This window comes from Brevibacillus sp. MCWH, assembly GCF_013096935.1.
Classification (GTDB): domain Bacteria; phylum Bacillota; class Bacilli; order Brevibacillales; family Brevibacillaceae; genus Brevibacillus; species Brevibacillus aydinogluensis.
Window position 1 is genome coordinate 1 of the sequence record NZ_SDLF01000010.1, and the last position, 57,671, is coordinate 57,671.

The 57,671-nt window shown below is 57.3% G+C and carries 51 protein-coding genes, 1 rRNA gene and 2 pseudogenes; 40 read left to right on the forward strand and 14 right to left on the reverse strand.

The features are described from left to right. From ETC00_RS10810 to ETC00_RS10845, 8 genes are all read left to right on the forward strand, one after another. Positions 1-173: ribosomal RNA gene (locus ETC00_RS10810) — 23S ribosomal RNA — on the forward strand; the annotation flags it as partial. A gap of 210 nt (positions 174-383) precedes the next feature. Further along, positions 384-1,286 carry a hypothetical protein gene (locus ETC00_RS10815; protein ID WP_171566050.1) on the forward strand — a complete coding sequence of 301 codons (903 nt, stop codon included), beginning with the start codon at positions 384-386 and terminating at the stop codon, positions 1,284-1,286. A gap of 354 nt (positions 1,287-1,640) precedes the next feature. Continuing rightward, complete coding sequence (locus ETC00_RS10820) at positions 1,641-2,336, forward strand: response regulator transcription factor (protein ID WP_171566052.1); 696 nt, start codon at positions 1,641-1,643, stop codon at positions 2,334-2,336. Further along, positions 2,336-3,787: a sensor histidine kinase gene (locus tag ETC00_RS10825; RefSeq protein WP_171566054.1), complete on the forward strand. Its 1,452-nt coding sequence runs from the start codon at positions 2,336-2,338 to the stop codon at positions 3,785-3,787. Before ETC00_RS10820 ends, ETC00_RS10825 begins: the two co-directional genes overlap by 1 nt. A gap of 155 nt (positions 3,788-3,942) precedes the next feature. Beyond that, positions 3,943-4,263: a hypothetical protein gene (locus ETC00_RS10830; RefSeq protein WP_171566055.1), complete on the forward strand. Its 321-nt coding sequence runs from the start codon at positions 3,943-3,945 to the stop codon at positions 4,261-4,263. A gap of 263 nt (positions 4,264-4,526) precedes the next feature. Next, a complete protein-coding gene (locus tag ETC00_RS10835) occupies positions 4,527-5,999 on the forward strand; it encodes an alanine/glycine:cation symporter family protein (RefSeq protein WP_171566056.1) in 1,473 nt (490 codons plus the stop codon). A gap of 176 nt (positions 6,000-6,175) precedes the next feature. Beyond that, complete coding sequence (locus ETC00_RS10840) at positions 6,176-6,847, forward strand: LytR/AlgR family response regulator transcription factor (protein WP_171566058.1); 672 nt, start codon at positions 6,176-6,178, stop codon at positions 6,845-6,847. A 163-nt stretch (positions 6,848-7,010) separates the two neighbouring features. After that, the gene (locus tag ETC00_RS10845) at positions 7,011-8,528 is read left to right on the forward strand and encodes a succinyl-CoA:acetate CoA-transferase ScpC (protein WP_171566059.1); all 1,518 of its coding nucleotides are present in this window, start codon (positions 7,011-7,013) and stop codon (positions 8,526-8,528) included. A 57-nt stretch (positions 8,529-8,585) separates the two neighbouring features. On the opposite strand, the gene ETC00_RS10850 is transcribed toward ETC00_RS10845, so the two are convergent. The 6 genes from ETC00_RS10850 to ETC00_RS10875 form a co-directional block, all read right to left on the reverse strand. Further along, a complete protein-coding gene (locus ETC00_RS10850) occupies positions 8,586-9,623 on the reverse strand; it encodes a serine hydrolase domain-containing protein (RefSeq protein ID WP_171566060.1) in 1,038 nt (345 codons plus the stop codon). Between the two features lie 273 nt (positions 9,624-9,896). Further along, positions 9,897-10,679, reverse strand: a complete 783-nt coding sequence (locus ETC00_RS10855; RefSeq protein ID WP_171566061.1) for a pirin family protein — start codon at positions 10,677-10,679, stop codon at positions 9,897-9,899. Between the two features lie 62 nt (positions 10,680-10,741). Then, positions 10,742-11,128, reverse strand: coding sequence for a DoxX family protein (locus ETC00_RS10860; protein ID WP_171566062.1), 387 nt, complete (start codon positions 11,126-11,128; stop codon positions 10,742-10,744). A 78-nt stretch (positions 11,129-11,206) separates the two neighbouring features. After that, entirely contained in the window at positions 11,207-11,833 is a 627-nt protein-coding gene (locus tag ETC00_RS10865; protein WP_171566064.1) for an FMN-dependent NADH-azoreductase, read from the reverse strand. A gap of 119 nt (positions 11,834-11,952) precedes the next feature. Continuing rightward, complete coding sequence (locus ETC00_RS10870) at positions 11,953-12,399, reverse strand: MarR family winged helix-turn-helix transcriptional regulator (RefSeq protein ID WP_171566065.1); 447 nt, start codon at positions 12,397-12,399, stop codon at positions 11,953-11,955. A gap of 170 nt (positions 12,400-12,569) precedes the next feature. Then, complete coding sequence (locus ETC00_RS10875) at positions 12,570-12,725, reverse strand: hypothetical protein (RefSeq protein WP_171566066.1); 156 nt, start codon at positions 12,723-12,725, stop codon at positions 12,570-12,572. A 257-nt stretch (positions 12,726-12,982) separates the two neighbouring features. Between ETC00_RS10875 and ETC00_RS10880 the strand changes: the two genes are divergently transcribed. The 30 genes and pseudogenes from ETC00_RS10880 to ETC00_RS11020 all read left to right on the forward strand — a co-directional run bounded on the left by ETC00_RS10880 (position 12,983) and on the right by ETC00_RS11020 (position 46,126). Further along, complete coding sequence (locus tag ETC00_RS10880) at positions 12,983-14,083, forward strand: carbohydrate kinase (protein WP_171566067.1); 1,101 nt, start codon at positions 12,983-12,985, stop codon at positions 14,081-14,083. A gap of 3 nt (positions 14,084-14,086) precedes the next feature. Then, on the forward strand, positions 14,087-15,004 hold the full coding sequence (locus ETC00_RS10885) for a pseudouridine-5'-phosphate glycosidase (RefSeq protein ID WP_171566068.1): 918 nt from the start codon (positions 14,087-14,089) through the stop codon (positions 15,002-15,004). A 156-nt stretch (positions 15,005-15,160) separates the two neighbouring features. After that, positions 15,161-17,458: pseudogene (locus tag ETC00_RS10890) on the forward strand (heavy metal translocating P-type ATPase); the annotation flags it as partial. Continuing rightward, positions 17,455-17,616 (forward strand): hypothetical protein, encoded by a 162-nt coding sequence (locus tag ETC00_RS10895; RefSeq protein ID WP_171566070.1) that lies wholly within the window; start codon positions 17,455-17,457, stop codon positions 17,614-17,616. The pseudogene ETC00_RS10890 and the gene ETC00_RS10895, both read left to right, overlap by 4 nt. 188 nt (positions 17,617-17,804) lie before the next feature. Further along, positions 17,805-18,005: a copper chaperone CopZ gene (gene copZ, locus ETC00_RS10900; protein WP_029100895.1), complete on the forward strand. Its 201-nt coding sequence runs from the start codon at positions 17,805-17,807 to the stop codon at positions 18,003-18,005. Positions 18,006-18,103: 98 nt separating this feature from the next. Next, positions 18,104-18,982: an arginase family protein gene (locus ETC00_RS10905; RefSeq protein ID WP_371808900.1), complete on the forward strand. Its 879-nt coding sequence runs from the start codon at positions 18,104-18,106 to the stop codon at positions 18,980-18,982. A gap of 37 nt (positions 18,983-19,019) precedes the next feature. Beyond that, a complete protein-coding gene (locus ETC00_RS10910; protein ID WP_171566071.1) occupies positions 19,020-19,979 on the forward strand; it encodes a sporulation protein in 960 nt (319 codons plus the stop codon). A 186-nt stretch (positions 19,980-20,165) separates the two neighbouring features. Continuing rightward, positions 20,166-21,821 (forward strand): response regulator transcription factor, encoded by a 1,656-nt coding sequence (locus ETC00_RS10915; RefSeq protein ID WP_171566073.1) that lies wholly within the window; start codon positions 20,166-20,168, stop codon positions 21,819-21,821. After that, the gene (locus ETC00_RS10920; protein WP_253264286.1) at positions 21,818-23,575 is read left to right on the forward strand and encodes a cache domain-containing sensor histidine kinase; all 1,758 of its coding nucleotides are present in this window, start codon (positions 21,818-21,820) and stop codon (positions 23,573-23,575) included. Before ETC00_RS10915 ends, ETC00_RS10920 begins: the two co-directional genes overlap by 4 nt. 6 nt (positions 23,576-23,581) lie before the next feature. Beyond that, positions 23,582-24,544 (forward strand): substrate-binding domain-containing protein, encoded by a 963-nt coding sequence (locus ETC00_RS10925; RefSeq protein ID WP_171566074.1) that lies wholly within the window; start codon positions 23,582-23,584, stop codon positions 24,542-24,544. Between the two features lie 159 nt (positions 24,545-24,703). Then, positions 24,704-25,414 carry a trehalose operon repressor gene (gene treR / locus ETC00_RS10930; RefSeq protein ID WP_171566075.1) on the forward strand — a complete coding sequence of 237 codons (711 nt, stop codon included), beginning with the start codon at positions 24,704-24,706 and terminating at the stop codon, positions 25,412-25,414. Between the two features lie 104 nt (positions 25,415-25,518). Next, a complete protein-coding gene (gene treP / locus ETC00_RS10935) occupies positions 25,519-26,931 on the forward strand; it encodes a PTS system trehalose-specific EIIBC component (RefSeq protein ID WP_171566076.1) in 1,413 nt (470 codons plus the stop codon). A gap of 95 nt (positions 26,932-27,026) precedes the next feature. Further along, on the forward strand, positions 27,027-28,709 hold the full coding sequence (treC, locus tag ETC00_RS10940; RefSeq protein ID WP_171566077.1) for an alpha,alpha-phosphotrehalase: 1,683 nt from the start codon (positions 27,027-27,029) through the stop codon (positions 28,707-28,709). Between the two features lie 13 nt (positions 28,710-28,722). After that, the gene (locus ETC00_RS10945; protein WP_171566078.1) at positions 28,723-29,619 is read left to right on the forward strand and encodes a Cof-type HAD-IIB family hydrolase; all 897 of its coding nucleotides are present in this window, start codon (positions 28,723-28,725) and stop codon (positions 29,617-29,619) included. A 10-nt stretch (positions 29,620-29,629) separates the two neighbouring features. Continuing rightward, on the forward strand, positions 29,630-29,881 hold the full coding sequence (locus ETC00_RS10950; protein WP_171566080.1) for a hypothetical protein: 252 nt from the start codon (positions 29,630-29,632) through the stop codon (positions 29,879-29,881). Positions 29,882-29,950: 69 nt separating this feature from the next. Beyond that, positions 29,951-30,994, forward strand: coding sequence for a galactose ABC transporter substrate-binding protein (locus ETC00_RS10955; protein WP_171566081.1), 1,044 nt, complete (start codon positions 29,951-29,953; stop codon positions 30,992-30,994). Positions 30,995-31,077: 83 nt separating this feature from the next. Then, positions 31,078-32,598, forward strand: coding sequence for a sugar ABC transporter ATP-binding protein (locus ETC00_RS10960; protein ID WP_171566082.1), 1,521 nt, complete (start codon positions 31,078-31,080; stop codon positions 32,596-32,598). A gap of 15 nt (positions 32,599-32,613) precedes the next feature. Next, positions 32,614-33,630: a galactose/methyl galactoside ABC transporter permease MglC gene (gene mglC, locus ETC00_RS10965; protein WP_171566083.1), complete on the forward strand. Its 1,017-nt coding sequence runs from the start codon at positions 32,614-32,616 to the stop codon at positions 33,628-33,630. A gap of 93 nt (positions 33,631-33,723) precedes the next feature. After that, complete coding sequence (gene ytaF / locus ETC00_RS10970) at positions 33,724-34,383, forward strand: sporulation membrane protein YtaF (protein ID WP_171566084.1); 660 nt, start codon at positions 33,724-33,726, stop codon at positions 34,381-34,383. Positions 34,384-34,431: 48 nt separating this feature from the next. Beyond that, a complete protein-coding gene (locus tag ETC00_RS20860) occupies positions 34,432-34,566 on the forward strand; it encodes a hypothetical protein (RefSeq protein ID WP_256379887.1) in 135 nt (44 codons plus the stop codon). A gap of 26 nt (positions 34,567-34,592) precedes the next feature. Then, positions 34,593-37,376 carry a calcium-translocating P-type ATPase, SERCA-type gene (locus tag ETC00_RS10975; RefSeq protein ID WP_171566085.1) on the forward strand — a complete coding sequence of 928 codons (2,784 nt, stop codon included), beginning with the start codon at positions 34,593-34,595 and terminating at the stop codon, positions 37,374-37,376. A gap of 30 nt (positions 37,377-37,406) precedes the next feature. Continuing rightward, complete coding sequence (gene yunB / locus ETC00_RS10980) at positions 37,407-38,111, forward strand: sporulation protein YunB (protein ID WP_171566086.1); 705 nt, start codon at positions 37,407-37,409, stop codon at positions 38,109-38,111. A 575-nt stretch (positions 38,112-38,686) separates the two neighbouring features. Next, positions 38,687-39,679, forward strand: a complete 993-nt coding sequence (locus ETC00_RS10985; RefSeq protein WP_171566087.1) for a copper amine oxidase N-terminal domain-containing protein — start codon at positions 38,687-38,689, stop codon at positions 39,677-39,679. Positions 39,680-39,844: 165 nt separating this feature from the next. Continuing rightward, a pseudogene (locus ETC00_RS20655) lies at positions 39,845-40,238 on the forward strand (sporulation protein YunB); the annotation flags it as partial. 245 nt (positions 40,239-40,483) lie between these two features. Continuing rightward, a complete protein-coding gene (locus tag ETC00_RS10995) occupies positions 40,484-41,725 on the forward strand; it encodes an outer membrane protein assembly factor BamB family protein (protein WP_171566088.1) in 1,242 nt (413 codons plus the stop codon). A 174-nt stretch (positions 41,726-41,899) separates the two neighbouring features. Next, the gene (locus ETC00_RS11000; RefSeq protein WP_171566089.1) at positions 41,900-42,994 is read left to right on the forward strand and encodes a PAS domain-containing sensor histidine kinase; all 1,095 of its coding nucleotides are present in this window, start codon (positions 41,900-41,902) and stop codon (positions 42,992-42,994) included. Beyond that, positions 42,966-43,622 carry a response regulator gene (locus tag ETC00_RS11005; protein ID WP_171566090.1) on the forward strand — a complete coding sequence of 219 codons (657 nt, stop codon included), beginning with the start codon at positions 42,966-42,968 and terminating at the stop codon, positions 43,620-43,622. The genes ETC00_RS11000 and ETC00_RS11005 overlap by 29 nt, the downstream gene beginning before the upstream one ends. 180 nt (positions 43,623-43,802) lie before the next feature. Next, on the forward strand, positions 43,803-43,955 hold the full coding sequence (locus ETC00_RS20475; protein ID WP_171566091.1) for a cytochrome c oxidase subunit 2A: 153 nt from the start codon (positions 43,803-43,805) through the stop codon (positions 43,953-43,955). Positions 43,956-43,985: 30 nt separating this feature from the next. Next, complete coding sequence (locus tag ETC00_RS11015; RefSeq protein WP_171566093.1) at positions 43,986-44,453, forward strand: cytochrome c oxidase subunit II; 468 nt, start codon at positions 43,986-43,988, stop codon at positions 44,451-44,453. Between the two features lie 14 nt (positions 44,454-44,467). Beyond that, positions 44,468-46,126 carry a b(o/a)3-type cytochrome-c oxidase subunit 1 gene (locus ETC00_RS11020; RefSeq protein ID WP_171566094.1) on the forward strand — a complete coding sequence of 553 codons (1,659 nt, stop codon included), beginning with the start codon at positions 44,468-44,470 and terminating at the stop codon, positions 46,124-46,126. Positions 46,127-46,231: 105 nt separating this feature from the next. On the opposite strand, the gene ETC00_RS11025 is transcribed toward ETC00_RS11020, so the two are convergent. Further along, positions 46,232-46,978 carry an SDR family NAD(P)-dependent oxidoreductase gene (locus ETC00_RS11025; protein WP_171566095.1) on the reverse strand — a complete coding sequence of 249 codons (747 nt, stop codon included), beginning with the start codon at positions 46,976-46,978 and terminating at the stop codon, positions 46,232-46,234. A 169-nt stretch (positions 46,979-47,147) separates the two neighbouring features. On the opposite strand from ETC00_RS11025, the gene ETC00_RS11030 reads away from it, so the two are divergent. Continuing rightward, positions 47,148-47,780, forward strand: coding sequence for a nitroreductase family protein (locus ETC00_RS11030; RefSeq protein ID WP_171566097.1), 633 nt, complete (start codon positions 47,148-47,150; stop codon positions 47,778-47,780). Positions 47,781-47,903: 123 nt separating this feature from the next. Here the strand turns inward: ETC00_RS11030 and ETC00_RS11035 are convergent, their stop codons facing one another. The 3 genes from ETC00_RS11035 to ETC00_RS11045 are packed head-to-tail and all read right to left on the reverse strand — an operon-like array spanning position 47,904 to position 51,391. Further along, positions 47,904-49,295: a sensor histidine kinase gene (locus tag ETC00_RS11035; protein ID WP_171566098.1), complete on the reverse strand. Its 1,392-nt coding sequence runs from the start codon at positions 49,293-49,295 to the stop codon at positions 47,904-47,906. After that, a complete protein-coding gene (locus ETC00_RS11040; RefSeq protein WP_171566099.1) occupies positions 49,282-49,992 on the reverse strand; it encodes a response regulator transcription factor in 711 nt (236 codons plus the stop codon). Before ETC00_RS11040 ends, ETC00_RS11035 begins: the two co-directional genes overlap by 14 nt. A 37-nt stretch (positions 49,993-50,029) precedes the next feature. Then, positions 50,030-51,391 carry a VCBS repeat-containing protein gene (locus ETC00_RS11045; protein ID WP_171566100.1) on the reverse strand — a complete coding sequence of 454 codons (1,362 nt, stop codon included), beginning with the start codon at positions 51,389-51,391 and terminating at the stop codon, positions 50,030-50,032. 271 nt (positions 51,392-51,662) lie between these two features. On the opposite strand from ETC00_RS11045, the gene ETC00_RS11050 reads away from it, so the two are divergent. Then, complete coding sequence (locus tag ETC00_RS11050) at positions 51,663-52,628, forward strand: hypothetical protein (RefSeq protein WP_171566101.1); 966 nt, start codon at positions 51,663-51,665, stop codon at positions 52,626-52,628. Positions 52,629-52,715: 87 nt separating this feature from the next. Here ETC00_RS11050 and ETC00_RS11055 read toward each other — a convergent pair whose 3' ends face one another. The 4 genes from ETC00_RS11055 to ETC00_RS11070 form a co-directional block, all read right to left on the reverse strand. Beyond that, positions 52,716-54,143, reverse strand: coding sequence for a GntP family permease (locus ETC00_RS11055; protein WP_212133053.1), 1,428 nt, complete (start codon positions 54,141-54,143; stop codon positions 52,716-52,718). Positions 54,144-54,169: 26 nt separating this feature from the next. Next, positions 54,170-55,312, reverse strand: coding sequence for a glycerate kinase (locus ETC00_RS11060; protein WP_171566104.1), 1,143 nt, complete (start codon positions 55,310-55,312; stop codon positions 54,170-54,172). Further along, entirely contained in the window at positions 55,309-56,172 is an 864-nt protein-coding gene (locus tag ETC00_RS20890) for a sugar diacid recognition domain-containing protein (RefSeq protein ID WP_304414791.1), read from the reverse strand. Before ETC00_RS20890 ends, ETC00_RS11060 begins: the two co-directional genes overlap by 4 nt. Before the next feature lie 118 nt (positions 56,173-56,290). Beyond that, positions 56,291-57,451 carry a CdaR family transcriptional regulator gene (locus tag ETC00_RS11070; RefSeq protein WP_171566105.1) on the reverse strand — a complete coding sequence of 387 codons (1,161 nt, stop codon included), beginning with the start codon at positions 57,449-57,451 and terminating at the stop codon, positions 56,291-56,293. Between the last annotated feature and the right edge of the window lie 220 nt (positions 57,452-57,671).

A 57,671-nucleotide genomic window follows, 5' to 3' on the forward strand; every position in this document is an offset into this window, starting at 1 on the left:
TGCGGACGGGATAAGCGCTGAAAGCATCTAAGCGTGAAGCCCCCTCCAAGATGAGACTTCCCACAGCGTCAAGCTGGTAAGACCCCTCAAAGACGATGAGGTTGATAGGTTCGGTGTGGAAGCGCGGTAACGCGTGGAGCTGACGAATACTAATCGGTCGAGGACTTATCCACTCCAATGATCCTTTGCCGCCATGCATATCCAGTTTTCAGGGAATGAACGTAAACGAAAACCTCGTCTCTTTTTCGCAACGGGAAAGAGGCGGGGTTTTTTGTGTGTTGAGCGGGAACAGCATGGGCACGAGTGTAAGTACTAATTTATACTTTAAAAACAAAAAAGTATGTAATATAATGATTCCAATAACAGGAAAGTGGAGGGATGATATGCGGGTGTTGGATTCGTATGTGGAGCTAGGGATTGTAGGCATGGCCCGTGCAGGGAAAACGTCATGGCCTCTCGGTCACGTGGGGGCTGCGTTGCTGGCCGGGTACTTCATGAATCAGGAGCACGAACTGCCGGAGCATGTGAAAGAGGGGATTGAGCGGACGTGTGAAGCGTTTCGCCGCCAGCATCCGGAGTGGTTTGCGCCACCTGAGCCGGAAGAAGCTGATCCTGTACTGCTTGAGTGGATCATCAAAGGCATTGCGGACAATGTGAAACAGCTTCGAACCTCCGGTCACGGCCTGGCCTTGGGCGTTCTGGCTCTGAAGGCGCTGCGTCAGCGACCTGATTTGATCACGCCTCAAATTGTGGACGGGCTGGCCGCAATGTTGGAGGGAACGACAAAAGACAGACCGAACCGGTACTGGGGAATTGAAAATTATTTTGAAGTGACGGCAGCAGACGTCCCAGACATTCCCGCATATCAGGACACGCTGGACATGACGAGGCGGACATTCAGCGAGCTGCACACAGTCGTACCAGGGCGCGTCATTGACGGAGTCATGTATCATCTGGCTGGCGAAACCATTCACAGCATTACCCACGCGCAGGCATTGACCGATCTGGAACGATTCGGATACGATGATTTGGTTTCAACCGGGATGGTTAATCATCGCATCCAGATGCATCTCAATCGTCAGATTCCAGACTTCGTGCTGGAGGATGAGGTGAAGGAGCCTGTCTTTGTCTCTCTCTACGATCCGCAGTATTGGGCGAAAACCTTTACTGACCCGCATGCGCTGAAATTTCCCTACGCAGCCCTCGACCTCTTGAAACGTCTTCCGGAAACGGAACGGGCTGAAGCGGAGCGGAACGCTTGTAAACTACTGACGATCATACCATAACGCGAATAGCTGTCTCTTCCTGCAAGGGAGGCAGCTTTCTTTTGCTCCTAAACGGTGAAAAAACAGAGACTAGGCAGCAGCACCGTCTCAAAGTGCAGACTGCAACGGCCCCACAAATGACAATGATTCCCCCGCCTTTACAGGTCCACATTCATCCCCATCTGTGTTACCATAAGGAAAGCCTTTACGAAAAGCTTTTGCTGCATGGCTTCTCGAAGAAGCAGGTTCTTCTCAGCGGAAGCTTGTCTTGTTGTTTCCGAATGAAGATCAACACAGGGTACTGTTCCTACAACACATGTGACAAATAGGGCTGCCTCCAAAAAAGTACCGATGGGAGAAGGGGGGTTGTTGGCTATGAGCCATACAAAGGTGTTGGTAGCCGATGACGATCCAAACGTATGCGAAATCATTCGCCTGTACTTTGCGAAGCAGCAGATTGACCTGGTAGTGGCCAGCGACGGCAGACAAGCGCTGGAGCTGGTGGAAAAAGAATCGCCGGACATGATTATTCTCGACGTCATGATGCCGCAGATGGACGGCTTTGAGGCGTGCCGCGAAATCCGCAAAAGATGGGACACGCCGATCATCATGCTTACGGCAAAGGACGAAGAATTTGACCGTGTGCTCGGCTTGGAGCTTGGGGCAGACGATTATGTAACGAAACCATTCAGTCCGCGTGAACTGGTGGCCAGGATTCGGGCCATCCTCAGAAGAATGCAGCCGAGGGAAAAGGTGGAGGAAGACGCGGCGCGCCTGCTCACATTCGATCAGTTGTCCATTGATTTGGACAAGCGGGAAGTGATCGCAGCCGGTGAAAAAATCAGCTTTCGCCCAAAGGAGTTTGACCTGCTGGTCCATCTGGCAAAATCGCCGGGCAGCGTCTTTTCGCGTGAGCAATTGCTGGAACAAATCTGGGGTTTTGACTATTTTGGCGACATCCGCACGATTGACGTGCACATCAAAAAGATCAGGCAGCGGCTGAGCAAGCTTCCCTACGAATGCATCCACACGGTGTGGGGAATCGGCTACAAATTCGAGGTGGACAAGTAATGCTGGGGATGTCGAAAAGCATCTTTCGCCGCCTGTTGTTCAGCTATCTTGCCACCGTGCTGATCGGATTGGGCATCTCCGGTCTGTTGATCTCCTTTTTCGCCAAGGAATACTTTTACAATGCCAAGCAACAGGAACTGCTGCGCCAGGCGAAAAAAGTGAACGTACAGATAAATGACAGCCGTCGGGTTAATGCACGTCTGCTGGAACAACTGCGCAATCTGGACGAAACGTACGATGTGCGCATCTGGCTGTTTGACGCTGATGGGAAAATTGTCGCCACCTCGATGAAAGACGAAGTGTTTACGGGAAAATCGGTCGCGATGTCGATCGCCAACAAGGTGCTGAACGGGGAAAACGCGGTAACGGAACTGAAGATCGATGGCTTGGCGGACCCGATGCTCTCCGTCGCCATTCCCTGGGGAGAAGGAGAGGAGATCTACGGGGGGATCATTCTGCACGCCCCGATCGAAGGCATCGAGCGCACCTTTGCCCAAATGCGGGAAACCATCCTCTGGGCCACCCTGTTCGGCGTCCTGCTGTCCACGGCAATGGTCTCCTATCTCTCATGGTCGATCTCCCGGCCGCTGAAAAAAATCGAGCGCACGGCCACGGAAATTGGACGAGGCAACTACGCCGAGCGGGTCAAGATAGACACGGCGGACGAGATCAGCGACCTTGCGCAGACGATCAATACGTTGGCGGAAAAGCTGGAACGGGTGGAGCAGGAACGGCACCACCTGGAGCGGGTGCGCAACGATTTTCTCGCCAACGTGTCGCATGAGCTGCGGACGCCGCTGACGGCGATCCAAGGCTTTTTGGAGGCGCTGCAGGACGGCCTGGTGGAAGAGGAGGAAGCGCGGCAAAAGTATTACGCCGTGATGTACTCGGAAACGATGCAAATCAACCGTCTGGTAGACGACCTGATGGATTTGATGAAATTGGAGAACAACGAGGTGACGCTGGCCAGATTCCCGGTCGATGTGGCCGAGGTGATCAACAAGACGGCGTTTGCCTTTCGCCCTGAAGCGGCGGAGAAAGGGCTGGAGATCGAGGTGGCACTGGCGGACAACCTGCCGAAGATCTACGCCGATAAGGACCGTGTCGCCCAAATTGTGAAAAACCTGGTCAAAAATGCAGTGAAATTTACCGACGAAGGGACGATCCGCATCACCGCAGAACCGGATGGAGAGTGGGTGAGGATGTCTGTCGCCGACAGCGGCATTGGCATCGCCGCAGACGACCTCCCGCGCATTTGGGAACGGTTTTTCAAGGTAGATCGCGGACGTTCCAAGAAAAACAAGGGCACGGGGTTGGGGCTGGCGATCGTCAAAGAGCTGGTCGAACTGCACGACGGAACCATCACGGTGGAAAGCGAGCCGGGCTTGGGAACCACGTTTACGGTCTGGCTGCCGACCGTGGAAAAGTACCGTCAGGCGCAAGCGCAGTAATACGGCGTCGAAGCGGTTCGGGACGGTCATGATTTTTTCATAGTTTGTTCATGGTTTTTTCCCACTTCGCTCACGGAATGGCTATCTTTTCCCGTTACGCTATGAGTGTGACGGCGAGGTCGTCATGAACCTTGAAACGAAAGGGGAGAATGAACATGAAAAAAACATGGGTATCCCTGGCCGCTGTGGCTGTACTGCTGTCCGGCAGCCTGGTGGCATGCTCCAATGGAACGGACACGCCGGAACCGGCAACACAGCAGGACGGCGGAAGTGCCACGACTCCGGAGACGTCTACTCAAACGGAAAACCAATCGACCGACAGCTCGGTTTCTCAAGAACAATCGAACGCGAATGCTGGTGTAGCTGACTCGAATGCCGGCACGTCCGACGCCTCGACGGGGGCTTCTGACACCACCGGCTCCACCGATTCGGGTTCGACAGGTTCCGAATCTACTACCGATTCCGCCCAGAACTAACGGCGAGACATTCGGTCATAGGCGAGCAACACCACTCTTTCCCCGCATCCCTCCATGTATCCATATATGTCAGGACGGTTTTTACCGTCCTTTTTTGTTTTGGCGGCCATACGTTTTCTCGCAAGACAGTGGGTATTCAATATGACGGTGATTCATTGGCTGGTCTGGTTTCGGACGGTGTCGAAATTATTTCCAGTTGTATGAACAAACGAAATATTTTATAATTGCACAATATCGAAAGATTTTGAAAGGGGGCAATTTATTTGGAAGCAATCATTACGTGGATCAACGACCTTATTTGGAGTCCTGCAATGATTTATCTCTGTTTGGGGACAGGCTTGTTTTACTCGTTGGCGACCCGGTTTCTGCAGCTGAGACACTTTAAAGCCATGATCAAGCACATGTTTGAAGGAAAGAGCTCCGAGGCAGGGGTATCGTCTTTCCAAGCCTTGTCGATGGCGCTGTCCGGCCGTGTCGGGACGGGCAACATCGCCGGCGTGGCGACCGCGATCGCTGCAGGGGGACCGGGTGCGGTCTTCTGGATGTGGATGATGGCCTTTTTGGGGGCAGGTTCGGCGTTCGTCGAAGCCGCCTTGGGTCAGGTGTACAAAACCAAACAAGATGGCCAGTTTCGCGGCGGCCCTGCCTATTACATTGAAAAAGGGTTGAAGCTGAAATGGTACGCTGTCTTGTTTGCAGTGGTGACCGTCATCGCGACGGGCGTGCTGCTGCCGGGTGTGCAGGCAAACAGCATCGCGGCGGGGATCGAAAACGCCTTTAATATCCACCCTGCCATTACGGGTATTTTCCTGGTCGTGTTGTTGGCTGCGATCATCTTCGGCGGCGTCAAGCGGATTGCCAATGTAGCACAGGTAGTCGTGCCGTTTATGGCGCTGGGTTATATTTTGGTGGCCTTGATTATTGTCATTATGAACATTAACCAATTGCCTGGCGTGTTGAAGCTGATCTTCCAAAGTGCGTTTGGTGTGGACGCTGCCTTCGGCGGCATTCTCGGCGCCGCCATCTCCTGGGGTGTGAAGCGGGGGATCTATTCCAACGAAGCGGGGCAGGGGACCGCGCCGCATGCAGCCGCCGCAGCAGAAGTGTCCCATCCTGCCAAGCAGGGGCTGGTTCAGGCGTTCTCCGTCTACGTGGATACGTGGTTTGTCTGTTCTGCAACCGCTTTCATGATTTTGATTACCGGCATGTACAACGTAACGCCTGAAGGAGCGGCGCCCATCGTGAACAACCTGGGTAACGTCGAGCCGGGTCCGATTTATACCCAGCAGGCTATCGAGTCGGTGTTCCCCGGCTTCGGCGCTCCGTTTGTCGCGATTGCGCTTCTGTTCTTTGCCTTTACCACGATCATGGCCTACTACTACATGGCGGAGACCAACCTGGCCTATCTCAACCGCTACGTGAAGCGGCCCTGGACGGAGTACGCCTTGAAGATCGTCATCCTGGGGGTCACCTTCTACGGAAGCGTGAAGACGGCAGGTCTGGCCTGGACCTTGGGGGACATTGGCGTCGGCAGCATGGCGTGGCTGAACATCATCGCCATTCTGCTGCTCACCAAGCCGGCGCTGGCCGTGTTGAAGGACTATGAACGCCAGATGAAAGAAGGGAAAGACCCGGTATTCGATCCGGTCAAGGTGGGCATTGCCGACGCGGATTTCTGGGAGAAAGAATACAAGTACCAGGGCGAGTCGGATATGTCCAGAAGGAAAACGTCGTAATGTCGTAATGGTGAAAAGACCTCGGACTGCACATGCAGCGCCGGGGTCTTTTTCCGTTGCCGTTCTCATTGCGAAATCGGCGCCGCCGGTGGAAAAGAGAGGAGAGTTCGTCCGGAGCAGGAGCAATTGTGTTTTAATAAAAGTACACATCCATTTTCATGGCAGAGGGATGAAGCATGGAGAAAACACTGGTTCCCGAAGTATTGCAGATGATCGGTGAAGTGATCCCGGAGGGCGTGTCGATCGCCGTCTCGGACGATTCCCGCTACATTTACTATCAGCCCAGCGCCAGCATCGACCTGAAAATCAAACCGGGCGACGCAGTGCGGGAAGGCTCGGCGACGCACAAAGCGCTTACTGCTCGCCGGAAAGTGGCGCAATACGTGGAAAGCCGGGTGTTTGGCGTTCCCTATTACGGTGTCTCGCTGCCGCTTGTGCGCGGCGCACGGCTCGAGGGCTGCGTCACTGCGATATACCCTCGGGTGTTGATGCCGCTTATGGCGCCGCTGCCGGCGCTGACCGTGCTGACCGGCAAGACGGACAACGGCTGGCTGCCTGTCCACGTGTCGGACATCATGTTTATCCGTTCACACGAGGGCAAAACGCTGCTGCACACGGCAAACGGCTCGTACGTCAACCGCTACAGCCTGACCGAACTGGAACGAATGCTGCCGCCCGAGCGGTTCGTGCGCTGCCATCGGAGCTATCTGGTCAATATCGAAGCCGTTGGCTTTATCCATCCGCATTTTCATTCTACATTCATGCTGGAGATGAAAGACAAGCAGCGGACCCGCGTGCCGGTCAGCCAGTCCTACGCCAGCCATTTCCGGCAAAGGCTCGGGTTTTAAGGGGCGTTAAGCCCTGGGCCTGTTGTTGGGCGCCGTTGATGTTCAGGGGTGTTTTTTCTGGCCTGCCGCCGCATTTTCTGGCTTGCGGGAAATCGAGTGCTCGTTCAGTTTGGATGTGCTACTGTGGTAGCAAACAGACGAACGAAATGGGCAGGTGGCTAACATGGTATGGGAGCGCTTACGCGATCAACGCCTGCGAGACAAAATCGTCCAGGCAGAGGAAGCGGCAAGCTGGATTGGGGATGGCATGACCCTCGGGCTGAGCGGGTTTACACGGGCCGGTGACGCCAAGGTCGTGCCGGTCGCCCTGGCAGAACAGGCAAAACAGGGGAGACGGCCGCTTACCGTCAACGTATACACGGGGGCGTCCCTGGGCTCCGGCGTGGACACGGTGTTGGCGGAAGCGGGAATAGTCGGCAAGCGGCTGCCGTTTCAGGTGGATTCGGTGATGCGGCAAAAGATCAACGAGGGAGAACTGCTGTTTGTCGATCAGCATTTGTCCCATACGGCCGAGCTGATCCGCGCGGGAGTGATGGACCCGATTGATTATGCAATCGTGGAAGCTGTTGCAGTAACGGAAGACGGGATGATCATTCCGTCGACCTCCGTGGGCAATTCCAACGTCTTCGTGGAACATGCCAAGCACGTCATCATCGAGCTGAACGTGGCACAGCCGCTCGCGCTGGAAGGCATCCACGACATCTACACGCCAGGCCGGCAGGGGGAACGTGCGCCGATCCCGCTGACCTCGGCCGAACAGCGGATCGGGCAAAAGGGCATTCCGGTCGACCCGGAGAAAGTGAAGGGCATCGTCATCACTGAGCAGTGGGACTCTCCGTCCACGATCGTCGAGCCGGATGAGGAAACGGCGGTGATGGCCGGCCATTTGATCGAGTTTTTGCGTCATGAAGTGAAAAAAGGGCGGCTGCCGCGAAACCTGATGCCGTTGCAGTCCGGTATCGGTTCAGTCGCCAATGCGGTGTTCAACGGATTTTTGGAGTCGGAGTTTTCCGGTTTGACGGTGTATTCCGAGGTGCTGCAGGACGCTGTGTTTGAGCTGATTGACGCAGGCAAGGTGACATTTGCGTCCGGTTGTTCGATCACGCTGACGGCGGAGAAAATGAAACAGGTGGCAGCCAACTTCCACGCGTACCGCGACAAGCTGGTGCTGCGGCCGCAGGAGATCAGCAACCATCCCGAGATAATCCGCCGTCTGGGGCTCATCTCCATCAACACTGCCCTGGAGTTTGACATCTACGGCAACGTCAATTCGACCAACGTCCTGGGGACGCGTATGATGAACGGCATCGGCGGGTCCGGCGACTTTGCCCGCAATGCCCGCCTGGGGATATTTGTCACCAAGTCGGTGGCCAAGGGCGGCAAGATCTCCAGCATCGTTCCGTTTGTCTCCCACGTGGACCACACGGAGCACGACGTCGATATCGTCGTCACGGAGCAGGGATTGGCCGACCTGCGCGGTCTGGCGCCGCGCGAACGGGCCCGGCTGATCATCGAGAATTGCGCCCACCCGCTCTATCGTGATCAACTGCGCGACTACTTCCGGGAAGCGCTGGCGCGCGGCGGCCATACGCCGCATGTGCTGGAAAAAGCGTTCTCCTGGCACACGCGGTTCGCCAGGGAAGGCACGATGCTCGATATGACAACGGTCTCCTCCCGCTGACGGGGGAGACCGTTTGTTCGTTTCGAGCTTGGCTCATCAGCAGGGCCCAAGCGGTGGTTACGCCCGTTTGGCCGCTGCCACGGCGCGGTCGCTGAACGCTTTCAGGTAATCGAGATAGGTGCCCTGCTCATCCTCGCAGTTGCCGTTTTTGTTGGCCATACGGACCAACACCAGGTCCAGTTCCGGCACGACGAGCAGGAGTGGTCCGGAATGGCCGACGATCTTGTATGAGCCCCGGGGAACGCTGTCCCCGATGATGTACTGCGGCGACGGCCCCGAATTGACGAACCAGAGACAGCCGTTTTGAGGCAGGCCGGGGGGCAGCGACGAGGGCGACTGGCAGGACACGGACAGGCGAAATACCGCTTCCGGAGCGATTTGCTTGCCGTTGAGCTGACCGGCTTTCAGGTGGAGATACCCCCACCAGGCAAGCTCCCGCGCGGAAACGTGCAGATTGGGTTCCGCACCGGACGGGTCCGGGTGAACCAGCAGCTTGGCGGTACCCTTCTGATCCATGATGACCGGCACCAGCGTTTCCGCCGGAGCGGTACGCCAGCCGGTCTCCCGCCAGCCGAGCGGGGCAAAAATCTTCTCCTCCAGCAATTCGGCGACAGTCAGTCCGGTCACCCGGGGAACCAGCTCGGTGAGCAGTTGGATGCCCGTGTTGTTGTAAGCCCAGCCGGTGCCCGGTGCGAAGCGGATGACCAGCCGGCCATCGCCATCGCGATCCAGTCCGTGCGTGTGGGTCAACAAATGGCGGACGGCGACTCCGTCCAGCAGGCGGCGGCTGTCCTCATCCGTAGAGAGGTAGCGGGAGACCGGTTCGTCCAGCGAGGCGATGCCGCCGGAGTGCACAGCCCAGGCGACCGCAAAGCCGATGTAGCTTTTGCGGACGGAAGCGACGTGAAACTGCGAATCGGCAGCCGCCGGACGGGCATCGGCTGCGTGGGAGTGGTGGCCGCTGTAGTGCTCCGCGACGATGCGGCCGCGCTGGATGACGTAGATGGCGCAGGCGGTACCGCCGTTCAGCCGGTTGATCCGCTCGGCGTATTCGAACAAGGAATCAAAGGCGGCAGTCGGTTTACAGGGCAGCATGTGACTCTCCTCCGAATCGATGGAAATGAAAGGGCGAACGTATGTACGTCTTTTTCGCGGGAAAACGGGGAAATTCCTGCCGGAAAAACGGATGAATGAAGGGGAAAACCGTGAATGGGAGGAGGAAATGCGTCACTTTTCCTTTCAAACAAAAGTTTAACAAGGGGCTGGCCAGACTTAGAAAACGGCCGGCCGATCAGCTTGCGGAGGAGGCGCGAACATAATAAAAAGGCCGTCACTTTCTGCGTGACGGCCTCGCTTTAGCCGCTGCGATTATTTGCGATACAGCGGGTACTCCACCTCGGCGGGGACGCGGATGGCGACGAGGCGCAGCGATTCACCCGGATCGGCTTGGAAAACGACCGATTCCGTCCCGTTGGTTGTGACGACGGTGAAGTCGCCTGTTTCCAGGGGAGCGTTGTCCGCAGCGCCGCCGTCCGCCTGCCGCTGCGGCCAGGCAGTGCCGCGGCCGCTCACCACCACGGCCGCCAGAGCGTATCCGTCCGGGAGAGAATAGGTCCAGGATTGTCCTGCCGCGATCTCAATATCGGCCATCTCCGCGTCGGTCACGAGCCGGATGGGCGCCTGTGGGCCGATCACATGTTTGATCCGGACGCCGTCCGCTTCCTCCACGGGAAACTGTTCATGGTCGTATTGATGGTACGTGGGCGCTTCCTTGACGGCGCGGGCCAGATGCGGTTCAAACCAGATCTGAAACATTTCCGTTCCCGCCGGCAGTTCTTCCGCGTGATAGACGCCTGAGCCGGTCTGCATGACCTGTGCGCCACCGGTCGAGACTTGCTGCAGATTGCCAAGCGTATCGCGATGCCCCACCGTGCCTGTCAAGACGTACGAAATGATTTCAAAACCGGAGTGGGGATGCAGGGGAATCTCAAACGTGGCCAGCGATTTGGCCCAGGCCCAGTAAAACAGCGGGCCGACGCGCTTGACAGCCGAGTGTTCGTGCGGAAAGCCGATCGGTTTGTTCTCCACGATCTCGCCGCTGCCGAAATGACCTTTGCCTTGTTCGTTTGGCGAATAAACAGCGATGTGCATGTGCAGTTCCTCCTTCAACACAGGGATGCGGTCTCCGAAAGCTACCATTTTTCGTGCGATGATCAGAACAGGACGTAAGCGCCGGGGCCGATCAGGGCCACTCCGATTGCCACCGCAATCAGCACCAGGTTGTATTCGTATCCGTTTTGCGTCACCCAGTAGCCGTTGGCGCCGTGAACTTTGACGATTGCCACCAGCATGGTCAGGGCGATCAACAGCGCACCGACCCACGTGCCGACACCGGCGGCAAACAGCAGGCCGCCCACCAGCTCACCCAGTCCGGCCAGCAGCGCCATGGTAACGCCCGGCTTCAATCCGATGGACTCCATCCATCCGCCGGTTCCTTTCAATCCGTGGCCCCCGAACCAGCCAAACAGTTTTTGGGCGCCGTGCCCCGCAAACGTCAATCCCACGACCAGACGAATGATCAACAAACCAAGATCCATCATGATGTTCATCTCTCCTTCATATATTTTAATTTTAAATATCTCAAAATCAAGATGTTTGTCCGAAAAGGCCGGCGGGCCTTAGAAGGTCTCCGCCAGTTTTGCTGCCTTTTCCAAGCCTTCCTGCACGATCGCTTCGGCTTTGTCCGGGAATTGGTTGTGCCCTTCCACGATCACGGTGGAGATGTCTTTCACTCCGAGGAAGCCGAGGACGTTTTGCACAAAGTTTACAGCCATTTCCGCCGCCGCAGCCGGACCTTCGGAGTAGATGCCGCCGCGCGCGTTCAGCAGGGCCACTTTTTTGTTGTTCAGCAGGCCAACCGGACCTTCCGGGGTGTATTTAAACGTTTTGCCGGCCTGGCACAGGTAATCAATGTAGGTATGCAGCACGGCAGGCACGGTGAAGTTCCACAGCGGGAAAGCGAACACCACCTTGTCGGCCTCCAGGAACTGATTCAGATACTTGTTCACCAGATCGGCTGCCTTCTGTTCTTCTGCGGTCAGCTCCATGCCTTGGCCGGATTTGTACATGGCGTTGATTTTCGTCACGTCGTAGTAAGGCAGGTTTTCCGCAAACAGGTCCAGTTCCACTACCTCGTCGTTCGGATGGGATTCTTTGTAGCTATCCAGAAACGCGTGGTACAGCTTCACGCTGACGGATTGTTCAATGGGACGGTTGTTGGCTTTCACAAACAGAACTTTGCTCATGCGGTTTCTCCTTTCATTTTGTAAGTCAATAACCTTTGTTTTGTAAATCTTGATTTCAAGATTATTATCTCTCCGCTGTTTTGTCAAGGTCTTTATTGGCTGCGGGCAGCAGGCATTTTCTAAAATCGTTCCTGCGCGGCCCTCCCCAGCTTTTTCAGCAGCGCGATCGCCTGCTGTTTTTCCTCGGCGGTAAGGCCGCTCACAGCCTTTTCGATCGCTTCCTTGTGGGACGGAAAAATATCAGCCAAAAACTGTTTGCCCTGGTCGGTCAGCTCCGCGTAAATGACGCGCCGATCCTCTGCACAGGGCTTGCGTACCAGCAGCTTCTTTTTTTCTAGTTTATCCACAACGTAGGTAATGTTTCCGCTGGAGATCAGGATTTTTTCGCCGATTTGCTGCAACGGTTGGGGGCCTTTATGAAACAGGACTTCCAGGACGCCAAATTCTGTCGGGTTCAATCCATGGCGGCGGATGTCGCGGTTGACATGGGCCGTGACCCAGTTGTAGGAACGGGACAGCGCAATCAGGAGCTCAAGTGACTCGTTTCGCTGCTGCGTATCTGTCATAAAGGATGGCCCTCCTTTTTGTTTTGATGTTTAATATCTCTAATTTGAGATAATGGTACACGAGAGGGATTGTCTTGTCAATTAGCCGAGCTGACAGGGGATAGCGGCATGAAAGGCGACACCCCCTGGTGCTTGCGATGCGAGCGGGCAGAGGGTGCCGGCAGTACGGCCTAGTATTCCACTTTGGTGACTTCCTCCAGCGGGCCCAGCGGATTTTCCTTCGCTTCCCGCAGTTCTTTATCCAGCAGTTTTTCGTGGCTTTCGTCGGACAGGTCAAAGAAAAAATACTCGTCTTCGCGGTTTTGCTTTTCTCGTTGATCAGCCAATTGAGATCCCACCTGTTTTTCGCTTAGTGTGCGCGAAACAGGGCGGCACATGCAGCTTGTCTCGGTATGCCTGTCCCATGCCGGGAGCAATCCCGATGCGCGCCGAAGATTGGTTGCGGGGCGGCAGGCGCGTTTCTTGTCTGGGGAAAGGGGCGTGTGTTTTTTCTTCTCAAACATTTGTTTATATGATAAACTTTTGTTTAGAAAGAGAATGTGATAAGAAACAGGGAATGATGTCGGAAGAAAGGAGGAGGGGCGTGGACAAGGAACAGCTCATCCTGCGCTACATTCGTGAAAATCCGTTTATCAGCCAGCAGGAGCTGGCCGACAAGATCGGCATTTCCCGCTCGGCGGTGGCCGGGTACATCGCCCAGCTCACCAAACGGGGCGAGATCAAGGGACGTGCCTATGTGCTGCGCGACGAAGGGCGGATCGTCTGCATCGGCGGAGCCAACCTGGACCGGAAGGCGCGCGGGAAGCAAAAAGTGCGGCTGCATTCGTCCAATCCGGTGGCCATCACCGAGTCGTGCGGTGGTGTTGCGCGCAACATCGCCGAAAACCTGGGGCGGCTGGGCACAAGCGTCACGCTGATCAGCTGCGTCGGTGAAGACAAAGAGGGCGAATGGATTTTGCAGGAGACGAAAAGACACGGCGTGGACGTCAGCCAGGTATGGCGGCTGCCGGCCCAACGCACGGGCACCTACACCGCGCTTCTGGACATCGACGGGGAGATGGTGGTCTCGCTGGCCAACATGGACATCTACGACGCGCTTACCCCGGAGATGTTTGCAGACAAGTGGTCCCATATCGCGGCAGCGCGGGCCGTTTTTCTCGATACCAATCTGCCGGCGGATTGCCTGGCGTACATCATCCAGCGCTGCAAACAGGAAAACATCCCGCTGTATGTCGATCCAGTCTCTTCCGCGAAAGCGAAGAAACTGCCGGAGAGACTGGACGGCGTGGACGCGATCCTGCCCAATCGGGAAGAGGCGGAACTGCTGGCCGGCATGTCAATCACGTCGATCGAGGAGTGCGCCGAGGCGTGCCGTCAGATCCGGGAGCGGGGCGTCAAGCGGGTGGTCGTCACGCTGGGCGAGCAAGGCGTGTACTATCAATCGGCGGAACAGGCGGAGCACCTGGCCCCGTATCCGACAGAGGTGGTGGATGTCACCGGCGCGGGCGACGCATTTGCCTCCGGACTTTTGTACGGCATCGTCAACAATGAACCATTCGGACAAGCCTGCCGCCTCGGATTGGCCGCATCCGCCCTGACCCTGCAGACGGAGCAGTCGGTCTCGCCGCTGCTGCAGCCGGAACAGCTCGCACAAACAGTAAGCCAATATGAAAAGGAGCGATAATCCATGAAACAATATCTCACCTGCACGGAAGAAGTGCGTCACGCGCTGGAGAACAACCAGCCGGTCGTGGCGCTGGAGACGACGATCATCTCACACGGCATGCCGTACCCGCAAAACATCGAAATGGCCAAAGAAGTGGAGCGCATCATCCGCGACAACGGCGCCGTGCCGGCCACCATCGGGATCATGAACGGAAAAATCAAGATCGGGCTGACCGAGGCTGAACTGGAGGAATTTGCCACCAACAAATCGGTGGAAAAAGTAAGCCGCCGCGACTTTCCGTACATTCTGGCGAGCGGCAAAATCGGCGCCACCACTGTAGCCGCCACGATGATCGCCGCGCAGTTGGCCGGCATCCGCGTGTTTGCCACCGGCGGCATCGGCGGGGTGCACCGCGAAGGGGAGATCACCTGGGACGTGTCCGCTGACCTGACCGAACTGGCCCAAACCAACGTGGCCGTCGTCTGCGCCGGAGCCAAGTCGATTCTCGACCTGGGCCGCACGCTGGAATACCTGGAGACGCACGGTGTGCCGGTGGTCGGCTACCGCACGGCCGAGTTCCCGTCCTTCTTTGCCCGCGAGAGCGGCTTTGGTGTCGATTTCCGCCTGGACACGCCGGAGGAAGTGGCGACGCTGATGGACACCAAGTGGCAGTTGGGACTGAACGGCGGTCTGGTCATCGCCAATCCGGTGCCGGAAGCGGACGCGCTGAATCACCGCGAGATCGAAGCCGTCATCGAGCAAGCGCTGGCGGAAGCCAAGGAAAAGGGCATCACCGGAAAGCAAGTGACACCATTCCTGCTCGACCGGGTCAAACAGTTGACGGCCGGCAAGAGCCTGCAGACCAACATCGCTCTGGTGAAACACAACGCGGAAGTAGCGGCGAAGATTGCCGTCGCCTATCACGCCAAGAAAAACTGAAACGGCCCGCAATAACAGCGGCCGCCATTGTGCGCTGTCCAAAAACGGACGGCGCCCTTTTTTTGGCAGAAGATGTTAGCGCAAATGCTTGATATACCCACCCGGGGTATTATATAATGGGCATGTAATAAACAGGAGCCTTGGAGGGAATACTACCAAAAATATACCCCTCGTGGGTATCTTGATGCGGAGGAAGACGCGATGAGCGCGAAAATAAAAGAAGCGACGGTTTCGATTTCCGGCATGACCTGCGCGGCATGCGCGGCCCGGATCGAAAAGGGGCTGCACAAATTGCCCGGGGTGCTGGAGGCAAACGTCAACCTGGCCATGGAGACAGCCACCGTGGAATACGACGCGGGGCAGGTCGGCGTGGACGACCTGATCCGTCAGGTGGAAAAGCTGGGGTATCAAGCGGCTGCCAAGGACGATCAGACTGATGCGGAGATGGTTGACCGCCGGGCGGAGGAAATCGACCGGCAAACCGGGAAGTTTCTCTTTTCCCTGATCCTCTCCCTCCCCCTTTTGTGGGCGATGGTCAGCCATTTTTCCTTCACTTCGTTCATCTGGCTGCCGGAGATGTTCATGAATCCGTGGGTGCAGTTGGCGCTGGCGACGCCGGTGCAGTTCATCGTCGGCCGGCAGTTTTACGTCGGCGCCTACAAGGCACTGCGCAACGGCAGCGCCAACATGGATGTGCTGGTCGCCTTGGGCACATCGGCCGCCTACTTTTACAGTCTCTACCTGGCGGTTCGCTCCATCGGGTCGGGGGCGCACATGACGGAGCTCTATTTTGAGACGAGCGCCGTGCTGATTACGCTGATTCTGCTCGGCAAGCTGTTTGAGGCAAAGGCCAAGGGGCGTTCGTCACAGGCGATTCGCAAGCTGATGGGTCTGAGAGCGAAGACGGCCGTGGTGGTCCGTAACGGCGAGGAGCTGACGATTCCGGTGGAAGACGTGCGTCCGGGCGACATCATCCACGTGAAGCCGGGGGAAAAGGTGCCTGTTGACGGCATCGTGCTGGAGGGACAATCGGCGGTCGATGAATCGATGCTGACCGGTGAAAGCGTTCCTGTCGACAAGGCGGCGGGCGACGAGGTCATCGGCGCCACGCTGAACAAACACGGTTTTCTCAAAGTGCGGGCGACCAAAGTGGGCAAGGAGACAGCCTTGGCCCAGATCATCCGGGTCGTGGAAGAGGCGCAGGGCTCCAAAGCGCCCATTCAGCGGCTGGCTGACAGCATTTCCGGCATCTTCGTGCCGGTCGTCGTCGGCATCGCGCTCGTTACCTTTGCCGTCTGGTACCTGCTGGTGACGCCGGGGGACTTCGCCTCCGCGCTGGAGAAAGGCATCGCCGTGCTGGTGATCGCCTGCCCGTGCGCGTTGGGGCTGGCGACGCCCACCTCGATCATGGCCGGATCGGGCAGAGCCGCTGAACTGGGGATTTTGTTCAAGGGCGGTGAACACCTGGAGACGGCCCACAAGCTGGATGTGATCGTGCTGGACAAAACGGGCACGGTGACGAAAGGGGAGCCGGCGCTGACTGACGTGCTGGCCTACGGGATGGAGGAAGCGGAGCTGCTGGCGCTGGTGGGAGCGGCGGAGAAACACTCCGAGCATCCGCTGGCTCAGGCGATCGTCAAGGGAGTTGTCGACAGGGGCGTCACGCTGAGCGGAGCCGCCGACACGTTTGAGGCGGTTCCCGGGTTTGGCATCCGCGCCGCAGTAGACGGCAGGGAGGTGCTGGTAGGGACGCGACGTCTCCTGGACAGGCATCAGATCCCGTTTGACCAGGTGGCGGAGGCAATGGCACGGCTCGAGCAGGAGGGCAAAACGGCAATGCTGGTGGCCGTGGACGGCCGGCTGGCCGGGCTGGTGGCGGTGGCCGATACGATCAAGCCGACGTCCCGCGAGGCGGTGCAGCGCTTGAAGGCGATGGGACTGGAGGTCGTCATGATCACCGGCGACAATCGGCAGACGGCGGAGGCGATCGCCCGCCAGACGGGAATCGATCGGGTGATCGCGGAAGTGCTGCCGGAAGGAAAGGCGGACGAAGTGAAAAAGCTGCAGCAGCAGGGCCGCAGGGTAGCGATGGTGGGCGACGGGATCAATGACGCGCCCGCACTGGCCACCGCCGACATTGGGATGGCGATCGGCACCGGAACGGACGTGGCCATGGAGGCGGCAGACATTACCCTGATGCGCGGCGATCTAAACGGCGTAGCCGACGCGATCCTGATGAGCCGCAAAACCATCCGCAACATCAAGCAGAACCTGTTCTGGGCCTTTGCCTACAACACGCTGGGCATCCCTGTGGCGGCGCTGGGCTTCCTCGCGCCCTGGCTGGCCGGAGCGGCGATGGCCTTCAGCTCGGTGTCGGTCGTGCTGAACGCCCTGCGCCTGCAGCGCGTCAAACTGGAACCTGGAATCACAAGAAACGAAGGGGCGATGAGATGAGCCGCACAGCTGCATGGGCGCTTTCCGGCGTCGTGTACCTTTTACTCGTCATCGGCGGCTACCTGCTGTACGAAGCGGTTGCAACTCCAGGAGAAGCTCCGCATCAGCAGCAGGAGAACCACTCCCTGAATCAGCCGGCCGTCCTTGCCGCGCAGTAAGCAGCTAAGACCGGCCAGCGGCGGCGGATCATACCGCCTCACAGTCAGCCGGTTAAACGCAATCGCGGCTCGTAGGTCTGCGGCCCGACCGGCAATCACCAGCCCGCCTGCATCCGGTCCCGTGAAATGCAGAGGCGGCGGCAGGCGGACAGAAAGCATACAGAAAACAGGAAAAAGGAGCGATCATCATGCAAAACGTAACGCTGCGCGTGGAAGGAATGTCGTGCAATCACTGCGTCAACGCGATTGAAAAGGCACTGAAGGAATTGGGCGCATCCGGAAAAGTGGATCTGGCCGCCAAAACGGTGGAGGTCAGCTATGACGAGAACGCCCTGACGTTGGAGGCGATCAAGGAAGCGATCGAAGACCAGGGATACGATGTAGTCTGACACCTGGCGGCTGTGCCCCTCGGCTGGCGAACACGATCCGGGATGGAAAAAGCAGTCTGTGATAAAATGGAAGCAGCTTGATTTAAGGAGGGAGCGCGGTGAATGTAACGATAACAGGCATTCCCATCTACTCCGGCGCCTATGTCTCCGGTACGGAACTGGCGCCAGCCGCTTTGCGGGCGGCGGGTTTGATGACCGTTCTGCAGGAGCAGGGTATACCGGCAACCGACCGGGGTGATCTGGCCCTTCCCGCTTATCTGCCGCGGCATAACGTTCCGCCTGTTCGCAACTGGCCGGCGCCGCGCATGGTCTGGGACCTGCTGCGCGAAGAGGCGCGCGGCTGCTTTGGCCGCGACCAATTTTCCCTGTTTCTCGGCGGCGACTGCAGCGTGATCGTCGGGACGGCGCAAGCGTTTCGCGACGTCTATGGAGACAAGGCGTACCTCCTGGTGCTGGATGGCCACGTTGACGCGAGGGTGCCCTCAGCCTCCCGCTGTGTCGGGGCAGCCGGCATGGGCCTGTGGTTTTTGCTTCAGGGCGGCGGCGTCTGGATCGAGGAGACCGGATGGACAGCGGACCGCATCGCCGTATTGGGGTGCCAGCAGATGCCGGACGAGACTTTAGGAGTAGAGATCTTCACGCTTGATCAGTTGTGTGAACGGGGACCGGGCCCGCTGGCAGCCGACATCTTGCAGGCGATCCCTTCTGATGCGCATATCCTCGTCCACTTTGACGTCGACGTGATGCACAAGGAGGCAATGGCAGCCGCCTATTCACCGAGCGAAACCGGCCTGTCGCTGGCGCAGACGGAGGAACTGCTGAGCACTGTGCTGGCCGATCCGCGCGTCGTCGGGGTAAATGTGACGGAATTTTCCGCATTGCGGGACGTGACAGGTGAGCAGGCCAGCCGACTGGTTCGGCTGCTTGGCCGCGCACTGGCTGCTCGCAAAACCCCCTCTGGATCTGATACGATATAAATATAAACTGTTGCTTATATAAAAGGGGGAAAGGGTCTTGCTGAAAAAGCTGATGGCCAAACTGGGAGTGGGAGCGGCGACAGTGGATCTTAGGCTGGATCGCCCTGCCTACCGGTTGGGAGAGACGATCACGGGCGCGATCCGCATCGAAGGAGGCAGCGTGGAACAGCGCATCTCCGAACTGAGCGTCCTGCTGATGATGAAGGTGAACGTGCGGGGGCAGGAGGTAACGCGTCCGGTGCATACGTACCCGGTCAGCCGCAGCTTCACCGTGCAGCCGAAGCCCTTTGTGCAGGAGATTCCGTTTGCCTTTGAACTGCCGGCAGGGTTGGCCGTGTCGACACCGTCCGTTCAGTACTACCTGCACACCAAGCTGGATGTGGAACGGGCGCTTGACCCGACCGACCTGGATCCGGTGCAGGTGCTGCCGCCGGAACCGGTGGAACGCGTGCTGAACGCACTGGCCCGCCTCGATCTGCGGCAAAAGCCCGACTCCGGCAAGCTCACGCCGTACGGTCAGGAGTTTTCGTTTTTCACGGGACGGCCGCTGGACATCCCGCTCAAGGAACTGGAGGTCGTCTTCCTCTCCACACCGGGTGAGCTGCGCCTGTTGACGGAGCTGGATCTGGCTGTTCCCGGCAGGTTCGGCGGAGAGATGGAGCGCAAGGCGGAGATCGTCGTGCCGCAGGACCTGCTGGCTGCCGACCGGGAAGAGGAGCTTTCCCGTTTCCTGTTGGATACGCTTCGCACCTATGCGGAAAATCCGCAGGCGATTCCGTACGTGTCGATGGCGTCCTACGGTCAGCCGCCGCACGGTCACCAGGGACACTACGGTCACCACGGCCATGGCATGGCCGGCATGATCGGCGGCATGGCGGCCGGTTTCCTGGGCGGCATGCTGCTGGGCGAGGTCATGGAGGAGATCGGAGAGTCGGCCGGTGACATGTTTGAAGAAGCGGGATTGGATTTCGATTTCGACGGCTTTGACGAACTGTAATTACAGTGCGCCCACCGTTTCCCTTTCCGGGGAGGCGGTGGTTTTTTCGTGTTGGCGTGCGGTATCACGTACGGCGAAAACGACATGGACGATACGCATAGGGCTTCGGTCGAAAGCCCTGTTTCTTGTCCGCCCGGGAGGAGTCCGAGCCCGCCTGGAGTAAATATGTAACCGGGGGGAAGAAGCATGTACACACTGCTGCTGATTGACGACGAAGAAGACGTAAGGGAAGGCGTTATCCGCGAGGTTGACTGGCAGGCTTACGGGTTCGCGGTCATCGGAACGGCTGAAAACGGCCAGGATGCGCTGGAGAAGATGGAGAGAAGCGTACCGGACATCGTCGTCACCGACATCAAGATGCCGTTTATGGACGGGCTGGAGCTGGCCGCTGTCGTCAAAGAGCGGTATCCCACCGTCAAAATCGTGATTCTGACGGGCTTCGACGAGTTTGAATACGCGCGGAAAGCGGTCAAGCTGCAGATCGACGAATACGTGCTCAAGCCGTTTTCTGCGGGTGAACTGATCGACGCCCTTTTGAAAGTGCGGGCGCGGCTTGACCAAGAAGCCGCCGAGAAGAAAAACATTCGCCTGTTGAAGGAGCACTATCAAAAAAGCTTGCCGGTGCTAAGGGAAGTGTTTCTGACGTCGCTGATTACCCGCCGGCTGCCTGCAGCCGACATCCGGGAAAAGGCGCACGCGTACCAGATCGATTTGGAGGGAAACGGCTTTGTGGTCGGCGCCGTCAGCATCGACCGGCCCGGTGTCGACGAACATGCGGCTGATCACTTTGCGCCGCCGCCCAGCCGTCAGACGAGGGGAACGGATCGGGAACTGCTGCTGCTCTCCGTCCGCAACATCGTGCAGGAAGTGGTCGACAAGCACCGTCTGGGGATTGTCTTCACCAATAACGACCATGTAGTCCTGATTGCCGTTCACCAGGAGCGCGGGCGGGAGGCGATCCTCCGGAAAACGACGGCCGTGCTGGAAGAAGCGCGGCAATTCGTTGAAAAATTTTGCGAATTCACAGTAACAGCTGGGATCGGGACGGTCACCGGCGACTTGGCTGACCTTTCCTTTTCCTACGAGGATGCAGTTGCTGCGCTTGACTACAGGGTCGTGCTCGGAAACAACCGGGTCATCTGCGTCGATGACGTGGAAAAGCGCTGCGTGGAAAAGGTCCGCTTCGACGAGCAAAAAGAGCATGCGCTGATCCGCTGTCTGAAGGTGGGGACGCCGCAGGAACTAAGGGACATCCTGGATGAGCTGTTTGCCGAAGTTGCCGATGCCCGCGTGTCCATCAAGGAATATCACATTTACCTGCTGGAGATTCTGACCGCCATCCTGAAGGCGGCCAAGGGGGCCAATCTGGAGCCGGAGCGCGTCTTTGGCGAACATCTTCACTGGTTTACGGACATCCACAAGGCCCAAACGCTGCAGGAGACGAAGGACAGGCTGCTGCACATCTGCTTGGGCATGATGAACAGCATCGCCAGCGTCAGGCAGTCCTCCTACAAACGGCTCGTCGCCCAGGCCGTCGAATACGTCAAAAACCACTACCACGAAAGCGACATCTCGATCCACAAAGTGTGCAGGCAGCTTCACATCAGTGCGGGGTATTTCAGCAGCATTTTCAAAAAGGAGATGAATACGACGTTCGTCAACTTTCTGCTGCAGGTGAGAATGGAAGCGGCCCAGGAACTGCTGCTGACGACCGACCTGAAAACCTTTGAGATCGCAGAACGAGTCGGGTATACCGACCCCAACTACTTCAGCTTCTGCTTCCGCAAGAAATGGGGCATGTCTCCCAAGGAGTACAAAAACATGGCCAGAGGGGTACGATGAAAAATCCGGTTAACGCGCTGGTTCAAATGGTGAAGATGAAGAGCATTCAGTTTATCATCACGGCCTCGTTTACGCTGGTGACCGTCGCGGTCATGCTCTTTGTCGGCGTCATGCTGTACAGCAAATTTTCCGAAACAGCGGAACAAAATGCATTTTTGCACACCCAGCAAATGATCGACCAGGTCAGCTTCAATCTGAACAGCTACCTGGACAGCATGAAGGAGATTTTTGAACTGGCCGCAGAGAAGATCCGCCGAAGCGAGAACGTGCCGGACGACAAGCTGACGGAACGGTTGGGGACGATTCTGGAAACCCGTGAGGATCTTGTCTCGGTGGCCGTGTTTTCACGGGAGGGCGAACTGATCGCCGCGTATCCGCAGGCGGCGATGCGGAAAAACACGAGACTGCAGGAACAGAGCTGGTTTCAGGCGGCGTTGAGAGACCCCGGCCACATTTCCTTTTCCCTTCCGCACATTCAGAACCTGTTTCAAGGTGAGTACAAGTGGGTGGTCTCGATGAGCAGGGGCATCTCGGTCTCCCAGAACGGCGAAAGGGAGGACGCGATCCTGCTCGTGGACGTCAATTTCAAAACAATTGACGACCTCTGCCAGCGGGTGGAGCTGGGCAAAAAAGGGTATGTCTACATCATCGACCTGGCCGGCAACATCGTCTACCATCCGCAGCAGCAGCTGATCTACGTCGGATTGAAAAACGAGAATCGGGCCATTGCCTTGAAAAACTCGTACGGCAGCTACGTGGACGAGTCCGACGGGGAGCGGCGGCTGGTCACGATCAAGACGCTGGATGACATCGGCTGGAAAATCGTCGGCGTCTCGTACATGGACGAGATCGCCACCACCAAAAAGGAGATCAGCGGGTTTATCTTCTGGCTGCTGGTTGTCGTCATCGCCGTGGTGGTGTTTGTCCTCACCTATATCTCTGCTGCCATCTCCCGGCCGATCCGCAATCTGGAACGCTCCATGCAGCAGGTGGAGAAGGGGGATTTTACGGTCAACCTGGCCGTTCGCGGCAGTCACGAGGTGGAGCAGCTCTCGCGCCGCTTCAACCACATGGTGATCCGCATCAGGCAGCTCATGGATCAAATCATCCGGGAGCAGGAAGCCAAGCGGAAAAGTGAGCTGGAAGTGCTGCAGGCGCAGATCAACCCGCACTTTTTGTACAATACGCTCAACTCGGTCGTGCGCATGGTGGGGATCGGCAAAAACGAAGACGTAATCACCACCATTACCGCGCTTTCCAAACTGTTTCGGATCAGCCTCAGCAAAGGGAAAAACATCATCACCGTTCAGGAAGAACTGGAGCACGTGCGGAATTATCTGGTCATCCAAAAAATGCGGTACAAAAACAAATTCACCTATGAAATCACAGCCCAGGACGAGGTGCTTCCCTGCAAGACGCTGAAACTTCTGCTGCAGCCGATCGTGGAAAACGCGATTTACCACGGCATCGAGCCGTTGGCGGATCAGGGAAGGATCACCGTGTCGGCGGAACGGTCGGACGGTGACATCCTGTTCCGGGTGCGGGACAACGGGCTGGGCATCCCGCCCCACGTGCTGGAGCAGATCGGTTCCGGCCAAATCAAAAGCAAGGATGGGTCGGGCGTCGGCATCAAAAATGTGCATGAGCGCATCCGGCTGTTTTTTGGCGAAGCGTACGGTCTTTCCATCGAAAGCGATGAGGAGACCGGTACCACCGTGACCATACGAATACCGATGATAACGGAAGAGACGTGAAGAGGAATGCACCAGTCAAGCAAACAGGCATGGCGAACATTCGTATATCTGCTGCTGGCGGCGGCTGCCGTCCTGGGTGCCTGCGCCGATCCTGCCGCCGACCAGGTCAAACAGAAGAACGTGGCGCTCATCGTCAGGATGAAGCACGGGGATTATTGGCGGACGGTAAAATGGGGGGCGGAGATGGCCGCCAGAGAGTTTGGCGTCAACGTCAATTTCTACGCCCCCGACTACGAAGAAGACGTGAAGGGGCAGTTGGCGCAGGTCCGGCAGGCGTTTGCGGACGGAACAGCTGCCGTGGTGATCGCACCCGACAGCCAACAGGTCCTGGACGAAGCCACGTCAAGGGCAAAGGAACAGCGCATCCCCGTGTTGATCATCGATTCCGAACTGACGGGGCCGGGGGTGGTCAGCTGGATTGGCACCGATCATGTTGACTCGGGCAAACGAGCGGGCGAGAAGCTGATTGAACTGGTCGGAACGCATGGCAGGATCGCCGTCCTGGGCGGGGGAAACACCGCCCAGCGGGAAAAGGGACTGCTGGAGGCGATCTCCCACTATCCGGGGGTAACGATCGTGGCAAGGGAGGGCGCTTCTGATCAAAACCAGGCCAGTGAGCTGGTCGCAAGGATGATCGACTCCCATTCGCTCGACGGCATCGTTGCGCTTAACGCCGTCGCCGCGCTCGGCGCCGCCCAGGCGATTGAAAGTAAAGGACTGGCGGAAAAGGTGAAAGTGGTAGCCATCGACAGCCCGCCTGACGTGCTGGCGTACATTCAGGAGGGTGTGATCCAGGCTACGATCATGCAGAATCCGTTCAGCATGGGCTACCTGGGCGTCAAGCACGCGGTGGAGGCGATGAATGGCTTGCACGTCCCTTCCCGTATCGATACGGGAACGAAAATCATCGACATGGACAACATGTTCTGGTCGGAAAACCAAAAGCTGCTGTTTCCGTTTGTCAAGTGAGAGACCGCGATCCGCTGGCGGGAAGATGACGAGCCTCGACCGATCAATCGCGCAGGATAAGCGCAATCAGGGGAGACGGGAAAGCAGGACTTTGCGTCGGCGGGCGAAATCAGATGTAATAGAGAGAAAAGGTCACCGCAAAAGCACAGGAGGCAGCAGATGAACAAGAGGTACACGGAAATATACGAAGACATCAAAAAACAGATACTGGATGGGACCTACCCGCCCGGGGAAAAGCTGCCTTCGGAAAACGAGTTTTGCCGGATATATCGGACAAGCCGGGGCACCGTAAGGCGGGCGCTTGATCTGCTGGCGAAGGAAGGATTCGTCAACAGCGTTCACGGCAAGGGCGTGTTTGTACTGGATGCGAATTTGATCACATTCTCGTTTGGCGGTCTGGTCAGCTTCAAGGAAGCGAGTGAAAGCAGCGGGCAAGCCTTTGTCACGACCGTTCCGCTGTTTGAGGTCGTCACCATAGACAAGCCGCTGCAGGCGAAAACCAAATTGCCCCTTGGACAGGAAGCGTACCGATTGTTTCGCGTGCGCAGCTTGAAAAACGAGCGCATTATTTTTGACATCAACTACTTCCGAAAAGATATCGTTCGCGACCTGACGCGGGAGATTGCGGAACAGTCCATTTACGAATACCTGGAAGACAAGCTGGGCGCAAAAATCGGGTTTGCCCGGCGGATTATTCACGTGGAGCCGGTTACCGCCCTCGACAAAGCCCATCTGGATGTAAAAGGGTACAACCTGGTGGCGGTGGTGAAAAACTTTGTCCACCTGCACGACGGCACGTTGTTTGAATACACCGAATCCCGGCACAGGCCGGACCGGTTTGAATTCACGGATTTTGCCCGACGCCGATAAGGCGTTCTTTTTTTTTGCACATGCTTACTTGTTTAAACAAGTATTGACGTACTTGTTTAAACAAGTGTATGATTTGAATGAAAACGATTACAGGAGGGGGACCCATGGAGATCAACAAGCGGGAAGTAGAGCAGATACTCCAGGCTGTAGGCGGCCGGGACAACATCGCAGCTGTATCCCACTGCGTCACCCGGTTGCGGTTTGTCTTGAAGGATGAAGGGCAAGTCGACAAGACGCTGCTGGAATCAATCGGAATCGTCAAAGGTTCGTTTTCTTCGAACGGTGAATTCCAGGTGGTCATCGGCCAGGGATTGGTCAACAAGGTGTACGACGCGCTGCTTAACATCGCTGACATCACAGGCGCCACCAGGCAGGAGACCAAGGAAGCGGCTGTTAAAAAATTGAATCCGTTCCAGCGAGCTGTGAAAACGCTGGGCGATATCTTCATTCCCCTCCTTCCTGCCATTGTGACGGCGGGTCTGCTCATGGGGATCAACAACGTGCTGACCGGGAAGGGAATCTTCTACCCCGACGCGTCGCTCGTCGACGTTCACCAGCAGTGGAAAGATTTTGCGGGCATCATTAATCTTATTGCCAATACGGCGTTTGTATTCCTGCCGGGCCTGATTGGCTGGTCTGCCGTCAAGCGTTTCGGCGGAAGTGAACTGCTGGGTATCGTCCTCGGTCTGATGCTGATCCATCCCGATTTGTTGAACGCGTGGGGTTATGCCCAGGCAGTAGCGGATGGAACAGTGCCGTACTGGAATCTGTTTGGCTGGGAGATCGCCAAAATCGGCTACCAGGGACAGGTGCTGCCGGTGCTGATCTCTTCCTACGTGCTGGCCAAAGTGGAAACGTTTTTGACCAAGCGGATTCCCGACATGTTTCGGCTGCTGCTGGTGGCTCCCATCAGCCTGCTCGTGACGGGCTTCCTGTCCTTTACCGTGATCGGACCGCTGACGTTTGGAGTGGCCAATTGGCTCACGTCCGGATTCGTCTCGTTGTTTGACGCATTCAGCATCCTCGGCGGATTGCTTTACGGCGGATGCTATGCGCTGCTGGTCGTAACCGGCATGCACCATACCTTCCTTGCCGTAGATTTGCAATTGATCGCCAGCACCGGCGGCACATTCCTGTGGCCGATGCTCGCGCTGTCCAACATCTCCCAAGGGTCTGCAGCCCTGGCAATGATGTTCGTGTCCCGGGAGGAAAAGCTGAGAGGCATGTCGCTGACCTCCGCCGTCTCCGCCTTCCTGGGCATCACCGAACCCGCCATGTTTGGCGTCAATATTCGCTACCGGTACCCGTTTGTGTCCGCGATGATCGGATCGGCCATCGGGGCTGTCATTCTCACGCTGAGCAAGGTAAAAGCCGCGTCGATCGGCGTGGGAGGGCTTCCCGGTTTTCTCTCGATCTTTCCTGAACACTGGGGAGCATTCTTCCTCGGCATGGCAGTCGCGCTGGTGGTGCCCTTCACACTGACGTTCCTGGTGGGGAAAACGAGGAAAACACAATAACAAAAAGAGAGAGATGGTGAGCATAGCAACCGATCTGCAGGGGGTTTTGGCAGATTGGTTGCTATTGCCCATTATGGAAAAGGAGTGGATCAACAATGGCGAAACCATGGTGGAAAAAGGCGGTCGTGTATCAAATCTATCCGAAAAGTTTCATGGATACCACCGGCAGCGGTACCGGCGATCTGCAGGGAATCATCGAAAAACTGGATTACCTGCAGGAACTGGGCGTCGACGTGATTTGGCTGACCCCCATCTACCCGTCGCCGCAGAGAGACAACGGGTACGACATCAGCGATTACTGCGATATCAATCCCGCGTACGGTACGATGGAAACGTTCGAACGACTGCTGCAGGAGGCCCATGCCCGGAACATCCGGGTCATCATGGACATAGTCGTGAACCACACCTCGACCGAACACCCGTGGTTTCGTGAAGCGTCCAGCTCCAAACAGAGCCCGTACCGCGACTATTACATCTGGAAGGACGGGAAAAACGGCGGTGCGCCCAACAACTGGCGCTCCAAGTTCGGCGGCAGCGCCTGGCAGTACGACGAGACCACGGGGCAGTACTATTTGCATCTGTTCGACGTCACCCAGGCGGATTTGAACTGGGAAAACCCCAAACTGCGCCAGCAGGTCTACGAAATGATGAACTTCTGGCTGGACAAAGGCGTGGACGGGTTTCGCCTGGATGTGATCAACCTGATCTCCAAAGACCAGCGTTTTCCCGATGACACGCTGGAGACGCCGATGGACGACGGCCGCAAGTATTACACGGACGGCCCGCGGATTCACGAGTTTTTGAAAGAGATGAATCGTCACGTGTTCGCCAGGAAGCCTGACCTCCTCACCGTGGGCGAGATGTCGTCCACCTCGATCGAAAACTGCGTGAAGTATACCCGGCCGGACGAACACGAACTGAACATGGTGTTCAGCTTCCACCACCTCAAGGTGGATTATCCCAATGGAGAGAAGTGGGCGCTGGCCGACTTTGACTTTCTCCAACTGAAAAAAATCCTCGGCGAGTGGCAGTACGGCATGCAGAGCGGCGGAGGCTGGAATGCGCTGTTCTGGTGCAATCACGACCAGCCGAGGGCGATCTCCCGATTTGGAAACGACCGGGAGTATCACCGGGAATCGGCGAAAATGCTGGCGACCACGATTCACCTCATGCAGGGCACCCCGTACATCTACCAGGGGGAGGAAATCGGCATGACCAACCCCTATTTTGACGAGATTTCCGCGTACCGGGATGTCGAGTCGATCAACGCCTACCGCCAGCTTCAGGAGCAAGGGAAGCAGGAGCAGGAAATCCTGGCCATTCTGCAGCAAAAATCACGGGACAACGGGCGCACGCCCATGCAGTGGGATGACAGTCCGCATGCCGGGTTCACGTCGGGAACCCCCTGGATCAACGTGGCACCGAACTACAAGGAGATCAACGTGAAGCGCGCGCTTGAAGACGAGGACTCCGTTTTTTACCACTACAAAAAGCTGATCCAGCTGCGGAAGACATATGATGTCATCGCGTACGGCGATTTTCGGATGATTCTGGACGATCATCCGCAAATCTTTGCGTATCTGCGGACGTACGGAAACGAAACCCTCCTGGTGGTAAACAACTTCTACGCCAGCGAGACGTCTTTTGCGCTGCCCGACGATATTCGTCTGGCAGGGGAGCCCACCCTGCTGTTGTCCAACTACCGGGACACGGGGCTTGACGTCCGTTCGCTGTCTCTGCGGCCGTACGAATCGGCTGTCTTTTACTTCGCCGGTTAAGGGGGGACGACTGGTGACGAATACCGTGACCAATGCCGAGAAACGCTGCCGGGTAAAGCTTATCGCGCTCGATATGGACGGGACCCTGCTGAACAGGCAGCACCAGGTGAGTGCAGAAAACGCCCGGGCGGTTCAACAAGCACAGAGCAGCGGCATCACAGTGGTTGTAGCGACCGGCCGATCGTACAAAGAAGCCCTGCCGCCGCTTGCGGCAGCCGGCATCACCTGTCCGGTCATCTGCGTGAACGGGGCGGAGGTGCGGAGCGAAACCGGGGAGATCGTCCGAAGTATGCCGATCCCCCCGCAGACGTATGAGGAAGCGGAGGCTATCCTGCGGCAGGAAGACATGTATTACGAACTGTACACGAATCGGGGGACGTTTACGAACGACCGCGATAAGGCGTTTGCCGTCCTGCGTGCGTTTATCCAAAGCGCGTTTCCCGGCACGGATGAACAGACGATCCGTGCAGCGCATGAGCGTCGTTTTTCCGCCGGGGAACTCGCCCCTGTGGACTCGTACGCGTCCGTGCTCGGCCGATCCGGCGAGCACCTCTACAAATTAATGGTCTTCTCCAGGGAGGGGCAAAAGCTGGATCGTGTGTCCCGCAGACTGGCAGCCGTGAACGAGCTGGCCGTCAGTTCGTCGGCAGCAAACAACCTGGAAGTCACGCACAGGCTTGCGCAGAAGGGAATCGCGCTGCGGGAACTGGCGGACAGACTCGGCATTGCCCTGGAGGAGACGATGGCCATCGGTGACAGCTTCAACGACTTGTCGATGCTGCGCATCGTCGGCCTTGGCGTCGCGATGGGAAATGCCGAGGACGAGATCAAGCGGGCCAGCGCTGTCGTGACCGACACCAACGATCAGCACGGCGTCGCTCGTGCGATTCGGGAATGGGCGCTTTTCTAGGCGGTCCAGCGTGCTGCGCTGGCCGCCCGCCCTTGGGGGCGAGGGTGAAAGGGAGGCGAACTTTAATCTACATGAATCCCTCCATTCCAATGCCGGAGATGATGTAAATATCAGAAAGACGGCATTATCACGATCTCCAGAAACTGCGCTGCAAGCTGATCAGAGTATTGCCTGTGTGACTGCGGGAGGAACGGCTCCGCTTTTTTTTTTGTCGAAAAGTTTCCTGAGAATTTTGATAGAAAATCACATGATTTTTTATTAATTTTTCGTTTGCAATCGCTTACATTGGAACAGTGGGCACCACCATAGAGCTCGAAAAGGGGGATTTCAGATGAACAAGTTTGTTTCTACAGCGACAGCGGCCGTGCTGGCCCTTTCCATTGCCGGATGTTCGGGATCAGGCGGCTCCCAGCCGACAGCAGGCGAGGGAGGAGGAGGTGCTTCCACTCCCAAAATCGGTGTCGCCATCTACAAATTTGACGATACGTTCATGACAGGCGTGCGCAACGCCATCTCCCAAAGCGCGGAAGGGAAGGCCCAGGTCGACATCGTCGACAGCCAAAACTCCCAGCCGACGCAAAACGACAAGGTGGATCTGTTCATCACCAAAAAGGTCAACGCGCTGGCCATCAACCCGGTTGACCGCACTGCTGCCGGCGTCATTATTGACAAAGCCAAGCAGGCCAACATTCCGGTAGTCTTTTTCAACCGGGAACCGATGCCGGAGGACATGCAGAAATGGGATAAGGTGTACTACGTCGGGGCCAAGGCGGAAGAGTCCGGTACCATTGCCGGTCAGATCATTGCCGACTACTGGAAAGCCCATCCCGAAGCGGACAAGAACAAGGACGGCGTCCTGCAGTACGTCATGCTGAAGGGAGAACCGGGGCATCAGGATGCCGAACTGCGAACCAAGTACTCGGTGAAGGCGATTGAGGACGCCGGGATCAAGGTGGAAAAAGTGGCGGAAGACACGGCGATGTGGGACCGCGTGAAAGGCCAGGAAAAAATGGCGGCGTTCCTCGCTTCTGCGGGAGACAAGATTGAAGCCGTACTTGCCAACAACGACGACATGGCGCTTGGCGCGATTGAGGCGTTGAAGGCGGCCGGGTACTTCAAGGACAACAAGTACATCCCTGTCGTAGGCGTGGATGCGACGGCACCGGCCTTGAAGGAGCTGGAAAACGGCACGCTGCTGGGTACCGTCCTGAACGACGCGAAAAACCAGGGGCAAGCCACCCTCAACATCGCCGCCGTGCTGGCGCAAGGTCAAACGCCGACCAAAGAAAACACCGGGTACGAGATTACTGACGGCAAGTACGTCTGGATTCCGTACAAGAAAATCACCAAGGAAAACATGGACGAGGCGAAATAAGACTCTCTGCCGGTGCCCGAAGGCTTGGCAATCGCCAAGTCTTCTTTACATTCCATATAAGACTAGCGGGGGAGGGACATGCCATGACGAATAACGGTTATGTATTGGAAATGATCAACATCTCCAAGGAATTCCCGGGGGTCAAGGCACTGGACGGCGTTACGCTGAGGGTAAGGCCCGGCACTGTTCACGCGCTGATGGGGGAAAACGGTGCGGGAAAATCGACGCTGATGAAGTGCCTGTTCGGCATCTACAAGCCGGACGGGGGCGAGATTCTGCTTGACGGCAAAAAGGCGGTGATCAACAACGCCAAGGATGCGCTGGAGAATGGCATCGCGATGATTCATCAGGAGCTTCACCCCGTTCCGTATCGCAACGTAATGGAAAACATCTGGCTCGGTCGGTTCCCGGTCAAACAATTCGGCCCGTTCGCATTTGTCGACGAGAAAAAGATGTACCAAGACACAAAGGCGCTGTTTGCCGATCTGGGCCTGGAACTGGATCCCCGAGAGGTTGTGAAAAACCTGTCCGTCTCCAAGGTGCAGTCGCTGGAGATTGCCAAAGCGGTCTCCTACCGCTCCCGCGTGATCGTGATGGATGAACCGACCTCATCGCTCACGGGCAACGAAGTGGAGCAGTTGTTCCGGATCATCGCCGAGCTGAAGAGCCGGGGCGTGGCGATCATTTACATTTCCCACAAGATGGAGGAAATCCTGCGCATCTCTGACGAGGTGACGATCATGCGGGACGGCAAGCTGATCGGCACATGGCCGGCAGAGGAGCTGACCACCGACCTGATCATATCGCGCATGGTCGGCCGCGACCTCACCCAGCGTTTCCCCAAGCGGGAGAATGTGCCGGGAGACGTGGTGCTGAAGGTGGAGGGGTTGACATCGCCGCATGCCCATTCCTTCAAGAACGTGTCCTTTGAGCTGAGAAAAGGAGAGATTTTGGGGATCGGCGGGCTGGTCGGCTCGCAGCGGACGGAGCTGGTCGAGGCGCTGTTCGGGCTGCGGGCAGTCTCGTCGGGACGGATGTTCATCCACGGCAAAGAGGTGAAAATCAAATCGCCAATCGAGGCCAAAAAACACAAGATGGCGCTTTTGACGGAGGAGCGGCGCGTCACCGGCATTTTTCCGGTGCTGTCCATCCTGGAAAACGCTCTCATCGCCAACCTGTCCCGGTATGAGAAGCCTTATCTGCTGCTTGACGAGAAAAAGCGGAAGGAAGAAGCGAGCAAAAGCATTGAACTGCTTCGGGTAAAAACGCCCTCCCTGAAGCAGCAGATCAAAAATCTGTCCGGCGGAAACCAGCAAAAGGTGCTGCTGGCCCGCTGGCTGCTGACCGAGCCGGACATTCTGCTGCTGGACGAACCGACGCGGGGGATCGACGTCGGAGCCAAGTACGAAATCTACTCCATTATTGCCGAATTGGCCAAAGCAGGAAAGAGCATTATCATGATCTCTTCCGAAATGCCTGAACTTCTGGGTATGTCGGATCGGATCATGGTCATGTGCGAAGGGCGCCTCTCCGGTTTTCTCGACGGGAAAGAGGCGTCAGAGGAACAGGTGATGCGCCTCGCTACAGCGTACATGGCGGGGTAGAGGAGGAGAGAAACCATGAGTAAACTGAAAGCGACATCCATACGTGAATTTTGCACGCAAAACGCTATCTACATCGTGCTGGTGGCGCTAATCGTGGGAATTGCCATCTACGACAGCCAATTTTTATCCGTGACCACCATTCGCGACATTTTGCTGCAGTCTTCCACCCGGGCAATCATTGCCCTGGGCGCGGCGTTTGTGCTGATCACGGGGGGCGTCGATCTCTCGGCGGGACGCGTAGTGGGACTGACGGCGGTGCTGTCTGCCTCCATGCTGCAAATGCAGGATTATCCGCGCCGCTTCTTTCCGGATCTGCCTGACATGCCGCTGGTGGTGCCTGTGCTCCTGGCGATTTTGGCGGGTCTTGTCGTGGGGCTGATCAACGGGGTGATCGTGGCCAAGTTCAGCGTCCCGCCGTTTATCGCCACCTTGGGCACCATGGTCATCGTCTACGGGGCAAACTCCATCTACTTTGACATGGAGCCAAACGAATCGCAGCCGATTGGCGGCTTGCGGCAGGATTTCAGCCAACTCGGCACCGGGTACATCGGTACCGGCCCCTACTCGATTCCCTACATTGTCATTATTGCGATCGTCGTGTCCATTCTGGTATGGGTGATTTTCAACAAGACCCGGCTGGGTAAAAACATGTACGCGATCGGCGGCAACATGCAGGCGGCGACCGTATCGGGCATCAACGTGGGGCTGAACCTGATCATCATCTACGCCATCGCCGGGGCGCTGTACGGTCTGGCCGGGGTGCTCGAAGCAGCGAGAACAGGCGGGGCTACCAACAACTACGGCAACATGTACGAGTTGGATGCGATTGCTGCCTGCGTCGTGGGGGGAGTCTCCACGTCGGGCGGTATCGGGACTGTGCAAGGCGTTCTGGCAGGGGTGCTCATCTTTGGCGTGATCAACTACGGTCTTACCTTCATCGGCGTCAATCCGTACTGGCAGTTGATTATCAAGGGATTGATTATCGTGGCAGCTGTTGCCTTTGACATTCGCAAATATCTGGCGAAACGGTAACCGGTCGATCAATATCGGAAGCGGAGCGAAGCCCCGCACAATGGATAAGCCTGTGGCGTATAAGTAGAAGGCAAGGGAAAAGAGGTGACTCCATTGAGCGGCTGGTTTTCGCTCCTTCTTGTCTCCCTGGCGATCAGCATGGACAGTGTCAGCGTCGGGATGACGTACGGACTTCGGAACATGCGGATGCCGTTTCTCTCGCTTGTCGTCGTGGCAGGCTGTTCGTTTTCCGTCGTCTACGCGGTGATGACGGTCGGGTCCACCCTCACGTTCTGGCTGTCCCCGGAGTGGGGCAAACGGGTGGGGGCGGCTGTGTTGGTGGGGCTGGGGCTGTTCACGCTGTGGCGGCTGTTCTCTCCCCGTGCCGACAGCACCAGTCAGGACGACGACCATCGTCAAAAGGAAGCCGAGCAGGCGCTGGTTTCCCAGTTTCGCGCGTTTGGATTGATCATCCAGATTTTGCGGGACCCGTCCCGGGCGGACGCAGACCGCTCCGGCCACATCATGGGCTGGGAGGCGGTCATGCTGGGCCTGGCGCTGTCGCTGGATGCGTTTGGCGCCGGCATCAGCCTGGCGTTTTTCGGCTATCCGCCGCTGTCGGTCGCCTTGTGCATCGCGGTCATGAGCGCCGCGCTGCTCGCCTTGGGCATCGCCCTGGGCCGCCGCGCCGGTCAAACCCGCTGGCTTTCTCGCCTGACCTGGCTGCCGCCGATCCTGTTGATCTGTATCGGATTGGCCAAGAGCATCACATAGTCCGGGAGATACACCCCGTCCTTCCCAAAATGGAGGACGGGGTTTTTTATGGCGAAAACGACGGCGGACATGGGTGACCGGCCGCAGTGGACACCTGCTGACAGACTTCATCTCAAGGGGCCGATCAGGCCGGCGATGGACGAGTGGGTTATTTTGAGGCTCGTCAGCATACATATGAGATGAAAGCGTAGGGGATGGAGGAGATTCAGGTGGACACACAGCCGAATCAAAAATGGTACATGCTGACGTCAGCGAATGTGGCAGATGTGCTTGACAGCGACGCGGACCGCGGTTTGTCGCAAGAAGAAGCAAAGCGGCGGCTGTCCCGCTATGGCCCCAACCAGTTGGCGGACACGAAGCGAAAGCCGCTGTTCACTGTCCTGATCGACCAGTTCAAGGATTTCATGGTGCTGATCTTGTTTGGCGCCACGCTGATTTCGTACGCGCTGGGCGAGTACCTCGACGCCATCACGATCATCGCCATTATTTTCATCAACGGGTTGCTGGGCTTCATCCAGGAAGCCAAGGCGGAGCGTTCGCTGCAGGCGCTCAAAGAACTGGCATCCCCAATGGCACGGGTGGTGCGCGACGGTCAGGTGCACATGATTCCCGCATCTCGGCTGGTTCCGGGCGATCTGGTGCTGCTGGAGGCGGGGGATAGGGTGCCGGCAGACATGCGGCTGTTTGAAGCCAACCGACTGGAGATCGAAGAGTCGGCGCTGACCGGGGAATCGGTGCCGGCCGGCAAGACGGCCAAAACGCTGTCTCCGGCGGGCGGGGAGAACATTCCGCTGGGCGATCAGAAAAACATGGCGTTCATGGGCACGATGGTGACGGGAGGGACCGGACGGGGAGTGGTGGTCTCTACCGGGATGGAAACGGAAATCGGCAAGATCGCCCATCTGATGAACGCGGCAGAGGAGATGGGGACCCCGCTGCAGCACCGCCTGGAACAAATGGGAAAAATCCTCGTGGTGGTCGCCGTCCTGTTGACACTGGTCGTCATTGGGGCAGGCGTATGGCACGGGCACGACCTGTTTACCATGTTCCTTGCCGGAGTCAGCCTGGCAGTCGCGGCGATTCCCGAAGGACTGCCGGCTATCGTCACGATCGCGCTGGCGTTGGGCGTTCAGCGGATGATCAAGCGCAATGCCATCGTTCGCAAGCTGCCGTCGGTGGAAACGCTGGGCTGCGCCTCCGTCATCTGCTCCGACAAAACCGGGACACTGACGCAGAATAAAATGACCGTTACCCGGGTGTGGCACAGCAATACAGTCTACGAGGTGACAGGCAGCGGCTACGAACCGGAGGGGGTGTTTCTCCTGGGCGGTCGGCAGGTGTCTCCTGCCCGCGACGCAGGGCTGTCCTACATCCTGCGGATCGCCGATCGCTGCAACAACGCCCGGCTGTCCTGCGAGGACACGCGCAAGCTGCTCGGTATCGGCAAAACGGAGCGCCGGTGGCAGGTGGTGGGCGACCCGACGGAGGGAGCGCTCAAGGTGCTGGCCGCCAAAGGGCAGGGCGCGGAACGCGTGAAAAGCGGACAGCAGGAGACACGCGTGGAGGAGCTGCCGTTTGACTCCGAGCGCAAAATGATGTCGGTGGTGGAAAAAGGTGCGGACGGCGGCTTCACGCTTTTGACCAAAGGAGCGGCGGAAGCGGTGCTGGCCCGCTGCAGCCACATCCTCTGGAACGGAGAGGTGCAGCCGCTGAGTGCGTCGCTTCGCCATCAGGTGCTGAACCAGACGGAAGAGATGGCGTCGCAGGCGCTGCGGGTGCTGGCATTCGCCTACAAAACACTGCAGGGGTATCGGCCGGGACATCCGTTGGGGGTGCTGGAGAGCGGCCTCGTCTTTGTCGGTCTGGCAGGCATGATCGACCCGCCGCGCGAAGAAGTGAAGTCGGCCATCGACCTGTGCCATCAGGCGGGGATCAAGACGGTGATGATCACCGGCGACCACAGGGTGACGGCAGAAGCGATCGCCCGGCAGATCGGTCTCATGCGCGGGTACGGCCAGGTGATGGAAGGGCGCGAACTGGACAACATGAGCGACGAGCGTTTGGCTGAGATCGTGGAACAGGTCGCCGTGTACGCGCGCGTCTCGCCGGAACACAAGTTGCGGATTGTCCGCGCCCTGCAAAGCAAAGGCCACGTCGTCGCGATGACCGGGGACGGCGTAAACGACGCACCGGCTGTCAAGACGGCTGACATCGGCATCGCCATGGGCATCACCGGCACGGATGTGACCAAGGAAGCGGCCGATCTGGTGCTGCGGGACGACAATTTTGCCACCATTGTCGCCGCCGTGGAGGAAGGGCGCAACATCTACGACAACATCCGCAAATTTATCCGCTATCTGCTCGCCTCCAACGTCGGGGAGATTCTCGTCATGTTTTTTGCCATGCTGCTCGGAATGCCCTTGCCGTTGGTGCCGATTCAGATATTGTGGGTCAACCTCGTCACCGACGGTCTGCCGGCCATGGCGCTGGGCGTCGATCCGCCGGAAGCGGACACGATGTATCAGCGGCCGCGCCACAAGCATGAGAACATTTTTGGCCGGGGACTCGGGTGGAAGATCATCAGCCGCGGCTTCCTGATTGGGGGCATGACGCTGCTGTCTTTCTGGTTGACGCTCCGGGAAAACCCCGATGATCTGGTGCATGCGCAGACAGTCTCGTTTGTCACCCTGGTGATGGCCCAACTGATTCACGTGTTTGACTGCCGCAGCCAATACAGCGTGTTTCATCGCAACATCTTTGAGAACAAGTTCCTCGTCTGGGCGGTCCTTTCATCCGTGCTGCTGGTGCTGGGCGTGGTCTACATTGATGCGCTTCAGCCGATCTTTAAGACCACGGATCTGTCTTTCCGCGATTGGGCGCTGATCCTCGTGGCAGCAGGCGTGCCAACGTTTGTCGCGGGCATTGGCGGGGCGCTGCGGAGCGGCCGGCCGCGGAGCACGGCAGAACGGTCGATGAGGGCGGTCCGTTCCTGAGAAGCATGTCGGATAGCGGGAGAGAACGACGTGTGGGGCTACAGGAAAGGCGGGTGGCGCCGACGGGGCCGTCGCCTGATCGCGACGCTTTTGGCCGTGATGGCCGGCCTCTTGGTGCTGTTTGTGATCGTCGAACGGCGGATTGAGCCGACTCTGATGCTGATTGCCGCGCAAAAAACGGATCAGATCGCAAAATTGGCCATCAGCGATGCGGTGACCAAGCGGCTGACACAGCAAGGGATCGATTTCGACGACATTGTCATTTTGGAAAAGGACAGTGACGGAAACATCCTGGCCGTGAATTTCAACTTCAAGCAGTATGCGCGGATTGTGGGGGAGACCACTTCCCGCATTCAAGCCCGGCTGAAAGAGTTTGAGGAAGAGAACGTCGTGGTGACGGTGCCGCTGGGGCTGGCCACGAAAAACGTCTTTCTGGAGCACTTCGGACCGGAGATTCCCGTCTCGTTTGTGCCGGTCGGATCGGTCAAAACCCGGTTGGAGACCGGACTGAAACAGGCGGGGATCAACATGGTGCTAATCACCGTCTACATTTGGGTGGAGGTGGACCTCAGGATCGTCATCCCGTTTGCCACGGAGCAGCGGACCGTGACGACGCAAATCCCGATTACGGAAGCGTTGATCGTCGGCAAGGTGCCCGATTATCTCTACAACAATCCCGCCGGCAAACCGGACGTACCGATGCCGAGAAATGAGCAGATGATACATCAGCCATAATGGAAGAGGGGCGGCAGTTTGGCCGCTCCTGAATCCTGCGAATTCCGAGAAAAAGCTGCTGCAAAAGTTGCGAATCTACAGTAATCTGATAGTGAGCCATTTTCAAAATCCCCCTTTCCTGGAATGTTTTGTGGTCAACTTCATTCTGCCCGAGGGTTTTTGAAATGGCTCTCTTTTTTTCAAAGAGACTCCGTTTTTACACAATTATATGGACTCAACTCGAGAACATTAATTTTTAGTGGGAGAAGTAATTTATGAATAAGTTTTTGCTCGGGGTAGTATTATCCGTATTTATTATAATATCTGCTGTAGCAAGTCTTTATTTTCGACTAAATCCACCAAACACAGTAGGAATTATACCTTCTAGAAATGTGACCACCGAGACATATCTTAATTTCGCAATACATTTATTAACCGGGATCAGCTTTTTTGTCTTTTTTATTATTTCTTGGAAGGGGAAGAAATAACGACAAGCGTCAATCAATAGTTTGTTGAAACGTATCAAAAACTATTCCGTCCAATGAAATGAATAGAAGCACAAATCAAGTACAAAACAAGCATTGGAGGAATGCAGCATGAAAAAAATTCGTACAGGCATGATGACATTGGCGGCTTTGGCCGTGCTGGGAACGAATATCGTATCGGCTGCCTCCGAACCAGTAAAAAAACTGTCGGTCAATGTAAACGGAAGCGCGCTTGAGCAAGCCGCGATTTTTGATAAAGAGCAACAAACCGTTTTGGTTCCACTGCGTCCGGTAGCTGAATCCCTTGGGTACAAAGTAAGCTGGAACAACGAACTGAAGGCAGCGGAAGTGCAAAAAGGCGCGATCGCGAGCTACGCCAAAGCCGGGGAGGACCGCTACCCGTTTGCGAAAATGTACAAGACACTCGGAGCAAAGCCGCTTCTCCTAAACGGCAGCACCTATGTTCCAGTCGCTTTCGTGGATGAAATCCTGCAAGCAAAAGTCAATGTGACAGACAGTGCGGTGACGGTAGTGGACGAAGAGGCAGAAAAAGCGCCAGTGCGTACTGGCACGATCACGACGATCAACAAAACAGACGATGGCAAAGTTTCCATTGCGTTGAATGGATATGAGACAGGAATCATCCTGCACATCAGCGCGGAAACCAAAATTACCGACGCTGCGGGCAAAGAGCTGAAGCCGGAAGACTTGAAGCTTGGCATGGAAGTAGAAGCGACACACCATAATTTCATGGCGATGAGCCGGCCACCGCAGACAGGCGCGCTCAGCATTGTTGTCAAAAGCAGCCTGGAATCTGCGGAAGTAGTAGGGACAACAGGTATAGTAGTCAGCATCGAGCCTGACCAGCAAGGCACCTATAAAATGCTGGTAGAAGGACGCGGTCTGACAGCGACCTCTCCGGAAAAAGTAGCGCTGATCATTAATGACAAGACGATCATCGTTAATGCCAAGGACAACAAAGCACTCAAACCGCAAGACTTGAAGGCTGACATGAACGTGTTTGCGTTCTACGGGCCAAAGCTGACACGCAGTCTGCCACCAATCGGTGTAGCAGAAAAAATCGTTGTGGATATCGCTGAATAAAAAAGGCCAAACAGCAACGACTGGCTGACGTGATAATAAGAGAAGTCTCATTAACGGAATGGAAAAGAACCGGGATGGCACCTGCTGTCCCGGTTTTTCTGTAAGAATTAATCAGACTTTGAAAAAGACTGGAAAATGAAGCGGGAGCGTCTGGGCAGCAATTTTGAGCCGACCCTGATGCTGATTGCCGCGCAAATAAACGGATCAGATCGCAAAATTGGCCATCAGCGATGCGGTGACCAAGCGGCTGCTACAGCAAGGGATCGATTTCGACGACATTGTCATTTTGGAAAAGGACAGTGACGGAAACATCCTGGCCGTGAATTTCAACTTCAAGCAGTATGCGCGGATTGTGGGGGAGACTACTTCCCGCATTCAAGCCCGGCTGAAAGAGTTTGAGGAAGAGAACGTCGTGGTGACGGTGCCGCTGGGGCTGGCCACGAAAAACGTCTTTCTGGAGCACTTCGGACCGGAGATTCCCGTCTCGTTCGTGCCGGTCGGATCGGTCAAAACCCGGTTGGAGACCGGGCTGAAACAGGCGGGGATCAACATGGCAATCCCACCGGCAAACCGGACGTACCGCTGCCGCGAAACGATTCCAACGTCACCCAGCCGTGAAACGCTTGGCGGAGTATGCAGCAGAGACGGTGCGGCGAAGGCCGCCCCGTCTTTGTTTTGTCTGCCGGACCGGGAAGGAAAAACTCCACCAAAAAGACCAGAAAAAACATTACCTTTCACATATTCACGTCAATTGGCAATTCATGTAAAAATAAGGAGAATATTTGATGACGGAGCGTGAATCGAATGGGACTGATACCGCATGGAGGACAGAAGGGACGGGCGTGGAAATGGACGAGCCTGCTGGCGCTGGCCCTGGTTGGCACGGGTCCGCTGCTGTGGAGCGGTCAGGCGCAGGCCGTTGGAACGATCGAAGGACCGGCAGTGACCTGGGAAAAATCCCATCCCTACAGATACGGCGACTTTTACGGAAACGTGCAGCGCGGAACGAATGGCGAGATCTTCTTCTCGCGCCAGGCGGCTGACAAACGTACATACGAAATCGTCCGGGTGGAGCAATCAGGCACACTGACGGTGGCACAGACGGTGACTGACGAGAAATTAGGTCGTCTGTCCCATTTTATTCAGACGAAAGACGGCGGCTTTCTGCTGGCAGGACTAACCAGGTCGAATGATCCAGAAGGGAATCTCCGCCTGATCAAGGTGAACGGCGACGGTGAAAGCGCGTGGGCCAACACCTACCCCAAGTACGTCGGCATGGACATTCGCCTCCTGCAGACGGACGACGGCGGCTATGTGCTGGCAGCGGTGCTTGAACAGCCGGACCGCAGCACCGAACTGTATCTCGCCAAACTGGAACAGGACGGGAAGTCAAAATGGGAGACGACGTTTGAAGGAGCGGCATACGATGCGGTCACCGCGGTACGCCAGACCGTTGACGGCGGCATCGTGCTGCTCGGGGCGGTTGGTCAGGAAGATGACTCGTACCGCCTTAACCGGGATCTCTTCCTCGCAAAAGTGGACAAGTCCGGAAAGACCGTTTGGGAACGCCGGCACGAGACCGGCCTGGACACCGTTCCCCGTGCTTTTGCGGAAACGCCGGACGGCAGTCTGGTCATCGCCGGGACGGATCGGACGATCAGCGACTACCGGGCTGGATACGGTCTGGGGTATCTGCTCAAGGTGGACAAAGACGGAAAAAACGTGTGGGAAAAGAGGTTTGCGGAGAAGACCCAGACCAGCGCACTCAACGACATCCAGGTGACGGACGACGGCGATCTTTTGGTCAGCGGCTGCGTGAAATACGAAGAGTTCAACATGAACGACGCCAGTTCGGACGGATACGCTGCCAGACTGGGTGAAGACGGCGTAACGGTATGGGAAAAGGTGCTGCCCAACAGCACTGAGCAGCGGGAACAGCATCTGCTGCTGCCAATCTCCGACGAGGCTTTTCTCGCGATTGGAACGGGGAAAAAGTACAAAGGCGGCGATTACGTGTTCTACGTCACCCAGTTGCAGGCCAAATAAAAGGCTTCCACGGTGTACAGGCAGGCAGGACACCGGCCACACCCAGGACATCACCCTGCGGGAAACGGGCTCCTTTGAGGGAGAAGAGCAGGGAGGTAGGGGAATTCCCCGATACACTTTCCCCCGTCCGCGTTCTACAATAACGGTAAGGATGTTTGTCTTGAGGAGGAGCGCATGGACGCGTGGATGAAAAAACTGGGCTCGTCGGAGGAAGCCTTCACCCTGCTTTCGTCCGTCTTTGCCAACGTCAGCGACGCGATTCTGGTGGTGGACAAAGAGGGAATGATCGTGACGGCCAACCCCGCGCTGGAGAAGATGTCCGGCTGGGCCACTGAAGAACTGATCGGGAAGCGGCACATATGTGAGCTGTGCCTGGGCATGGCAACCTGCCGGGAGGAAGCGACCTGTGCCGACTGCTTTTTCAAGCAGGAACAGATGCCGTCATTTGAGATGCGGCTGAAGACAAAGGACGGACGGGATTACCCTGTGGCTGCCAGCTCGGCCCAGCTGCCGGAGATAGACGGCGGCAAAATGGTGCTGATCCTGAGGGACATGTCGGATCAGCAGCGGGCTGAAAAGGAGCGGTATCAGCACAAGCTGACGAACTACGTCATTCAGGCCCAGGAGGAGGAGCGCAAGCGCATTTCCCGCGAGCTGCACGACGGCGTGGGACAGGCGCTGTACAGCATCCTCGTCGGGCTCAACGTGGTCGGCCAGAGCAAGCTGAGCGAACCGCTTCGGCAGCACGTGGCCGACATTCAACAGATGACGGCAAAGGCGATGGAGGAAGTAAAGCGCATGGCGCTGGAGCTCCGCCCCTCCGCCCTGGACGATTTGGGACTGCTGCCCGCCCTCCGCTCGCTGATCAAGCGGTTTGAAAAGAGCTTTGGCCTCTTGATCGACCTGCACGTGCAGGGGGACCGCCGGCGCTATCCCGCCGTGGTGGAGACCGCCCTCTACCGGATTGTGCAGGAGGCGATGACCAATGCCGCCAAATACGCCCAGGCGGACAAGTTGGGCATTGTGTTTGAGGATCGGGACAAAGAACTGGTGGTGACGGTTGTGGATGACGGGATCGGATTTGATGTGGAACGGGCGCAGAAGAAGGGGACCGGCCTGGGACTGTTTGGCATGAAGGAGCGGGCCCAACTGCTGGGAGGCACAGTCGACATCCGCTCGGCCCCCGGCGAGGGGACGACGGTGATCGTGCGCATACCGCTCGCAAAGGAGGAAACAGAAGATGGCCATTCGCGTCCTGATCGCCGATGACCATGCCATCGTCCGCTCAGGGCTGGGCATGCTGCTCAACGCCCATCCGGACATCGAAGTGGTCGGCTACGCCGCCGACGGAAAAGAAGCGGTTGACAAAGCGCTGGAGATACGGCCTGACGTCGTGCTGATGGACCTGAGCATGCCCCCGGGGGAGAACGGCCTGTCAGCCACCGCCCGGTTAAAAGAAGCAGCGCCTGACATCCAGGTGCTGGTCTTGACGATGCACGACGACGAGGAATACCTGTTTCGCGTGCTGCAGGCGGGGGCGTCCGGCTACATTTTGAAAAGTGCACCCGACCTGGACCTGATTGCTGCCATCCGGACCGTTCACCAGGGCATGGCCTACCTATACCCGTCCGCGACCAAGTCCTTGATCGAGGAATTCCTGCAGATGGTGAAAAACGGCGAAGAGCAGAACAAATACGAGATACTGACGGATCGGGAAAAGGAAGTGCTCATCCTGATCGCCAAGGGATTCAGCAACAGGGAGATTGCGGAGCAGCTGACCGTTTCGGTCAAGACGGTCGAGTCGCACAAGGCGCACATCATGGAAAAGCTTCATCTGCGCACCCGGCCGGATCTGGTCCGCTACGCGATCAAAAAAGGATGGCTTGATTTTGAATAGAGAAGGCAGACGGCGCATACCGCCGTCTTTTCTTTTTGGCCAAAATGTGACAGAAATCGGGAAAAATCGGGAGGTTCCTGGATCATTTTAGGGGTTTTCCCTGACTTACTTCCCTCATGCCGGGGGATAGAATGAAAGCGTAAAACGCAGCCGGTACGGCATGGAAAGGAGGAGCGAGCCGTGGAGACGCGTACGGAATCGCAGCACCAGGCCAAGCCGACGCAGCCCGAGCAGGAGAACCTGAAGGGCACGTTTGCCGCCGTGCTGTTGGTAGGGGCGTTCATTCTCCTCAGTTGGTTTGGCGTATTTGCCCTGTTTTTGAATCGGGCGTAGCAAGGTGAAAGGCAGAAGGGAGATGACACGATGCATTTGCACCGTTACGAGAAAATCTGGCTTGCGCTGGGAGCGGGAGGGCTGGCGCTGTTTATCGCACTCTTGTGCGTCAACGCGTTTGCCATGGGAATGGCTCCGCCAAGCAACATGGAGATGATTGACCCGGCCCAGGTGACCCAAACGCCTCCGTTTGACAACCCGGGGCTGAAAAAGGTGGGAGAGAATGAATACGACGCGTACATGACGGCGTTTGCCTTCGGATTTGCTCCGGGGAAAATGGAGGTGCCGCTGGGAGCCACGGTCAACTTCCACGTCACCAGCCCGGACGTAGTGCACGGGTTCCAGATTCCCGGAACCAACGTCAACTTCATGGTGATGCCGGGACACATCAACTCCGCGTCGTACACCTTTGACAAGCCGGGCGAATACCTGATTCTGTGCAACGAATACTGCGGCGCCGGCCATCAGGTCATGGCGACCACAATCACGGTGAAATAAGGAGGTGACGGAACATGAAAATCGCTGTATTTAGTCAGACGCCTGTAGACCGCTCGACGGCTCGTCTCAGTCTTTCGTACATCTGGGTGGCGTATGTCGCGTTTGGACTTGCGGCGCTGGCTGGAATGCTGCAGGGGATGGTGCGCGGCGGCCTCATCGAACTGCCGAGCTGGACCAACTACTATCAGATTTTGACCGCGCACGGCGTGTTGATGGCACTTATCTTTACCACGTACTTCATCATCGGCTTTCTGCTTTCCGGGGTAGCGCGTACTACCGGCGGTGCCCTGCACGCCGCTGCCTTGAGATGGGGCTGGGCCGGCTGGGTGCTGATGACAGTCGGTACGGCCATGGCGCTCGTGACGATCATCACCAACGACGCGTCCGTTCTCTACACCTTTTACGCGCCGCTGAAGGCATCGCCGTACTTTTACATCGGGGCGGCCCTGCTGGTCGTCGGGAGCTGGCTGGGCGGATTCGCGATCTTCAGCAGCTATCGCAAATGGAAACGGGAAAATAGCGGGAAAATGTCACCCCTGTTCGTGTTCATGTCGGTCACGACCTTCCTGCTGTGGATCATCGCCACGCTGCCCGTGGCAGTGGAGGTGCTGTTCCAGCTGATTCCCTGGTCGTTTGGCTGGACCTCGACGATCAACATCATGCTCAGCCGGACGTTGTTCTGGTTCTTCGGCCATCCGCTGGTCTACTTCTGGCTGATGCCGGCGTACATTGCCTGGTACGTATGCGTGCCGCGGGTCATCGGCGGCCACGTGTTCAGCGACTCGCTGGCCCGGCTGGCATTTATCTGCCTGCTGCTGTTCTCCATCCCTGTCGGCTTCCACCACCAACTGATGGAACCGGGCATCTCGCCGGGATGGAAGATGATCCACGTCATCCTGACGCTGATTGTCGTGATTCCGTCGCTGATGACCGCGTTCTCCATGTTTGCCACATTTGAAACGACCGGACGAAAAAAAGGCGGAGTCGGGCTGTTTGGCTGGCTGAAAAAAATGCCGTGGTCGGATGTGCGCTTCTTCGCACCATTTGTCGGCATGCTGTTCTTCATTCCGGCCGGGGCCGGGGGGATTATCAACGCCAGCAACCAGATGAACGCCGTCGTCCACAACACAGTCTTTGTAACCGGCCACTTCCACATTACCATAGGAGCGGCAGTCGCGCTCACCTTCTTCGGTGTCAGCTACTGGCTGATTCCGGCGCTGACGGGAAGGACGCTCACCCGTACAGCCAACCGCATGGGCATGGTGCAGACGGTCTTTTGGGCAGTCGGCATGTTCCTGATGTCGTTTGCGATGCACTACATGGGCTTGCAGGGATCGCCTCGGCGAACCAGCTACACGACCTACATGGATCACCCGGTTGCGCTCGAATGGATGGATTATCAGCGCGTCATGGCCTTTGGCGGGGGTCTGCTGTTTACGGCGGCGATTCTGCTGCTGCTGATCCTCGGTTATCTGACGTTCTTTGCACCCAAAGGAAAAACCGAGTATCCGATTGCGGAAACGGAGACAGTACAACATACACCGCGCATTCTGGAGCGCTGGCCGGTCTGGGTGGGCGTGCTGGTCTTCCTGATCGTGATGGCGTACGGCTACCCGATCCTGGAACAGCTTAACCACCATCCGCCGGGTTCGCCGCCAATCCGCACCTGGTAGCAACGAAGGATTGGCACATGAAACAGGGACGGTTCACGCAGCGTGATCTGCTCGGAACCGTCCCTTTTATGTTTTCGATGCGCTGTTCGCAGTCGGCGGCGCGGCTTACGGCACGTAAATCATCTTCCGCGTCATGCCGCCGTCGATCACCAGCTCCGCGCCGGTGACGAAATCGTTGCCTTCATCGGTCAAAAACAGGCAGGCGCGGGCGATGTCTTCCGGTTTGCCGACGCGTCCGGCCGGGTGCTGGTGGTGGTCCTCCGGCCGCAGTGCATCGTAATCGCCCGTCTCGATCCAGCCGGGCGAGATGGCATTGACGCGGATGTTGTCCGGTCCCAAAGAAACGGCCAGGGCGTGCGTCAAGGCGAGAATGCCCCCTTTGGAGGCGGCGTATGCCTCCGAGTGCGGTTCGGACATGTGTGCCCGCGTGGAAGCGATGTTGATAATCGCGCCGCCTCCGGATTGGCGCATCAGCTTGGCCGCTTCCCGGGAGCAGAGGAAGACGCTGCGCAGATTTGTGTTCAGAATGCGGTCCCACTCCTCGACCGAAAGCTCGTACGGTGAGGCCCACTGTGAGATGCCGGCGTTGTTTACGAGAATGTCCAACCTGTTCAAGCGGGACGAAACCATGCGCATAAGTGCCTCGATCTCGGCCGGGACGCTGACGTCGACCGGATGGAAAACCGCGGTTCCGCCTGCCGCGGTGATGGCTGAAACTGCGGCTTCTCCCGACTCTCGGTTTTGTTCGGCGACTACCACGTGGGCGCCGCGGGCGGCGTACAGGGAGGCGACAGCAAAGCCAATTCCCCGCCCGGCTCCGGTGACAACGACAATTTTGTTTGCAAACGACATGATTAATTCCTCCTGTCAACGAAAATGGGCCGGCCCCTCGAATGAAACGGGTGTGGAACACTGGTAAAGGAGCAAGACTGGTGTTCCGGCATATTGTATTGTTGCAATACGTAAGCGACTAATATAAAGTAAGAGTGTTACCATATGAGTGACAGAGGAGGCTTCCCGTATGCAAGCAGACGTAAAACTGACGGCTGAACAAGTCATGGAAGCACGCCACAGCGTGCGCAAATACGATCCCAACGCAGAGATTCCCCGCGAGGAATTAAACGAAATCCTGCGTTTGGCCGCGACTGCCCCGTCTTCTTGGAACCTGCAGCACTGGCGTTTTATCGTGGTGACGGACAGGGCCAAAAAAGAGCAGCTTCTGCCGATCGCCTACGGGCAGCAGCAGGTGGTAGACGCCTACGCCACTATTATTGTACTCGGCGATTTGGAGGCGGACAAATCGGCACGTCCGGTCTATGACGATGCGCTGGCCAAGGGGTACGTCACCGAACAAGTGCGGGAAACGTTGATCAACCAAATCGAAGAGACGTATCGCAACAATCCGCAAATTGGGCGCGACGAGGCGATCCGCAATGCTTCGCTCGCAGCCATGCAGTTGATGCTGGCCGCCAAAGCAAAAGGATACGACACGTGCCCGATGCTCGGCTTTGATAGTAACGCGCTTATCCAGGCGCTCAACATCCCGCCGCGCTACATTCCAGTGATGATGATTACGGTGGGCAAGGCCAGTGTGCCCGCTCGTCCGACCGCGCGCTTTGGCCTGGATCAACTGGTGATCGAAAACAGCTTCTAATCAGCTTCTCATCCCATCAGGCGAAAAACGAACAAGCCGGCAGCCCGTCCACGTGGAGAGGGCTGCCGGCTATTTGCCGTTCGTGGTCTGTTTTTGCAGTGGTCATCCTGAGGGAGCTGGGCGTCATTTCGTTGTCAGCGGCAGTTCGACAGTTACCGTGGTTCCGCTGCCGAGCCGGCTGTCGACGTGGAAATGGCCGCCGTGGAGTTGGACGATCTCCTGGCAGATGGAGAGGCCCAGGCCGCTGCCGGCCTGTTTGGACCGCCCCTTGAAAAACTTCTCCGTGATGTGGGGCAGGTCTTCCGGGTCGATGCCTTCGCCCGTGTCCGTTACGGCGATGACCGCCCATCTCCCGGTCTCCTCCGCCGTTACGGTGATCGTCCCGCCACTGGGGGTAAACTTGAAGGCATTGTCCAGCAAGTTGACAAAGACCTGCTTCAGCCGGTTGACGTCACCTGTAACCGGCAGGGGGGCATCCGGCACGACAACCTGCAGCCCTACACCCTTGTCGTGCGAGCGGACAGCGAACTGCACCCGGACGTCTTCCAGCACGTCGCGCAGGTCCAGCCGCTCCCGCGACAGTTTCAGCTCGCCCGACTGAAACTTTGAGAAATCCAGCAATTCTTCCACCAAGCCGATCAGTCGATCTGTTTCCTTGGCGATCACTTCCAGGCCAAGCCTTGTTTCTTCCGGATCGTTCAGCCCGCCGGAAAGGAGCGTCTCTCCCCAGCCCTTGATCGAGGTGAGCGGCGTTCGCAGTTCGTGGGAGACGGAGGAGATGAAGTCGTTTTTCAGTTTTTCGTTCTTGCCGATCTCTTCGGCCATGTAGTTAAACGTCTCCGCCAGCGTGCCCACCTCGTCGTCGTAGCGCTTGGCCGCCCGGACGGAAAAATTGCCCGTCGCCATTTGCGTAGCCGCTCGGGTCAGCTCCAGTATCGGGTCGACCATGCGCTTGGCTGTCACCAGGCTCAGGCCAAAGGCAAACAGTACGACGACGGCCCCGACGCCTGCGCCGTACATCGCAATCTTGTAGACGGCTGCGTACAGCGGTTCAGCGGAAATGGTGTAGCGCAAGACACCGACCGTTTCCCCCAGGTAGGTAAGCCGGTTGGAGACGGCGATGACCCGCTCCGGTGTCTGCGGTGACTTGCCGACGTAGATGCCCGTCGTGTTTGTCAGGGCTTCCTTCACGTCGGGCGTGTCAATCACCTCGGCGGTTTGAAATCCGTAGGAGTTGAGCAGCACTTTTCCCCCGGTGTCCAGCACTTCCACTTTGGCAGTTTCCCCGTTTGAAACATTCTCCAAAATATAGCGGGCCTTTTCTTTCAGCCCGTACGTGCCTGCATACTTGTTGATAAAGGTGGTGAACGTAGTGGCCCGCGTGACCAGCGTTTCGGTGGCGGTGCCGAAGTAATAGGTATGCACCGCCCAGTAGAACAACCCTTCCAACACCAGCACGATCAACAACAGGATGAACCCGAAGTGGATGATCAGTCTGGCCCTAATCCCTCTCATTGTTCGTTTCCTTTCGCCATAAGTAACCATAGCCCCAAACCGTTTCCACGAATTTGGGGTGGGCGGGGTCTTCTTCGATTTTTTGGCGGATGCGGCGAATGTTCACGTCGACCACTTTCAGGTCGCCGACGAAAAACTGACCCCAGACCTTGGTGAGAATCTCGTCGCGGCTGATCGCCTTGTTCGCGTTTTCCGCAAGCAGCTTGATGATGGCAAATTCTTTCGGGGTCAGCACGATCTCCTGACTGCCTTTCAAGAGCTTTCGCTCGTCCAGAAGCAGCGTGAACGGATGGATGTCGATGAGGTGTTTTGCCTCGTCAGGAGCGGGGAGGGAGTAGAGCCGGCGGTGCAGCGCCTTGACGCGCGCCAGCAACTCCGCCGGACTGAAAGGTTTTACCACGTAATCGTCCGCCCCAAACTCCAGGCCCATCACCTTGTCTCGTTCCTGGCTCTTGGCCGTCAGCATGATAATGCCGAGCCGGGGGAACTTCTGGCGCAGGTGCCCGCATACCGTAAAGCCGTCGATCCCCGGCAGCATCACGTCGAGAATCGCGATCTCGATGTCCGGCTGGTTTTCGGCGATTTCCAGCGCTTCTTCCCCGCTGGCCGCTTCCACCACTTCACAGCCTGCCCGTTTCAGGTTAATGCGGACAAAGTCGCGAATCGACTTCTCGTCTTCCAGCAACAACACTTTCATCGTCTCTACTCCTTGCTCCTGCGGGTAAGATAATCGGTTACATCGGCATTTTCAGCGGACGGAACAACTGACGGATTTCGTCTGCTGTCAGCAGCATGGCATTGTACTCACGCAGGGCGGCACCGCTCAACCCGCTGGCTTCCTGCGGCTGAATCGCCACTACCACCTGTTGTCCCTGCTCCGTCAGCACGATATACGGCGTTTGCTTTTCCTTCAGGGACGCTTCGACCTTTGTCCAATCCTTCTGCGGGACAGCCTGCAGGGTGAGCAGCGTCGCCTTTTCCTTGCCTCCCTGGCCGTAATAGAGCAGGCGCACGGGAGGATTGGCAGAGTCGCGGTCTACTTCAATGGTGTACTTGTCCTTCCATCTGGCGGGAATGAGGAAATCCGTGCCGATGCCGTACGACTGATAGTGGTCCTCGACGTGGCGCAGGCCGGCCGCTCCGTCCCACTGGTAATAGGAAGCGATCCACGGAATTTCCACCATGGCAAGATCGTCGGTGCCCGGCGGCTGGGTGTGAATGCCGATTTCAACAATGCCGTCGTTGTTGATGTCTTCACTGGGCAATACATAGGGTTTAAAGGTCATAGAGATGTCACCGTCCGCCTTGGTCAGCGGACGCACCAGCTTGCCGTCTTGCCAGACCAACAACTCGGTCATGCCGGAGTGTGCTCCGATGCCCGCGTCGACAAAGATCGCCGACTGGGTCGGTGTCGCCTTCCCGATCGTCGCCTGTTCATAGCCGTTTACCCCTCCCTCCAGGGGCAGTTCGGCCAGCTTGTCCAACTGTCCGTCCTTGATACCGTACACCTCTGCTTTGGACGTCAGCTTGTCGTGGTCGTGCGAGATCAGTGCCAGCTCCGCTTTCTTGTCACCGGTGAGATCGCCGACGGCCATGGCTGCGTACGATTGCTTCAACAGCTCACGCATCTGTTCCTGCTGCCAGGAGTAGATGGACAGTTCCTTGTTCAGCCCTTCACCGCCGCCCCAGCCGATCAGCATCTCTGGGACGTTGTCGCCCGTAACGTCGACAAACTGGACGTAGTCCAATTCGCTGCCGATTCCGGTCAAGGACGCTGTCTTTTTCCATTTTCCCTCTTTTTGACTGAGGACAAGCACGCCAATTTCGTAATCCGTTTTTTCCGTTTTGTAAAACGCGATCAAATCGGGATTGCCGTCACCGGTCAGGTCCTGCAGGTTGACCGCGCTGGCCTCTTCAGGGTGAAGCGGCACCGTCAGCTGTGAGCCGGGCGGCAAAAACTGCATAACCGTTTGGTTGATCGATTGTTGGTTGGCATCTGCCAACGGCGCCCGCATCAATGCATTTGGCGTGTCGTTCAGGCCGCAGGCACTAGTGAAAACAGCGAGAGCGGTTGGCAACAGCCACGATTTTTTCATGGTGGTTTCGTTCCTTTCTATGCAGTGTTGGCAAATCTGCCCTTATTGTAGCCGGATTGGAAGGAAAAAGAGTTGCAAACCGGTGACATTGATCCACTGCCGAGGGTGAAAAAGGTACATGCCGAATTGCAACAATTTGGCAACTGCCACCGTTTATGAAAACAGAGTCAGCTCATTGACGGATTAGAGAAACTGACTGTTCTGCAATCTGTTTTTACAGACGGCAGGATGCCAAACACATCAGCAGGGATGACAAAGGGAGGAAGAAGTGATGAAAGCGTGGTGCAAGACCGTATCGGCCGTGCTTTGCGGCGGTGCGATTCTCTTGGCGCCGGGACCGAATGTGGAGCCGGTTCATGCGAAGGCGGTGAATCCGCAAGCGTTTGCCACCGTGGTGCGCATTCAGCCTGAGCACTCGATTACGTTTGGGATAACATTTGTAGATGGATTTCGGGCACAGGTGACAAGCAGCCATCTCAAAGGCGTCACCACCGTTGACGTGAGTCCCAACAAGGACGGATATGTGAGGTACGGTGTCTACCAGGCCAACGGCAAGCTGCGCAAACCGATCAAAGGCTTTGCCGAAAAGCTGGTCCAATTGGTCCCGTACTACGAGGCGGACGGGAGTATCCGCTATCTCGGCCGCCAGGTCCTGTATGGCGTGGACGGGTACGACCGGATCGCCGTGGCCACCAGCGTCTGGACACTGGTCAACCAGAAACCGCAGCTCGTCGGACTCACCATCGACAAAGGCGATTGGGACAACTTGCCGTCCCCCGAAGTGGACGTCAACACAGGATTTAGCATGGACAATGACAGCACCTTTGTGCTGGACACCAGGTACGCAGATGTGACGGGGGATGGAGTGCGCGACCACGTGCTGCTGGTGGGGCACAAAATGGGCGCGTCCATGAACCTGCTGGCCGACAATCTGCGTCTCGTCGTCCGCGAGGGGAAAACCAACCAGCAGACGTATGCATCCGTAGGCCAATGGGATCGGGCGTATCTGCCGAAACTGCACATCGGCCGCTATAATCAGGACAGCGTGAACGACATTTTGATCACCATGCCTACGGAAACGGGAAAGGTCTACAGCGTGATGACGTGGAAAGACAACCGCCCGGCGGCGCTGATCGACCAGCGGACGGTGAACAATCCGGCCGTCTACCAGCCTGTCATCGGTCGTTACGGAGAAGCGATCGGCCTCCACAAGGTGACGCCGAAGAAACAGAAATGACAGCAGGCGCACCCTGAGGCTGTGTCTGCAAACGAACATCCCTCTCTTTCCTGCGGGAGAAGAGAGGGATGTTTGTTGTGGCAAAGATTACAGGAAAATGATTCCCAAAATGGATACCACCACGATGCCGACCAAGCCTTGAACCAGCGTGGCCATCGTTTGGGCACGGTAGGCGGTGGACAGGCTCATTTTGGAGAACTGGGTGACCACCCAGAAATAGGAGTCGTTCACGTGGCTGACCACCATGGCACCACAGCCGATGGCCATGACCGTCAGCATCTGCCCGATGGGAACAGTGCCCATCATCGCATCCAGGCCCAGGGATGGCAGGAGCGGCAGCATGATTGTTGAGGTGATGACCAATGAGGCGGTGGAGCTGCCCTGAGCCGTTTTGAGGACGGCGGCGATCAGGAAGGTGATGATCAGCGCGCCCACGCCGACAAAGGCGACATTGCCGTCGATCAGCGTCTTCACGTAATCGGCGATGGGAGTAGCCTTGATGACCGCGCCGAGCGATCCGCCCGCACCGGTAATCATGATGATGACAGCAGCGTCCAGCAGGCCCTCGCCCATCCACTTGGTCAGCGTTTCCTCATTGCGTTGTGGCAATAGTCCAAAAATAGCGAAGAGCAAACCGATAAACAGCGCGTTCACGGGGGCGCCCAGGAAGGTGAGAAGTGTGTTGGCAAAGCCGGTGATCAGCACTTCATTGTTGCCTTGGGCATCGACTCCCACCGGGAAGTTGGCAAACGAACCGAGGGCCAGCAGGACAATCGGAACCACGATTGGCGCAAACGAGGCGAAGGCAGATGGCAGTTGGCCGAAACGGGCTTTGAACTCTTCAAAGCTTTCCACAGCCTCATCCAGTTCCACCGGGAGCTTGGCCGCCACTTTGCGGGCCCAGATGTGTCCGGCGAGCGCGACCGGGATGGAGACGAAAAGACCGATGACGATTACCCAGAACAGGCCGTCCGGTCCAATGCCGACGTTGGTCGCGGCGGCGATGGGACCCGGTGTCGGCGGCACCAGTGTATGGGTGGCGTACAGGCCGGTGGACAGAGCGACTGCCAGGGTAACGACGCTAACGCCTGTCTTTTTCGCCAGCGATTTTTTCAGGGATGACAAAATGACGTATCCGGAATCGCAAAAGACCGGGATGGAGACGATCCAACCGATGATCGACATGGCCAACGCCGGATGGCGGTCGCCCAGAAGGCGCAGCACCACTTCCGCCATTTTGACGGCGGCACCGGAGTTTTCCAGGATTTTGCCGATCATTGTTCCGAAGATGATGACCAGACCGATGCTGGTGATGATGCTGCCGAATCCGCCGGCAATCTCTTTGCCGATGTCGGCGATAATCGGTTCCTCGACACCGCTGAGGGAGCCGACAAAGTTGGTCGCCAATGCGAAAAGATATGTGCTGGAAATGATGGATAAGAACGGATGGAGCTTCCACTTGGCGGTCGCGTAGACGATGAAGACAATCGCCAGCAGCAGAAGAAGCAAAATGATTGGTCCCAACTGAATAACTTCAGGACTCATGACAATCCTCCCTTGGTTGCGAATATGCGCGTGAGTTGTTCGGCTGCCTGTTCCAGCAGTCCGGCGGTTTGCGCCATTGCCTGTTCCAGCGTCATTGGCTTGTTGATGATGCTGGCTACTGCGGTGACGCCATGCTTGTACAGCGCCTCGATCCCAGTGCCGATGGAACCCGCCAGGACGATGACGGGAATCCCGCGCTGCTGCGCCAACTTTGCCACCCCACAGGGTGTTTTGCCCTGTGCCGTCTGATGGTCGACCTGCCCTTCGCCGGTAAACACCAGATCGGCGCCTTCCATCGCTTCGGCCAGCCGGGTGGTTTCACTGACAATCTGGATGCCGGACTTCAGCTCGCCGTTCAGAAAGGCGAGGAGGGCGCCTGCCACGCCGCCAGCCGCACCGGTCCCCGGCAGGTCGTGGATGGCGATGCCGCGGGTTTGTTCAATTACATTCGCAAAATGGCGCAGGTTGTCGTCCAGGAGTTTGACCATCTCGGGCGTGGCTCCCTTTTGCGGGCCAAATACATGGGAAGCGCCGTTTGGACCGACAAACGGGTTGTCCACGTCACAGGCGATGGTAAACACGCATTCTGACAGCCGCGGATCGGCACTGCTCGAATCGATTCGCTCCAGTTTATGAAGTTCACCTCCTCCAAACGCGAGCGGCTGGCCGTCCCCGTCCAGCAGGGCGAACCCGAGCGCCTGCAGCATGCCGGCCCCGCCGTCGTTGGTAGCGCTGCCGCCGATCCCCAGAATAAAGCGGCGGCAGCCCAGGTCCAACCCGGCTTTGATCAATTGGCCGAACCCGTAGGTGGTGGTCACGAGCGGATTGCGCTCGGACGCGTCGATCAGGTAGAGACCCGAAGCGGCTGCCATCTCGATGACGCACGTTTTCCCGTCTCCGAGAATCCCGAACTCCGCCGTGATCTGTCGACCGAGGGGATTTTTGACCGTGGCCTGCAAAATCTTGCCGCCGGTGGCGTCCACCAAGCACTGAAGGGTGCCTTCACCGCCGTCGGCCATCGGCTTGATGACGATGTCGCTGTCCGGCAGCGCTTTGCGCACGCCTGCCGCGATGGCATCTCCCACCTGTTTGGCGGTAAGGCTTCCTTTAAACGAATCAGGTGCGATGACAATCTTCATGCTGTTCCTCCCTTGGCCAGGGTTTCCATCATCTGTTCAATGTCGTCCACGTATTTGACCAGCGCCTGCAGCGCGATGGATTGTTCCTGTGCCTTGTCGTCGTTTGCTTTGGCCTGTTCGCTGATGCTGCCGAATGTGACGTGCACCTGGCGAAGAATCTCCTGAATCTGCTTGACAGTGTTTTGGCAGACAGATGCCAGTTTGCGGACTTCGGTGGCGACGACCTGAAAGCCTCTGCCCGCTTCTCCGGCCCGCGCGGCTTCGATGGCGGCGTTTAAGCCGATCAGGTTGCTGTGGTCGGCGATTTCCTTGATCATCTTTAGCGCGTCCGTGATCTGTTTGATCTGTTCTTCGCCATTGGTCACCACCTGCAGGGCGTTTCGGCTGGCTGCGGCAAAGTCTTCGGAACTGGCGGAAATCTGTTGAATCGTGGCCGCCATGTTGTGCAGGTGTTCGTACACCTGCTGGGAGGCCTTCTGCTGTTCCGTGATCTGTTCGCGGTTTTTCAGCCACAGTACGACGGTCCGGGCGGCGACGCGGACGATCGGCAGCATCTCGTCCGGATTGCCGGACATGCCGATCACGCCGATTCGCTTGCCGTTGTACACGATCGGCAGGTTGGAGCCTGGACGCACGCCCTCCAGTTGGCGTGCCTGCTCTTCCGTCACCAGGGCTTCGTCAATCAAGCCGAGCATGATCTTTTTGGCGGCCTCGTGCACGGTGCCAATGCGTTCCGGGCGCGTGGAGGAAAGAATCACACCTCCCTCACCCATGATGTTGATGTGCTGACCGGTCTCCTCGTGCAAAATTTGTACAATTTCGTCGAAAAAACCATCCTGCAAAAACGAATCAGTATTCATAGTCATTCCTCTCATGTTTGTCTGATGTTACCATTTACTATACAAGAATTGGGAAGGCGATTACATTTTGCAAAACCACCAAAAAAGCGTGTCGAATGCTGTCAGATTTCTGTGAGAATTATCCAGTTTGGGAGAGGCGGTGCAGTTCCAGCGCCAGCTTGATTTTGGCCGCTTCGGCAAAGCGGCGCGGATTGCGTCCCAGCATCTCCTCAATCCGGTCCAACCTGTACAGGAGCGTGTTGCGATGGATGTTGAGCGCTTGAGCCGCTGCCGTCAGGTTGAGATCGGCGGAAAACAGAGCGTGCAGCGTTTCCAACAGTTCGTCGTGTTTGACGAGATCCTTGAGAACGTCACGGACCACCACCTGCCGGGTGGCGGGGGGTGTTTCGAGCAGCAGCAGTTCCAGCGTCATGTCGTCAATATGGCCGATTGCCCCCTTGGCGGGGAAGCGTTCCAGCACCTGCAGGGCCTGCATGGCCTCCTTGAACGACAGTTCCAGCTCATAGACGTCCTCATAGCCGCGCCCCATTGCGATCAGCAGGCGGCTGCGCAGGGAGGCGGGGGCTGCTTCCAGCAGTTTGTGGGCGGCCTCGTGCAAATACTGCCTGATCTGCTCTTTGCTGCGGAGACCGCTCAAGTCAGTGACGACGATCCAGCAGTTCCGCTTTGTCACGGAGACGCAGACCTGATCGGAATTGCGGAAGCAGGCGGCAACCTTGCGGGGGAAGCTGCGGTCAGCATGCCATTCATCTCCGTCCTTCAAGCCGGTTGCCTGGATGATCACGACCGAGCGGGGACGGGACAAATCCAGACCGAGCAGGGCACCGCGGGACATTACCACTTCGCGCGCAGGGTCCAGCGTCCCGGAAATCATCTCCTGCACCAGAAAATTGACGGAGCGCTCCGCCATTTCCATCTGTTCCGTCAGATACGCCTGCTGCAGCATCATTTCCGTCATCATCTTGACCGCTTTGCCAAACGGAACCACTTCCTGCGGGGCGCCGGATATGCCGATCACGCCGACAATCTCCTGCTGAAAGCGAATGGGCATGTTGATGCCGGGCTTTGTTCCCGTCCATTTTTGGCAATCTTCTTCGCCGAGGAGCATTTCCTCCCCGGTGGCAATCACCTGGCGGGCTGCCTGGTGAAAGGTTTGGATGCGCGATGGATCGCTGGAACTGATGATGACGCCGTCCTTATCCATGACATTGATGTTCAGGTTGGTCACTTCCATTGTGCGTTTGACAATCCGGTCGGCGAGGGATTGAGTCAATTTCATCTTCCGCGGGCTCCTTCCGCTGGACATAGAGTATGGGTCTATTCATTGTATCGGGTAAGGATTCCCACACGTTTTAGATCGGAAAGATTACGTTTTGTTTTGACGAACAGTTTGCCATTGGGGTAGAATACTGGATAAATCGTATTCGTTACGATTTACAGGTGCGTAAGGAGTTGCAAGACATGGCTGATCAAGGCAGGCCGAAAAACACAAGAGGGAG

What these genes read in the sequence shown, in the direction of transcription:
- ETC00_RS11040 (WP_171566099.1), bottom strand. Translation starts at nt 49,992, where the DNA reads ATGAAAGTGTTGTTGCTGGAAGACGAGAAGTCGATTCGCGACTTTGTC.
- ETC00_RS11020 (WP_171566094.1), top strand. Translation starts at nt 44,468, where the DNA reads ATGAAAATCGCTGTATTTAGTCAGACGCCTGTAGACCGCTCGACGGCT.
- ETC00_RS10865 (WP_171566064.1), bottom strand. Translation starts at nt 11,833, where the DNA reads ATGAGCAAAGTTCTGTTTGTGAAAGCCAACAACCGTCCCATTGAACAA.
- ETC00_RS20890 (WP_304414791.1), bottom strand. Translation starts at nt 56,172, where the DNA reads ATGAATACTGATTCGTTTTTGCAGGATGGTTTTTTCGACGAAATTGTA.
- mglC (WP_171566083.1), top strand. Translation starts at nt 32,614, where the DNA reads ATGAGTAAACTGAAAGCGACATCCATACGTGAATTTTGCACGCAAAAC.
- ETC00_RS10860 (WP_171566062.1), bottom strand. Translation starts at nt 11,128, where the DNA reads ATGATGGATCTTGGTTTGTTGATCATTCGTCTGGTCGTGGGATTGACG.
- ETC00_RS10920 (WP_253264286.1), top strand. Translation starts at nt 21,818, where the DNA reads ATGAAAAATCCGGTTAACGCGCTGGTTCAAATGGTGAAGATGAAGAGC.
- ETC00_RS11000 (WP_171566089.1), top strand. Translation starts at nt 41,900, where the DNA reads ATGGACGCGTGGATGAAAAAACTGGGCTCGTCGGAGGAAGCCTTCACC.
- ETC00_RS10915 (WP_171566073.1), top strand. Translation starts at nt 20,166, where the DNA reads ATGTACACACTGCTGCTGATTGACGACGAAGAAGACGTAAGGGAAGGC.
- ETC00_RS10985 (WP_171566087.1), top strand. Translation starts at nt 38,687, where the DNA reads ATGAAAAAAATTCGTACAGGCATGATGACATTGGCGGCTTTGGCCGTG.
- treR (WP_171566075.1), top strand. Translation starts at nt 24,704, where the DNA reads ATGAACAAGAGGTACACGGAAATATACGAAGACATCAAAAAACAGATA.
- ETC00_RS10850 (WP_171566060.1), bottom strand. Translation starts at nt 9,623, where the DNA reads ATGCTGCCCTGTAAACCGACTGCCGCCTTTGATTCCTTGTTCGAATAC.
- ETC00_RS11070 (WP_171566105.1), bottom strand. Translation starts at nt 57,451, where the DNA reads ATGAAATTGACTCAATCCCTCGCCGACCGGATTGTCAAACGCACAATG.
- ETC00_RS10870 (WP_171566065.1), bottom strand. Translation starts at nt 12,399, where the DNA reads ATGACAGATACGCAGCAGCGAAACGAGTCACTTGAGCTCCTGATTGCG.
- ETC00_RS10885 (WP_171566068.1), top strand. Translation starts at nt 14,087, where the DNA reads ATGAAACAATATCTCACCTGCACGGAAGAAGTGCGTCACGCGCTGGAG.
- ETC00_RS10815 (WP_171566050.1), top strand. Translation starts at nt 384, where the DNA reads ATGCGGGTGTTGGATTCGTATGTGGAGCTAGGGATTGTAGGCATGGCC.
- ETC00_RS10925 (WP_171566074.1), top strand. Translation starts at nt 23,582, where the DNA reads ATGCACCAGTCAAGCAAACAGGCATGGCGAACATTCGTATATCTGCTG.
- ETC00_RS10845 (WP_171566059.1), top strand. Translation starts at nt 7,011, where the DNA reads ATGGTATGGGAGCGCTTACGCGATCAACGCCTGCGAGACAAAATCGTC.
- ETC00_RS10960 (WP_171566082.1), top strand. Translation starts at nt 31,078, where the DNA reads ATGACGAATAACGGTTATGTATTGGAAATGATCAACATCTCCAAGGAA.
- ETC00_RS10830 (WP_171566055.1), top strand. Translation starts at nt 3,943, where the DNA reads ATGAAAAAAACATGGGTATCCCTGGCCGCTGTGGCTGTACTGCTGTCC.
- ETC00_RS11035 (WP_171566098.1), bottom strand. Translation starts at nt 49,295, where the DNA reads ATGAGAGGGATTAGGGCCAGACTGATCATCCACTTCGGGTTCATCCTG.
- ETC00_RS10895 (WP_171566070.1), top strand. Translation starts at nt 17,455, where the DNA reads ATGAGCCGCACAGCTGCATGGGCGCTTTCCGGCGTCGTGTACCTTTTA.
- ETC00_RS11005 (WP_171566090.1), top strand. Translation starts at nt 42,966, where the DNA reads ATGGCCATTCGCGTCCTGATCGCCGATGACCATGCCATCGTCCGCTCA.
- treP (WP_171566076.1), top strand. Translation starts at nt 25,519, where the DNA reads ATGGAGATCAACAAGCGGGAAGTAGAGCAGATACTCCAGGCTGTAGGC.
- ETC00_RS11025 (WP_171566095.1), bottom strand. Translation starts at nt 46,978, where the DNA reads ATGTCGTTTGCAAACAAAATTGTCGTTGTCACCGGAGCCGGGCGGGGA.
- ETC00_RS10855 (WP_171566061.1), bottom strand. Translation starts at nt 10,679, where the DNA reads ATGCACATCGCTGTTTATTCGCCAAACGAACAAGGCAAAGGTCATTTC.
- treC (WP_171566077.1), top strand. Translation starts at nt 27,027, where the DNA reads ATGGCGAAACCATGGTGGAAAAAGGCGGTCGTGTATCAAATCTATCCG.
- ETC00_RS11045 (WP_171566100.1), bottom strand. Translation starts at nt 51,391, where the DNA reads ATGAAAAAATCGTGGCTGTTGCCAACCGCTCTCGCTGTTTTCACTAGT.
- ETC00_RS10955 (WP_171566081.1), top strand. Translation starts at nt 29,951, where the DNA reads ATGAACAAGTTTGTTTCTACAGCGACAGCGGCCGTGCTGGCCCTTTCC.
- ETC00_RS10820 (WP_171566052.1), top strand. Translation starts at nt 1,641, where the DNA reads ATGAGCCATACAAAGGTGTTGGTAGCCGATGACGATCCAAACGTATGC.
- ETC00_RS10825 (WP_171566054.1), top strand. Translation starts at nt 2,336, where the DNA reads ATGCTGGGGATGTCGAAAAGCATCTTTCGCCGCCTGTTGTTCAGCTAT.
- ETC00_RS20860 (WP_256379887.1), top strand. Translation starts at nt 34,432, where the DNA reads ATGGCGAAAACGACGGCGGACATGGGTGACCGGCCGCAGTGGACACCT.
- ETC00_RS11060 (WP_171566104.1), bottom strand. Translation starts at nt 55,312, where the DNA reads ATGAAGATTGTCATCGCACCTGATTCGTTTAAAGGAAGCCTTACCGCC.
- ETC00_RS11015 (WP_171566093.1), top strand. Translation starts at nt 43,986, where the DNA reads ATGCATTTGCACCGTTACGAGAAAATCTGGCTTGCGCTGGGAGCGGGA.
- copZ (WP_029100895.1), top strand. Translation starts at nt 17,805, where the DNA reads ATGCAAAACGTAACGCTGCGCGTGGAAGGAATGTCGTGCAATCACTGC.
- ETC00_RS10995 (WP_171566088.1), top strand. Translation starts at nt 40,484, where the DNA reads ATGGGACTGATACCGCATGGAGGACAGAAGGGACGGGCGTGGAAATGG.
- ETC00_RS11030 (WP_171566097.1), top strand. Translation starts at nt 47,148, where the DNA reads ATGCAAGCAGACGTAAAACTGACGGCTGAACAAGTCATGGAAGCACGC.
- ETC00_RS11050 (WP_171566101.1), top strand. Translation starts at nt 51,663, where the DNA reads ATGAAAGCGTGGTGCAAGACCGTATCGGCCGTGCTTTGCGGCGGTGCG.
- ETC00_RS10840 (WP_171566058.1), top strand. Translation starts at nt 6,176, where the DNA reads ATGGAGAAAACACTGGTTCCCGAAGTATTGCAGATGATCGGTGAAGTG.